Source organism: Rahnella sp. BCC 1045 (assembly GCF_019049615.1).
In the GTDB taxonomy this organism is placed as follows: Bacteria; Pseudomonadota; Gammaproteobacteria; order Enterobacterales; family Enterobacteriaceae; genus Rahnella; species Rahnella contaminans.
In genome coordinates this window covers 1-43,956 of record NZ_JAFMOZ010000103.1, presented here as the reverse complement: position 1 = coordinate 43,956, position 43,956 = coordinate 1, and the positions used below count along the sequence as shown (strand labels likewise).

33 protein-coding genes and 1 pseudogene are annotated in these 43,956 nt (G+C 51.7%); 23 read left to right on the top strand and 11 right to left on the bottom strand.

Annotated features, from left to right (window positions below; genetic code table 11):
- The 10 genes and pseudogenes from J1782_RS05055 to J1782_RS05010 all read left to right on the top strand — a co-directional run.
- Positions 1-773: pseudogene (locus tag J1782_RS05055) on the top strand (lytic transglycosylase domain-containing protein); the annotation flags it as partial.
- Positions 763-1,266, top strand: coding sequence for a hypothetical protein (locus tag J1782_RS05050; RefSeq protein ID WP_217152567.1), 504 nt, complete (start codon positions 763-765; stop codon positions 1,264-1,266). The pseudogene J1782_RS05055 and the gene J1782_RS05050, both read left to right, overlap by 11 nt.
- 37 nt (positions 1,267-1,303) lie before the next feature.
- A complete protein-coding gene (locus tag J1782_RS05045) occupies positions 1,304-1,570 on the top strand; it encodes a PAAR domain-containing protein (RefSeq protein WP_217152566.1) in 267 nt (88 codons plus the stop codon).
- Between the two features lie 3 nt (positions 1,571-1,573).
- Positions 1,574-2,788: a hypothetical protein gene (locus tag J1782_RS05040; protein ID WP_217152565.1), complete on the top strand. Its 1,215-nt coding sequence runs from the start codon at positions 1,574-1,576 to the stop codon at positions 2,786-2,788.
- The gene (locus J1782_RS05035; protein ID WP_217152564.1) at positions 2,778-6,071 is read left to right on the top strand and encodes an ImcF-related family protein; all 3,294 of its coding nucleotides are present in this window, start codon (positions 2,778-2,780) and stop codon (positions 6,069-6,071) included. The genes J1782_RS05040 and J1782_RS05035 overlap by 11 nt, the downstream gene beginning before the upstream one ends.
- A 16-nt stretch (positions 6,072-6,087) precedes the next feature.
- Positions 6,088-7,857, top strand: coding sequence for a type VI secretion system baseplate subunit TssF (gene tssF / locus J1782_RS05030; protein ID WP_217152563.1), 1,770 nt, complete (start codon positions 6,088-6,090; stop codon positions 7,855-7,857).
- A gap of 35 nt (positions 7,858-7,892) precedes the next feature.
- Entirely contained in the window at positions 7,893-10,334 is a 2,442-nt protein-coding gene (locus J1782_RS05025; RefSeq protein WP_217152562.1) for a type VI secretion system Vgr family protein, read from the top strand.
- A 12-nt stretch (positions 10,335-10,346) separates the two neighbouring features.
- Entirely contained in the window at positions 10,347-11,156 is an 810-nt protein-coding gene (locus J1782_RS05020) for a hypothetical protein (protein WP_217152561.1), read from the top strand.
- 478 nt (positions 11,157-11,634) lie between these two features.
- Positions 11,635-11,883, top strand: coding sequence for a hypothetical protein (locus J1782_RS05015; RefSeq protein ID WP_217152560.1), 249 nt, complete (start codon positions 11,635-11,637; stop codon positions 11,881-11,883).
- A gap of 152 nt (positions 11,884-12,035) precedes the next feature.
- Positions 12,036-12,518, top strand: coding sequence for a DUF1003 domain-containing protein (locus tag J1782_RS05010; protein WP_165060409.1), 483 nt, complete (start codon positions 12,036-12,038; stop codon positions 12,516-12,518).
- Positions 12,519-12,526: 8 nt separating this feature from the next.
- Here the strand turns inward: J1782_RS05010 and J1782_RS05005 are convergent, their stop codons facing one another.
- Complete coding sequence (locus J1782_RS05005; RefSeq protein WP_165060407.1) at positions 12,527-13,003, bottom strand: GNAT family N-acetyltransferase; 477 nt, start codon at positions 13,001-13,003, stop codon at positions 12,527-12,529.
- Between the two features lie 160 nt (positions 13,004-13,163).
- Here J1782_RS05005 and J1782_RS05000 point away from each other — a divergent pair, with 160 nt between their 5' ends.
- Entirely contained in the window at positions 13,164-13,538 is a 375-nt protein-coding gene (locus J1782_RS05000; RefSeq protein WP_217152559.1) for a YebG family protein, read from the top strand.
- 102 nt (positions 13,539-13,640) lie between these two features.
- Here the strand turns inward: J1782_RS05000 and J1782_RS04995 are convergent, their stop codons facing one another.
- The gene (locus J1782_RS04995) at positions 13,641-14,672 is read right to left on the bottom strand and encodes a methyltransferase (protein WP_371819741.1); all 1,032 of its coding nucleotides are present in this window, start codon (positions 14,670-14,672) and stop codon (positions 13,641-13,643) included.
- A 271-nt stretch (positions 14,673-14,943) separates the two neighbouring features.
- On the bottom strand, positions 14,944-15,348 hold the full coding sequence (locus tag J1782_RS04990) for a GFA family protein (protein ID WP_152323913.1): 405 nt from the start codon (positions 15,346-15,348) through the stop codon (positions 14,944-14,946).
- Positions 15,349-15,527: 179 nt separating this feature from the next.
- On the opposite strand from J1782_RS04990, the gene J1782_RS04985 reads away from it, so the two are divergent.
- Positions 15,528-16,457 carry a nucleoside recognition domain-containing protein gene (locus tag J1782_RS04985; protein WP_217152558.1) on the top strand — a complete coding sequence of 310 codons (930 nt, stop codon included), beginning with the start codon at positions 15,528-15,530 and terminating at the stop codon, positions 16,455-16,457.
- Between the two features lie 19 nt (positions 16,458-16,476).
- On the top strand, positions 16,477-17,913 hold the full coding sequence (locus tag J1782_RS04980; protein WP_217152557.1) for a glycoside hydrolase family 1 protein: 1,437 nt from the start codon (positions 16,477-16,479) through the stop codon (positions 17,911-17,913).
- 85 nt (positions 17,914-17,998) lie between these two features.
- Here the strand turns inward: J1782_RS04980 and J1782_RS04975 are convergent, their stop codons facing one another.
- Positions 17,999-19,204, bottom strand: coding sequence for an MFS transporter (locus J1782_RS04975; RefSeq protein WP_217152556.1), 1,206 nt, complete (start codon positions 19,202-19,204; stop codon positions 17,999-18,001).
- A gap of 307 nt (positions 19,205-19,511) precedes the next feature.
- Between J1782_RS04975 and J1782_RS04970 the strand changes: the two genes are divergently transcribed.
- Positions 19,512-28,055 carry a GH36-type glycosyl hydrolase domain-containing protein gene (locus tag J1782_RS04970; protein ID WP_371819740.1) on the top strand — a complete coding sequence of 2,848 codons (8,544 nt, stop codon included), beginning with the start codon at positions 19,512-19,514 and terminating at the stop codon, positions 28,053-28,055.
- A 180-nt stretch (positions 28,056-28,235) separates the two neighbouring features.
- Positions 28,236-28,754: a hypothetical protein gene (locus tag J1782_RS04965; protein ID WP_229893226.1), complete on the top strand. Its 519-nt coding sequence runs from the start codon at positions 28,236-28,238 to the stop codon at positions 28,752-28,754.
- A 7-nt stretch (positions 28,755-28,761) separates the two neighbouring features.
- Here the strand turns inward: J1782_RS04965 and J1782_RS04960 are convergent, their stop codons facing one another.
- Positions 28,762-29,409, bottom strand: a complete 648-nt coding sequence (locus J1782_RS04960) for a hypothetical protein (RefSeq protein ID WP_217152555.1) — start codon at positions 29,407-29,409, stop codon at positions 28,762-28,764.
- Between the two features lie 171 nt (positions 29,410-29,580).
- Between J1782_RS04960 and J1782_RS04955 the strand changes: the two genes are divergently transcribed.
- From J1782_RS04955 to J1782_RS04945, 3 genes are read left to right on the top strand one after another with little or no spacing between them, the layout of a single operon-like run.
- Positions 29,581-29,904: an antibiotic biosynthesis monooxygenase gene (locus tag J1782_RS04955; protein ID WP_217152554.1), complete on the top strand. Its 324-nt coding sequence runs from the start codon at positions 29,581-29,583 to the stop codon at positions 29,902-29,904.
- Complete coding sequence (locus J1782_RS04950) at positions 29,897-30,289, top strand: amino acid-binding protein (RefSeq protein WP_152323907.1); 393 nt, start codon at positions 29,897-29,899, stop codon at positions 30,287-30,289. The genes J1782_RS04955 and J1782_RS04950 overlap by 8 nt, the downstream gene beginning before the upstream one ends.
- Entirely contained in the window at positions 30,286-30,996 is a 711-nt protein-coding gene (locus J1782_RS04945; protein ID WP_217152553.1) for a helix-turn-helix transcriptional regulator, read from the top strand. Before J1782_RS04950 ends, J1782_RS04945 begins: the two co-directional genes overlap by 4 nt.
- 52 nt (positions 30,997-31,048) lie before the next feature.
- On the opposite strand, the gene J1782_RS04940 is transcribed toward J1782_RS04945, so the two are convergent.
- The 4 genes from J1782_RS04940 to J1782_RS04925 form a co-directional block, all read right to left on the bottom strand.
- Positions 31,049-32,077: a substrate-binding domain-containing protein gene (locus J1782_RS04940; protein ID WP_152323905.1), complete on the bottom strand. Its 1,029-nt coding sequence runs from the start codon at positions 32,075-32,077 to the stop codon at positions 31,049-31,051.
- A 30-nt stretch (positions 32,078-32,107) separates the two neighbouring features.
- Positions 32,108-33,517, bottom strand: coding sequence for a sucrose-6-phosphate hydrolase (locus tag J1782_RS04935; protein WP_217152569.1), 1,410 nt, complete (start codon positions 33,515-33,517; stop codon positions 32,108-32,110).
- On the bottom strand, positions 33,517-34,887 hold the full coding sequence (locus J1782_RS04930; protein WP_217152552.1) for a sucrose-specific PTS transporter subunit IIBC: 1,371 nt from the start codon (positions 34,885-34,887) through the stop codon (positions 33,517-33,519). Before J1782_RS04930 ends, J1782_RS04935 begins: the two co-directional genes overlap by 1 nt.
- Positions 34,888-34,962: 75 nt before the next feature.
- A complete protein-coding gene (locus J1782_RS04925) occupies positions 34,963-36,543 on the bottom strand; it encodes a carbohydrate porin (RefSeq protein WP_165060393.1) in 1,581 nt (526 codons plus the stop codon).
- A gap of 255 nt (positions 36,544-36,798) precedes the next feature.
- Between J1782_RS04925 and J1782_RS04920 the strand changes: the two genes are divergently transcribed.
- From J1782_RS04920 to J1782_RS04905, 4 genes are all read left to right on the top strand, one after another.
- A complete protein-coding gene (locus J1782_RS04920; protein ID WP_217152551.1) occupies positions 36,799-37,743 on the top strand; it encodes an aminoimidazole riboside kinase in 945 nt (314 codons plus the stop codon).
- Positions 37,744-38,130: 387 nt separating this feature from the next.
- Positions 38,131-39,672 carry a peptide MFS transporter gene (locus J1782_RS04915; RefSeq protein ID WP_152323901.1) on the top strand — a complete coding sequence of 514 codons (1,542 nt, stop codon included), beginning with the start codon at positions 38,131-38,133 and terminating at the stop codon, positions 39,670-39,672.
- 150 nt (positions 39,673-39,822) lie between these two features.
- Positions 39,823-40,428: a TetR/AcrR family transcriptional regulator gene (locus J1782_RS04910; protein WP_152323900.1), complete on the top strand. Its 606-nt coding sequence runs from the start codon at positions 39,823-39,825 to the stop codon at positions 40,426-40,428.
- A 98-nt stretch (positions 40,429-40,526) separates the two neighbouring features.
- A complete protein-coding gene (locus tag J1782_RS04905) occupies positions 40,527-41,207 on the top strand; it encodes a type 1 glutamine amidotransferase domain-containing protein (protein WP_217152550.1) in 681 nt (226 codons plus the stop codon).
- A 54-nt stretch (positions 41,208-41,261) separates the two neighbouring features.
- On the opposite strand, the gene J1782_RS04900 is transcribed toward J1782_RS04905, so the two are convergent.
- Positions 41,262-42,482, bottom strand: a complete 1,221-nt coding sequence (locus tag J1782_RS04900) for an MFS transporter (RefSeq protein ID WP_217152549.1) — start codon at positions 42,480-42,482, stop codon at positions 41,262-41,264.
- A gap of 318 nt (positions 42,483-42,800) precedes the next feature.
- Here J1782_RS04900 and J1782_RS04895 point away from each other — a divergent pair, with 318 nt between their 5' ends.
- Positions 42,801-43,130, top strand: a complete 330-nt coding sequence (locus J1782_RS04895) for an NIPSNAP family protein (protein ID WP_217152548.1) — start codon at positions 42,801-42,803, stop codon at positions 43,128-43,130.
- A 28-nt stretch (positions 43,131-43,158) separates the two neighbouring features.
- Here J1782_RS04895 and J1782_RS04890 read toward each other — a convergent pair whose 3' ends face one another.
- Positions 43,159-43,587 carry a hypothetical protein gene (locus J1782_RS04890; RefSeq protein ID WP_254302925.1) on the bottom strand — a complete coding sequence of 143 codons (429 nt, stop codon included), beginning with the start codon at positions 43,585-43,587 and terminating at the stop codon, positions 43,159-43,161.
- Between the last annotated feature and the right edge of the window lie 369 nt (positions 43,588-43,956).

Sequence of the window (43,956 nt, the reverse complement as noted above, 5' to 3'; positions counted from 1 at the left end):
CGCAACTGAATATGTTAATCGTAAAACATCCTTCAGAGTGGTTTTACAAAAGCGGTTCAGCAATATGGAACAAACCTTTAAAGGATATGACTGATTTCGATCCACAACATGCAACATTGAATAAAAGCCTCATCGATAGTCTTTCATGGATGGCCGAAGTAAAGGGTGTAAATGGAAGTAATGGTGTTTGGCATATGCATCCTTTCGCATTTTTAGAGGCCTTCAAAGAAAATAATAAACTTATTTGGATTAAATTGGTTTCAGAAAAGTTTGGAAATGCGATCGCCGCAGACTTTAAACAAAAATTAATAGACGTAGGTACGGAATTATCTATTGACCCTAATTATATTATGGCATGTATAGCGCTTGAAACCGGGACGAAATTTAACACATCAACTAAAAATCCAAAATCGAGTGCTACAGGTTTAATTCAATTCATGGCTAATACAGCGAAAGATTTAGGCACAAGTACCAGCAAACTCGTAGCAATGACTCATGTTGAGCAAATGGACTATGTAAAGAAATACTTCGTAACTCAGGCGAATAATTTTAATTATCCAACTAGTGAATGGTCATTAGGTGACGTCTACCTTTCAATATTCACACCTTCTGCCATGCTACTAAAAGATGATGATGTTGTGTACTCAAAGGGACAGAATGCATATGAAGTTAATTTATTCCACGATAGAAATAATGACGGGAAAATCACTAAAAAAGAAATCATCATGAACATAGAAGATTTTTACAAAAAAGGGTTTGCATATGAAGGCTAATAAAACTCATTCTATAAACGGAAGAATCAAAACCGCTACATTATTATTCACTTTTTTATTTTTAATACTTTCAAACGCATATGCTTTTGCAAATCAATCTCAACAAATTATAACAAAATCTGAAAAAGGAACTTGTGAAATACAAATCAATGGGGCAATGGCTACAAAATATGAATGCAACGGTTTTAACGCCCCTTCATTAATAACATCTTCATATCTTTATGAGTCTAACGAGTATGTTTATATATTTATTGACAACCCGATGGGTAATGCATGCGATGGAGGCCCTATCCACGTTATTTCTCAAAATGATGATGGCCTATTAAAATCACAAAAAACTATAGATTTTTGTGGTGGTCACTATCCGACTGTTATTACTGAACCTAAAAAATTAAGCATTTTCATTCCCTCCATTAAGGTTGAAGGAACATCCAAAAAAATACCCGGAGAAAAATGGGTGTTTGAGAATAACGTGCTGACTAAAGTGCGTTAATCACCATTCATACATATTCGTTTTAAAAGAGGATTTTATGCCCGGGTTTATCCGCGTAGGTGACAAGACAACGCACGGTGGCATCGTCCAGCAGGGGTCGAAGGTCATTATCATCAACGGTATCGCTGTGGCCCGTGTGGGTGACAAAGTCTCATGCCCACTCGAAGGTCATGGCCCCACAACCATTATTTCCGGTAACCCCAACTATCTTGACGCTGATGGCTGCATGGTCGCGTTTCATGGGGACAAATGTGCCTGCGGTTGCACGCTAATTACCTCCATGCCTGACGCTTCGGTAGACTAAAGTATGCCCGTTAATCTTGATGCTATTCCTCAAAAAGCAACCAAAGCAAACCGGCCCCGAAATTTACGGTGGCTGATCGCACTGGTGGTTTTCATGGTCGCCGGGGGATTCTTAACGTTGTGGTTTTGGCGTTCAAGCCGGGCAGGTTCCACATTCTGGTTTTATTTTCTCGTCCTGCCGTTTTCTCTTTGGCTGTTTCTGTTTAGCTTTCGCCGCCTGATTTACAAGACGAAACAAGTCTGGGTATCCGCGTGGGACGCAGAGCGCGAGAACATAGTTGAGCATGAAACGCTGCGTGGTCAGCGCTATGCAAGGTTAGTGTATTGCGATACGACGACGGCGCTCACGCCAAAACGTCAGTCACTTGCTAAGGCGGCATTAGCAAACAACAGCGTACTCGAATCATCTCATTCCAGAGCCGGAGAAGGTGTAATACGCCACAGTCGGTTGGCAGGAGAAAAAGGCGCAAATGCAGCGGCCATTGCAACTGTTGCACTCAGACAAGTCTTCAGTAAATTAGCCTCGGTCATATCGTCTTTCCCCGACAATTTTATCTGTCATGTCTCCCTGCAAATCAATGCGGGGATCACGCAGGAAGAACTACAAGCGCTTTGGGAACCGATGATGTCTTCCAGCAAGCTGACCACCATTTCCCTCAGTCACCATACCGATATTTCTGCGCTCGACGCATGGTTAGACCTGCCGCCAATGACACCGTCGGTCCTCGTTATTGTGGCTGCACAGGTCACAGACCATCCCCAAGAGAACACCGGCGAGGCCGTATGCTCCCAGGTATTTTGCAACCGGGGAGAAGCACAGTCTGGCATGCCTGCGCTGGCCAATGTGCATCGCCCTGAGAAGAGTGATAAGGGCCGTGCCGTTAACTCTTTTGACAGAAGTTTACTGTGGGCAAATCTAAAACCGGATGCGATAGAAAATGCATGGCTCAGCGGTGAAGATATGGGCAGCGATGAGAACTGGCTCGAAATTATTGAAAAATTCGGACTCACGCTGAAACAAGGCCAGGGGAGCTGGCTGTTGGATAACGTCATTGGTTACCTGGGTAAGGCAGCGCCATGGATAACCATTGATGCGGCCCGGGAAAAAGCCGGGATGACCGGCGAGCCCCAATTGTATGTGTGGGGGACCGGAAATGGAGCAAGTTGGATCGGTGCCGTTACCGCGCCTAAAGCCTCGGAGGCTGTCGATGCGCGTTAAAAAAATGGCCGGTGCTCTCTTATTCCTTTGCCTTGTGATTGCCCTTTTTCTCTGTGCGGCCGTCGCCCTTCTGGGCGATACCCTTCCACAATTTTTCGGCTGGTCTGTCACCACCTTTAGTACACTAAAATTCGCTGCGCTCTGCACCTTGTTTGGCGTGGTGTTCATTGGCTTATTGACGGAGCTTTTGCTCAATATCAGCGGAAGAAATGCGATACATAAGCAGTGGGGCGCTAATGACCCACAGCAGCTCGAATTTATTGCTCAGGCCGTCAAAGAGGCAAACCCCTATACCGATCTTCAGGACAGACTGAAGAGCCATTTAGGTTCACGGTGGGGCAGAAGAACGCGAATACTCCTCGTCTGCGGAGAAGAGCGGGATGTAGAAAAGCTCTTCCCGAGCCTGATTGCCCAGCGGTGGATCGAGGGAGCGGGAAACCTGCTGTTATGGATCGGCGCGACGAATGAGATATCGACGTCAGTCTACGTCAGAATGCTGCCCCACCTGAGAAGGTACCGTCCGGCCGATGCGGTAGTGTGGGTCACCGACGACGCTAGCATTGCCAAAGCCGACACCGTTGACAGTGCGATGAACCATTTTCACCGGTTGTACGCAATAGTCGGCTGGCAGTTACCCGTTTATCTTTGGGACATGCAAACCAGCGGCTGGGGGCAGAGCGAGCGCCCGCTGCAATCCGTCGGATGCTTCTTACCGGAGAAACCCACGGCCACCAGCATTGCCGCTTTGCTCGGCGAACTTATTGCCCCCCTTCGACAGCAGGGAATAAGGCAGCTTCAGGAAAATATCAAACATGACTTTTTACTGCGACTGTCTCACCGGCTTAATTCAGGAGTGGCCACGACGCTGTCTAAAGCGCTTGGGGAGAGGAGACATTATGTTGCACCGGTGAGGGTGGCTGGCGTGATGTTTTCTTTACCGACAGACCGCGCCGCAACCTACCCCCACAGTTGGATCCCTGACGCCCGCTGGACCGAAATGCTTGCGCAGATACGGGCCAATCCCTGTGAGCGAAACGGGATTAAATGGAATAAATGGATCGCTAACTTTTTGCTCGTGGTCATGCTCATCTGGAGCATAGGGGCGATCGCGACATTTGCTGTTAACCGACATGAAATCATGAGTACAGCCGCACTCCTTGATAAAGCGAACGATTCTGGCCGGACATTGCAGGACCGGCTGCTCGCCCAATATGCGCTTCAGCAGAAACTGACGTCATTACTGTTAGCGAAGACAGCGCCCGCACCTTGGTATTCGGCTTTTGGCCTGAATATTGATGACGTGCTGCTTCCTGCTCTTCTCAGGCACTATACCGGTATTAACCACGCGTTAATTATGGAAAGGGTCTTAGAAGAGCTGCTTAAACAACTTCAAATCGTCGCAACGCAATCTGCATCTCCGGCTACATGGCAGCAGAACTACGATGCACTGAAGGCGTACCTGATGATCAGCCAGCCTGACCATGTAGATCCTAAATTCCTGTCCGATGTCATGATTGCGCATCTGTTTAAATCCCGCGAAATGCCGGAGAAGGAGTGGCAAAGTCTTTCGACATCATTAACTCTGTTCTACGCGGAGCAGCTGAGACTACGTCCTGACTGGGCAGAATCATCAGATGCCGCTCTCGTTCAAAAAGTCCGCACCGTTCTGTTAAGCCAGCTTGCCGGGCAAAATAGCGATGAGGGCCTTTACCGGTCGCTTATTCACAACGCATCCCGGCAGTATGCAGAATTGTCGCTGGCGAGTCTCACTGGTTCTGAGGATGCCGAAGGGCTATTCAACACCTCACGCACCATCCCGGGAGCCTATAGCCGCGAGGCATGGGAATCCGCTATTGAGCCGGAGCTGGAGCAACTGAGACAAAAACGAGCGGAGCAGATTGGTTGGGTATTGAGTGATGGAGTCCACCCGGTCACCAGGGAACTTTCCCCCGAGGCGGTGACCGCCAGACTGAAAGAACGGTATTTCAGCGATTTTGCTGCTCAGTGGAACCTGTTTTTAAACAGTCTGCGCTGGAATAAAGCGCCAGCACTCGCCGCAACGCTGAAGCAACTGAGTATCATGACGGATGCCCGAAGATCACCACTGAACAATCTCATGGATAAGCTGAGCGTTCAGCTACAGGCTGGTGCAACGCGTATTGCTGAAACAGAGGAAGATCTGGTTTACAAAGGCCCCAATTCGTACCGAAAAGCCCGACTTGCGCCAAAATGGCAATTGCCCGAACCGATGCTGACGTCATTTGGCCCGGCACTTGGATTTATGGGAATACACGTGGTGGGAAACGAGGTCTCTGGCTGGAATTTCAAATCCTACCTGAGTCAGGTCAGCCGGTTACAACAGAAACTCCAGCAGGTTAGCCAGTCTTCCGATCCCCGGGTTCAGGCTCAAGGGCTGGGCAACACCGTGCTAAGAGGGACAGCAATTGACTTACCCGACAGCAAGGCCTTTGTCGACCAACTGACGATGAGTCTGGGGAAGTCACTGAGGCCCTTTAGCCAGTCACTGTTTTTAAATCCAATGAACCTTTCATGGCGGCAGGTGCTTGCTCCTTCCGGTACTCAGATAAATAAGCAATGGCAAACGGAGATCTCTGCGAAATGGCATACCCGCTTCGCTGATGTCTACCCATTTGCTCCCGGCAAGACGGACTTATCCCTGTCAGATCTGAGCCTGTTTATCCGGCCTGATACCGGTCTGATAGACAGGTTTATCTCAGATAACCTTCAAGGGGTATTACGTAAAGAAGCCGGAAAATGGGTGCCTGACAGTGCGGTGAAGGGCATTAGGTTTAATCCGGCGTTCATTGCGGCTATCAATCGCCTGAATGATGTCTCTCAGGTGTTATACGGCCGTGGTGACCAGCAGGTTGAGTTTGATCTGCTTCCGGTACCTTCGCGTGATGTGGTTCAAACCGAACTGAAAATTGACGGTCAGTCACTGATTTATTTTAACCAGATGCCAGTCTGGCAAAACTTTGCGTGGCCCGTCGATGTCTGGGGCTCTTACAGCGAGCTGGTCTGGACAAGTATTAAAGCCGGAGCCCGAATATATTATTCGGCAGCCGGAAATATGTCGTTTATTCGATTACTTGATACGGCGAAGGTCACGCAACTGGCGCCTCAGCTTTACCAAATTGACTTTACTGTACCTGACGGATCACCGCTGAAGTATCAAATACGAACGGCCGAGGGGGAAGGCCCACTCGTACTTCTGAAATTAAAAGGTTTTGACCTGCCTGACAGGATTTTCAACACCAAATAAAAGGGTAAGGGATACCATGGAAGACTTAACGCTGCGTTATTTTGATGCAGAAATGCGCTACCTGCGTGACGCGGCAAAAGAGTTTATGCAGACCAACCCTGGGGCCGCAGCAAGATTGGGCATGATGAGTCCGGGTGCTTATGATCCCTCCGTCGAACAAGTCTTTCAGGGATTCGCCTTTCTCATGGGCAGGTTAAGAGAAAAGCTCGATGACGATATCCCTGAACTCACGGAAGGGCTTGTCAACATGCTGTGGAGCCAGTATCTACGGCTCATTCCGTCTCTTTGCATTGTGGAATTTAGCCAGAATGTCCGTAGTCAAAAAGTCTGTGAAATAGTCCCTGCAAAATTCGAAGTGACCTCGAGACCACTAGGTCCCAGGAATACCGTATGCCGGTACCGTACAACCCGGGATCTTACCCTCCGTCCGATGACGATAACAAAAGCTGGCATCCATTATGAAAATAGCGGCCTCACATTCCTGAGACTGCGTTTTGAATGCAGCCACTTGGCTAACTGGAGTGAAATTGACCTCGCACGCATCCCGGTGTATCTAAACGCAGATCTCCCTTTAGCCTCTGAGCTTCATGTATCACTGACAGACTGCGACCAAAAAACTGCGTACATCCGTTATTCAGGTGATACCGAGCGTTACCCCTTTGACGGATATTTTGCCCTGAACGGTTTCGAAGACACTGACCGGCTGATGCCCAATGAAGAGCGTCCGGATATGCAGGGTTACCGTTTGATGTTCGAGTACTTTACCTTTCGTGAAAAATTTATGTTCATCACGCTAAAAGGGCTGGAAAAAGTGATTTTTCCAGAGGGAATGACGTCATTCGACATTGAAATTGTCTTCAACCGTCAATGGAATCCAGACTTCTCTGTGAGTCATGAGAACTTCAGGCTCCACTGCGTGCCCGTGATCAATTTGTTCTCACTGGATGCCTTACCGCTTCGCCTTAATCCACAAGACAGTGAGTATCTGACGACACCGCTGCATGAAAGCGATGGCCATGTAGAGGTATTCAGCGTAGACCGGGTATGCTCAACCAAACGGGAAAACCAGCAGGAATATCTGGCTTTCAGCTCGTTTCAGCATCAGGGCGGAGCAAGGCATCACCGGTTCCCGGAACGGTATTTCCATACCCGGGTGCGTCGTGGCCCTTCTGGCCGATCGGAAACATGGCTAATTCTGGGCGGCTCATCGTTTGAAGAAGAACGCACGTTGCCGAAGAAGAGCCTAACGGTTCATCTTACCGGTACCAATGGCAACCTGCCACGCATGGTCCTCAGTGACGTTCTGCTCGATACGCTGGATGCTGATGCGTCATTCACCAACCTGAGAGTACTAAACCTCAGTAAGCCGACGCTGGCGTGTTACCCGCCTAATATCGACCAATACCATTGGAAAATTATGAGCCATATGGGGTCAAATTTTCTCAGCATGATGGAAGATGCCGAAGTACTAAAAAATACGCTGGCCCTCTATAACTGGACAGACGATCCGACGAACAAACGCAGAATCGAGGGCATTACCAAGGTCGTCCATTATGGAATTGAGAGATTCGAAAAAGGGTTACTGTTGCGTGGCGTTGATGTCGAGATCACGATAGACAGCTCGCATTACGCCGGTGAGGGGGATTTCCGGTTCTTCGGTGAGTTCCTTAGCCAGTTTCATGGCCAATATGCGGACATACACCGGTTTAATCGGATCACTTTAGTCGTTGAGCCTGAAGGACGCCGGATAGGTTGGTCAGAAAAGCATAGTAAACGATTAGGTTAATTTGATTTCGTGAATTTTGCGCAGGAGAGCGCTATATGTCACCGTCCCAACTCATCACCACCAGCCTGAACCGATATCACCTCATTGTTGACGACCACGCCGCACTCATCGACGTTGAATCCTTCACCGGCGACGAAGCGCTGAGTCAGCCATACCGATACTGTATCGATTTCACCAGCACGTCAGAAATCCTACCCGAAAGCATTCTTCTAAGACGAGCAACGTTCACCTTAAATGATCCCACGCTTCCGCTCATTGCTGCCCCGGTTGTCCTGCGTTCGGTCTACGGGATGATCACCGGCTTTGAGCAAATTTCAACATCTGGGGACGAAACGCATTACCGTGTCACCCTTGAGCCAGAGCTGTCGCTGCTGAGGAATACTCGTCGAAGTGCGGTATATCAAAATGTGTCGATCCCTGAGCTGGTAGAAAAGATCCTGCGTGATTTACATGGATTTGAAGGTTGGAAATTCAGCTTTACGCTGAAAAATGCTTATCCCCGGCATGAGCAGCTCATTCAGTGGGATCAGCCCGACCTCGATTATATCTTCCAGTTGCTGGCAGAAGTGGGGATATGGTTTAGATTCGAGATGAATACCGAGCTCGACTGTGAACAAATTGTATTCGGCGATGACCAGCAACATTATCAGTTTAATCACCGGCTACCGGTCGTTAATCAGAGCGGGCTTTCTGACAACAGCGTGGAAGCCGTTTGGGATCTTTGCAGTGAACACCGTGTTGTAACAGATTCAGTACAGGTGAAGACCTATAACTATCGGGATGCCCGGTCACCTCTGTTAGCAGAAGCGTCCTTGAAGGGAATCCAGTCAGCAACGGAAGGAAAGGCCTATCACTATGGCTTCAATTACCCTTCATTAGGTTCTCAGTCGGATCCTGATACAAATAGCGGACGTTTTATATCAAAGCTTGGGCATGAACAACGATTAAATCAGCAGATGGCTCTGTCTGGCCATGCCAACGCTGCGGGACTTATTCCCGGGCAAATGCTGGAGCTGACGGGTAATATGCCCGCTGCCTTTTCTGACGGAATATTGATCACGGGTATAACCGTCGGCGCTTCCAGAGAAAAACATTACAGTGTCACGTTTAAAGGCATTCCCTACAGTGAAACTGTTGGTTTCAGACCCGTTGTTCCAGTGTCACCAGAGATTAAAGGAACGGTGGCAGGGCGCATAACCAGCGTTAAAGCAGACGACATCTATGCACATTTGGATGAGTTTGGACGTTACAGGGCAAAATTCGATTTTGATCTCGACAGCTGGACTCCCGGATATGAAAGTCTGTGGCTTAGGCAGGCAAAAGTGTATGCAGGTGACACCTATGGTTTAGATATGCCCTTGATCGAAGGGGCAGAAGTGGCCATTGGATTCGAAGGTGGCAACCCAAATCGCCCGTATATTGCACATGCCAAACATAACTCATCACGCATCGACCCGGTCACGCAGGAAAATAACAAGCGTAATGTCCTGAGAACGCCAGCTAATAACAAACTGAGATTTGATGATACGCGGGGCAAAGAGCACGGAAAACTGGCGACTGAGTACGGTAAATCTCAAATCAACATCGGCCATCTGGTTGACAATGCCAACGTGCAACGGGGAGAAGGACTCGAACTGAGAACTGATGACTTTGGTGCAGTGCGGGCGGCTAAAGGGCTGCTGATGAGTGCCTATGAGCAAAGTAAAGCCTCAGGTGATGTGACTGACTCTGCTACCGCACTCGACCAGATTGAACATTTGAACCAGCAACTGGAGAGCCTCACAGAAGCGGCACAGCAAGCGGATGCCCTCGTCGCCGATATACATGCCCAAATTGGAATGTATGAGAGCCGCCTTAAACCACTTAATGAAGTCGCACTGCTGGTCGCCCCGCAGGGTATTGCTCTCGCCAGCGGAGAACACCTACAGCTAGCTGCCGACCAAAACATTATGATGTCCAGTGGCAAAAATATGGACATAGGCGTCTGGAAACGACTCACGTTGCAAGTTGGTGAGAAACTGGGGATTTATGCCCTGAAAGGGGGCCTCTCGTTTAAAGTGAACCAAGGCAAGATCGACATTCAGGCTCAAAACGATTCCATGAGACTCGATGCGAAAGGCACAATCAAACTTACCAGTACTGATGACGAAGTGATCTTTGCGGCTAAAAAGAAAATCACCCTGAACGCCGGTGGAAGTTATCTGACCCTTCAGGAGGGGAAGGTCGAGTACGGCACGAATGGTGAGTATAAGCGTTTAACGAAACACCATGGCATGAGTAATCCATCCCAGAAACCACTACATTTCACAGAGTTTGGTCAGGTAATAACAGCCTTTGACAGAGATATTAAATTCTCATCACCGGTTAACTACAGGTTGGAAACAGAAGGGGGTGAACATCTGACCTCAGGGGAGGGAGCAAGTACATACACAGGGGAAAATGAAAATATATCAGAAATTAATATTTTCATTAGTTAGGGATAATGCAAAATGAAAATGACGACACATATAATTGATGGCAAAAGCTATAGCTTCAGAACAAAAGATAATAAAACAGAATTAGTAATCAAGGCGAAAACAACGCCAAAACAGGATAAGACTGCACATAACGTAGACGTACCACCTTTCATAGTGGTGACCAGAAGTAATGGTGATATTTTATTTATCCTGAAATGTAAGGATGAAGATATCTTCCAAATTATAACAGCACAGATTTTATATGATAAATATAAATTTCAATGGTTTGAACCATTAGCCGATGACTATCGCGAGCTTCTTTATGTAAATGAAAATGAAGAGGTAAAGAGTGCATATAAAATATTCTCATGGGACGATATAGCACAATTTGCTAATGTGGACAGACCTTCTCTTTCATTTAGGTCCGGAGGTACTGGCGATTGGAAGGGGAACCCAGAAGGCGGAAATGGATATCTAATGGTGCTCGTAGCAGACATTCCTTATTGGACAGATGCAGTTGGGCAAATTCCATTTGCTGTTGATACTTATAGAATGAGCAAAAATATCGAATCCACAGTAAGAACTGGCATAAAATGGGCAACTGGTAAACCTATAGATGCTTCCCTGGGTAAGATCGACCATTCAAATACTTATGATAACTTTTTTGTCCTTAGAGGGGCTTTATACGCAAGTGAAAAATATAACTATAAGATTGAAAATAGCGAAGAAACATACCCTGCTGCAAAAGTAACAGAAATATCGCACAACATTCCGTCTGAAAGACTAGGCAAACAGATTAACACAAATGAGTATTCGAACTATGCAATATGGAAAGATGAGTAAAAAAATCATTATTTTGTTAAAGTTAATCTTGTGCATTTTATGTTGTATTGCACTGATGTTTTTATATGATTGGTGTTCGCAATTATATTATGAAATAACAAAAAAATCAGCTCATCATAATGTTGGAGATGGAATCTCACTGATTATATCCCAAATTATTATATGTATATGTTTTTTTGTAGTCTCCATTGTGAGATTGAAACAAGCAATTATTATGTTTGTAATAACCCTCATGTTTGTTAATTTCTACTTTCTCGCCACACTGCCATTAAAAGGGATTTTATTAACTGTCATTAGTGTGATTATATGTTCAATTCAGCTTATGATTCTAACAAAGATGAAAGTAACCCAATAGGATTGATAATAATAATCGAGGACACCAACAATCCCACCTAAATTGGAATAAGTGAAAAATGTGTACAGAGTCTTTACATGGCATGATATAGAAAAATTCGCTGTGGTCCCAAGGATGTCTTTAATGTACTACAACAAATTCCCAGGAGATTGGAAACAAAATCCCGTTTGCGGAGCAAAGTTCCTTCTTACACTCATAGATGAAATTCCTTACTGGTGTGATGCTGTGGGGCAAATACCATTTGCTGTGACCACATATCGACAACAAAGAAGTGTAGAGAGTACCGTAGATACAGGAATCACATGGCCAACAGGCACTTTTTCAGACGTTGTTATGGGCAACAATGACGTATCCAATACATATGACAACTAATCTTTGTTCAAAATCCCGCAGAACACTTTTCACCGTTTCATTGACGGTATGTTAATACTGCCGGGACTCTCACTGCTTTGGGAAGCGGCAAAATAGCGATAGAGTTAAGCCCCGTCGTAAGCCGTTTTCACCGAAACATGAGAGTCAACACGATGCAGCCCGTCAAAAAATTCCGTTTTTATCGCCCGCTGAAAGGCCACAGTCACACGTTTGGTGAACAATGGTTCGCTCTCAAAGCCGAAGCATTCGCCCGGTTCTTTGGCACGCCGACGTTCCTCATCGCGCAGACAGTGATTGTGGCAGTCTGGATCTACCTGAACATTTCCGGGCTATCCAAATTCGACCCCTATCCGTTTATTCTTCTGAATCTGGCCTTCAGTTTGCAGGCAGCTTACGCGGCACCGCTGATTTTACTGGCGCAGACCCGTCAGGCCGAACGCGACCAGGCACACGCGCTGACGGATGCTCAGCACCGTGAAGATCTGGATGATGCGATGGCAAAACGTCAGACTGTGGCTGAAGAAAATTCCGCCCAGTTACTGGTTTTAGTCCAGCAGAACATAGAGTTGACCTCGCTGACCAAAGAGCTGGCCGAGCGGATTGAAACCCTGACAACGCAGCTGGCCAGCCGGTAAACAAAACGCTACACGTCCTCATTCAAGTCACTTTTCTTTCGATAAATATCAGGCCGGGTTATCGCCCACGCATAATCCGGCCTGTTTACCGGTTCGTAACCAAATTTTTCATACAACCAGGGCGCGGTGGTGGTGAACAACACCATGCGGCGCAGGCGCGCGGAAACCGGATGCGACTGGCAGCATTCGACCAGCCAGCCGCCGAGGTTGTTACCCTGATAGTCTTCCAGCACATAGACGTCGCACAGGTAAGCAAAGGTGGCGTAATCAGTGATAAAGCGGGCGAAACCGATTTGTTTTTCGCCTTCAAACAGACCAAAGTTGAGACTGTTTTCAACGGAATCGCGCACGGTTTGCTCGTCAATTCCGGCAGCCCACGTTGAGCGGGTCAGGTAACGATGGATCGCCGGAATATCCTGCGCGGTTTTATCCGTGGTGATATGGAATGCGCCTTTTGTCCACTGGCATACGTCGGTTGCTGTCACTGTATTCTCCGCGAGTTTCGGTTGTTTTAATGATCACCGTACGAATGTAGCGCAGGCCGGTCGAGATTTCATACAGTCGGGCTGTAAAAAGCTGGCTGAATGTTGTATCCTGCACTCATCATTAATATGCTGTATATAATTACAGTATAAGGAGCGAGTCATGGCTGTTGAAACAAAATTTGTTGTCGTCAGAAAAGGTGAAGAGAAAATGACATTTGCCAATAAAAAAGATGCAGACGCTTACGACAAGATGCTCGATATGGCAGATACCTTCACCGAGTGGTTATCGCAGAGCGGGCTTGAGATTGACGAAGTGCTGGCGGAAAATATCGCGCTGCACCTCGCTGAGCAAAAAGATGCCGTTCAGCATATCCTGCGCACCAGTAAATTACCGGAAACCATAGCGGTCGTTGCTGACGAGACCACTGAAGAAACCGCAGAGCCTGTAGCTGTGGAACACGTCGAAGCGGATGCAGAAACGGAAGAAAAAGCAGCACCTGCACCGAAAAAAGCCCGCGCAGTGAAAGCCGCCTGACTTTTTTGCCATAAAGAGCGACGGAAACAGAAAGGGCACGCACTGGCAATATCCCGCGTGCCCCTTTATCACTGCATCTGCGCAACGTTTTCCCGCCAGATATCAGCGAATTTCCGCTTCAACAATCGAGACGTAGCAACCTGTATCAATAATGCGGTTCAGTTTGAGATCGGCATCCGCCAGCAACGCTTTGATTTCATCTTCGGAACGCGTTTGCCCGCCATCAAAACTTGCCAGCAAAAGCAGATCGACTTCCTTGCCGCCGTGCCAGGCGTTTCCGCGCGGAATGACCGGTTCCATGATGAGCAGCTTCGAACCGGCGTGCATGGCATTGCGGCAGGTGCGTAGTATGTTGCGCGCCTGTTCTTCCGGCCAGTCCATCGTGATGTATTTCAACATATAAAAATCCGCCGTCGGGCAGGATTCAAAGAAACTGCCGGGATGCAATTCCCAGCGGGAATCATCGCCCAACTCGCTGAGACGGTTTTTAGGCAAGACCTGCGGCTGATCGAATAAAATACCGTGCAGCGTCGGATTATGTTGCAACACTTTTAATAATAATCCGCCCATGCCACCGGCAATATCCACGACGGTTGATTTATCAGGGAAATGATAACTCCGAACGATGAAGTTATTTTCAATCGAAGACATGGATGACATTCCCCGGTCAAAATCATTAATACCGTCATGCGCACTTTCCTGAGCCCAATACTCGTAGAAATTCATACCGTAACGATTTTTAAAGGCGGATTCGCCGCGAATATTTTCTATAACATTTCCGAGCGGAAGCCAGAGTGTTTCATGCGTCAGCATTAATACCGCCGCACGCAGGGAACCGGGGACGTCTGAACGTAAAAATTCGGCGGAAGGCGTCAGGGAAAACTCACCGCTTTCATGTTCCTTAAAGATATTCTTAGACGCCACCATCCGCATCACACGGTAGAGTTGCCGCGGGTTGACGCCCAGTTCTTTGCCCAGTACATCGGGCGTTTTAGGGCCTTTGACCAGACAATCAGCAACGCATAACTCCGCCACGGCGCGCAGTGACGCCTGAAAGGTATATCCCATTGCCTGCTCTAATAAATGCAAAGCCGCTGAATCACTTTCTGAAATAGCAACAGTTGTGTTAGTCACAATAATTCTCCACGCAAAATTGAAATGCGAATAAATTTGCAAAACTACGCTGCAATTTTATTTGTCCATAGAGAGAAATTATTCTCGGGAAAAACATTAGGACAGAAAAAGAGAAACAACAATGTCAGGGTAAATTCAGAAAAGATAAACCCGTAAAGATAACGGGCCGCTGTCATTTAAACGGGACGCGACTTTATTTGATAAAATAAAAATGGCGTTACCGGGACGCCATTTTTGTTAGTTTTCAGAGCCAGATTACTTCGTCTCGTATTTATTTCGGCTCGTAACGAATATATCCCGCCACGCCGCCTTTACCGCCGTCTTTTGGATGATTAATGCCGTCGCTGACGCTGACCACCGGGAAATCAAACGGCGATACGCCTTCGATACAGGCGACATTCACGCCATAGAATTCAGGATTGGAACGGCGCTGGTGGAAGGTGTAAATCCCGCAAACTGAGCAGAAGAAATGGGCTGCTTCGCCGGTGTTGAACCGGTATTCGGTAAGCGAGTCCTTGCCCTTGATCACATCCACTTCCTGAGCCGGGACGACGACCGCCCCGCGCATACGGCAGAATGAACAATTGCAGCGGAGCACGTTGTTATAGCCATCAGTCAGTACGGCGCTGAAGACAACCGAACCGCAATGACATTGGGCAGACACTTTATCTGACATGGAAATCTCCTGAGATCGTCCGGCAAATGAGCGGGTTAGCCGGTTTACCGTGTTGACTGTTTTCATAGAAGCTGACAGGCGTTCAGTTACGTTAGCCGCTTTTTTATCATTGCTCAACCGCATGACAACACGTCAGCTTGGCGCTATGTTACTGGCAATTTATTTTTGCGGAGCGGGTAATGGACATTATCGGGATCATTCTCTCGGCGGGGAAAGCCTCAGTTAACGTGGCGCTTTACACGCTGATCCCAATCATGGTGGTCATGCTGATCATCATGAAGTACCTGGAAGTTCGTGGCGTTCTCGACGGGATAGTCCGGCTGGTGACGCCGGTTTTACGCCCTTTTGGCGTCACGGGTATGGCAGTATTTGCCCTGATCCAGCTGAATTTTGTGAGTTTCGCGGCACCGCTGGCGTCACTGGCGCTGATGGAAAAGAGAGGGACGTCCGACCGCCATCTCGCCGCCACGCTGGCCATGCTTTTTGCCATGGGGCAGGGCAACGTGTTTTATCCGCTTATTCCTTACGGCCTGCACTGGGGCGCGGCGATTATCATTTCTATTGTCGGTGGACTCGGCGCAGCCAGTGCGACCTACTATCTGTTTGGCCGTCGTCTTTCGGCCACCGCACCGGAACGTGAAGGTAATCCGCTGGAAGACAAGGCCGGCAAAGGGCTGATCGCCATCATTAACGGCGCGGGCTCGGATGCAATCCGTCTGGCGCTGGGTTCTGTGCCGATGCTGATCCTCTCGCTGACCGTCGTCGGTATTTTAAAAGAAGCCGGGGCGATTGAGTTTCTGACCCGTCTGCTCGGGCCAGTGCTGGGATATTTCAGTATTTCAGACGTGTACGTTCTGCCCGCGCTGACCAAAATGCTTGCGGGCGGCACCGCCTATTACGGCGTGGTGTCTGAACTGATTCATCGCGGGCTTTTTTCCCCGCAGCAGGTCAATGCTTCCAGTGGTTTTCTGATCCAGACGCTCGATTTACCCGGTATCGGTATTTTTCTGGGGATCGCCAGCCGCTTCGTCCGGCTGTTCCGCTTTGCGCTACCGGGCGCGATCATCGGCATCCTCATTCGCAGCGCTATTCACGCATTGGTATTTTGACTGTTCAAGGGAGTTTTTTATGAAAGAGAAGTTTCCGCAAGGCTTTATGTGGGGCGGCGCGACAGCGGCCAATCAGGTTGAAGGGGCGTATGATCAGGACGGTAAAGGGCTGTCGATTGTTGATGCCATTCCCGGCGGTAAAGACCGGTTACGCATTGTTTCTTCAGCAGAATTTGATTTCACGCTGGATACCGAAAAATACACCTATCCGAACCACAAGGGCATCGATCACTATCATCGTTTTGAGGAAGATATTGCCCTGTTTGCGGAAATGGGTTTCAAATGTTACCGCTTTTCTATCGCCTGGACACGCATCTATCCAGATGGCATTGAACAACAGCCGAACGAAGCCGGTCTGGCGCACTATGACAAGGTGATTGACGCCTGTATCACGCACGGTATCGAGCCGGTAATTACCCTTTCCCACTACGAAATGCCGCTGCATCTGGCGACCGAATTCGGTGGCTGGAAAAACCGTGAACTGATCGGCCACTTTGAGCGTTTTGCCCGCACGATGCTGACGCGATTTGGTCATAAAGTGAAATACTGGATGACCTTCAACGAGATCAACAGTGCGGCGCATTTCCCGATCATGAGCCAGGGGCTGACGGTCAAAACCGGCGCGCTGGAAGCTCAGGCCAAATTCCAGGCATGGCATAACCAGTTCGTGGCCAGCAGCCTGGCGGTCAAAATTGCCCGCGAAACGAATGCTCAGATTCAGATCGGCTGCATGATCCTGTTCGCCACCCATTACGCCTATGACTGCAATCCGGTGAACCAGCTGGAAACCCTGAAAGAGACGCAGGCGTTTAACTTCTACTGCGCGGACGTGCAGGCGGGCGGTAAATATCCGTACTACGCCAAACGTTTATGGGAATCGCAGGGCGTCGTGCTGGACATTCAGCCGGACGATCTGGCGCTGATTAAACAGCACACGGTGGATTACATTGGTTTTAGCTATTACATGTCTTCAACCATCAACAAAACCAATCCCGACGCGGTGCCCGCGCAAGGCAACCTGCTCGGTGGCGCGCGCAACCCGTTCCTCGAAGCCAGCGACTGGGGCTGGGAAATCGATCCGGTGGGCCTGCGCATCGCGCTGAACCAGCTTTACGATCGCTATGAAAAGCCGCTGTTTATTGTTGAGAATGGGTTAGGTGCCGTCGATAAGCCGGATGAAAACCACTTTATCGCCGATGATTACCGTATCAACTACCTGCGCCAGCATATCGCTGTGATGGCAGAAGCCATTGAAGACGGCGTGGATCTGATGGGTTACACGCCATGGGGTTGTATCGATCTGGTGAGTATGTCCACCGGCGAGATGAGCAAACGCTACGGCCTGATTTATGTCGATCTCGATGACAAAATCTCCGGCACCGGCAACCGTTACAAAAAGAAATCTTTCCACTGGTATCAGAAAGTGATCGCCACCAACGGCGCAGATATCAGCTAAAACGATGATGTGACAAATTACGAAAAAAACGGGCGGAGAAATCCGCCTGAATTTTTTAACAACAAATTTTAAAAGTGACGTCCGTTTACCCGATATGTTTGGCGCGACCTGCAAGCGGGGCAATCACCAGCTGTAGCGCGTTAACTGCCGTCAGCACAATCAAAGGCACCGTCCAGCTGTGGCTGACTTCGTGCAGCATGCCAAAAACTAACGGCCCCAGCGCCGCCACGCCATACCCCACGCATTGCGCCATCCCGGAAAGTGCCGCTGCCTGGCGGTGGTCTGTCGCCCGCAGATTAAATAACGACAGGCAAATCACCATGGAAGCGCCAGCGCCAAGACCGGCAATAACCAGCCACAACAAGGGCAAAGCAGGGAAGATCAGCAGCCCGGCTAATCCGGTGAAAATGGCCAGTGAGGCGATGAAACTGATCCCGCGCTGATCCCGGTATTTTTTCAGCGCCGACATGCAGACCAGATTGGCCACGATCGCCACCGCCTGATAGACAAATAACATCCAGCCCGCGCTTTCCTGGCTGATGCCGTGTGAACTGGCGTAAGGCGTGAACCAGTCTATCAGGGTGTAAAAAACCATCGACTGAAGCGCCATAAACAAAGAAACCTGCCAGCCCAGCATTGATTTCCACGGTGATTTCAACCGGCCAGGCGCCGCCTGCTGACGCGATAATTCACGCGGTTGCGTATTTTTCAACAGAGGCAGCCAGGCGACAGTGGCGATAAGGGCAGGGACAATCCAGATGCCGAGCGACAGTCTCCAGCCAAAACCACTGGTGTGCTGCAAAGGAGCCGCGATGCCGGAGGCAAGACTGGCAGTAATCGCCATGGTTGAGGCATACAGGCCAATATATTTGGTCGTATGGAGTTTAAAATCGCGCTTAATTAACGGCGGAAGCAGCACGTTTGCCGCAGCAATCCCGGTGCTGAGGATCACGGTGCCGGCCCACAATCCGCTGGCATACGGCATCACGCGCACCACAGAGCCCAGCGTGATGAGGCAAACCGCGACCCATAAACTTTTCTCCAGTCCGGTTTTATTTCCGCACCAGGAAGCCAGCGGCGCAATAGCCGCAAACAGGATCAAAGGGATAAAATTGAGCAGCCCGGCGGCTGAAGCACTCAGTCCAAACGTCGCGCAAATATCTGCCAGAACCGGACCGGTTGCGGTGATCGGGGAACGTAAATTCGCTGCCGTGAGCAGGATAAGAAACAGGAAAAAAGCAGAATTGGCAATAAACGAAGGACGCGCCGACGACGTCTGAGGCTGAGTCATAAATACACCGCACAATGAGCAGGATTATCCTGCAGAAAGTGCGTTGGTTGACGTTAACGCTACGCCAAAGGGCGGGCACCCTGATGTCTGGCGGCGATATTACACAGAGATGTCCGCTCTGTAAATATGTTGTGATGTGGAAAATAAACCCACTGACTATCACTAAAAAGACTAGTATGAAAAGTATTGCCCGCTGCGGGTGATAAACCCGTTCTGCCTCCCTGACCTTTACCCTCTCTCCTTTTTATGTGAACTCTAATCGCAGCTCAGGCAACTGCCTTCTCGGGTCCGCGTATGGTATGAAGATGTGAAAAAGACTGTCATTAACTGGTTCAAAAGCAAACGCGCACCGCCTGTTATTTCAATCACGCGGCGTCACCGGGCCAGCGCGCTGGAGCAACCGGTGCCGATCCGCACAGAGCTTTTCTCGGCAGATCAGATGGAACGCTACGGCGGGAAACTGGCGCTCTCGCACAAGCTCTCCGGTAAAAAACTCCCGTATTACCTGCTTAAACGCCTCGATGATAATGAAAAAGTCCTGACCCGAAGTTGTCTGATTTTAAGCAACGGAGAGAAAGCGAGCATCACGCCGGCCGGTGAATGGCTGCTCGATAACTTTTATCTGATTGAAGAACAAATCCGCCTGGTACGTCAGTTGCTGCCGAAAAACTTCGGCAAAGGCCTGCCGTCGCTCGGCGCTCCGCATTTCTGCCCGCGTATATATGACATCGCCACGGAAGTCGTCAGCCACAGTGACGGGCTTCTGGATGTCACCACGCTCACCCGATTTTTTACCACCTATCAGAGCGTCAAACCGCTGACGCTCGGCGAGCTGTGGGCATTTCCCGGCATGCTGCGGCTGGCGCTGATTGAGAATCTGCGCCGCGTCAGCATTGAAGTGGCGAATGCCCAGCAGGAACGCAATCTGGCCGATTACTGGGTCAATAAATTGCAAGACAGCGCTGAAAACGATCCGTCCGGTCAGATCATTATTATCGCCGATATGGCGCGCACCAATCCGCCGCGCACCAGCGCGTTTGTCGCCGAACTGGTGCGTCGCTTACAAGGGCATGGCTCGATGCTGGCGCTGCCGCTGACCTGGGTGGAACAACGCCTTAGCGAAGTCGGGCTGACGCAACGTGAAGTGATCGACAAATTTAACCAGCAGCTGGCCGCTAATCAGCTTTCTGTCAGCAACAGCATTATGGGTTTACGCCAGCTGACCGAAATGGACTGGGCTGATTTTGCCGAAAATCTCAGCGTGGTGGAGCAGACGTTGCACGGCGACCCGGCCGGGATTTATCCGCTGATGCATTTTGATACCCGCGATAATTACCGCCATCAGATTGAACGTCTCTCACGCAATTCCCGTCATGACGAAGCCTTTGTCGCCGCCCGCGCCGTAGCTCTGGCCCGCGAGGCAACGGGTTCTTATCAGCAACAACACGTCGGCTACTATCTGATTGATGCCGGGAGAAAAACGTTAGAGAAAGATCTCAACGCCCGTTCTTCCCTGATCACCCGTATACGCGCCAGACTGAGCCAGACGCCGCTGCTTTCGTGGCTCGGCAGTCTGTTGCTGCTGACCACGGCCGTTACCGCCGATGCGCTTTACCGCTCAGCACATCCGGCGCTGCACTGGCTTTGGTGGGCGCTGCTGATTCCTGTGGTGCTGGTCGCCAGCCAGTTTGCGCTTAATCTTCTCAGTGAAATCACCACCCGTAGCCGCACGCCGCAACCGTTGCCGCGTCTGGAATTCGCCGGGGGTATTCCTGAAAACGCCAGTACGCTGGTGGTCATTCCCTGTCTGCTGGGCAGCCAGAAAAATATTGATGCGCTGATTAACAGCCTCGAGGTGTGTTACATCGGCAACATGCTCGCGCACCTGAATTTCGCGCTGCTGAGTGATTTCCATGACAGCACTCAACGCGATAATCCTGAAAATGACGCGCTGCTGATTTACGCCACCCGCCAGATCCAGTCCCTGAACCGCCGTTATCCCGCCACGCAGGGCGCACGGTTTTCGCTGTTGCATCGCGACAGTGAACTGAATACGGCGCAGGGCGTGTGGATGGGGTATGAGCGTAAGCGCGGTAAACTGAACGCGCTGAACCGCTGGCTGCGCGATGAGGGCCAGCCGTTCTCGCTGATTGAAGGCAGCACGCAGGAACATTTGCGGCAGGTGAAATACGTGATTACGCTCGACAGCGATACGGTTCTGCCGCGCGCGACGGCGCATCAGCTGGTGGCTGCGATGGCGCATCCGCTGAATCATCCGGTGTACAACGAAAAGCTTCAGCGGGTGGTTTCCGGTTACGCCATTCTCCAGCCACGGCTGGCGGAAGAAATCCCGGAAAACGGGCAGGGACGTTACGCCGCGTTATGCAGCAGCGTGCCTGGAAACGATCCGTACTCGTCCATGTCGTCCGATATCTATCAGGATTTATTCGGCGAAGGCTCATTTGTCGGGAAAGGCATTTACGACGTGGATGTCTTTATTCAGGCCACGGAAAATACCTGCCCGGAAAATCTGGTGCTCAGCCATGATTTACTGGAAGGCTGTTACGCCCGCTCAGGGATGCTCAGCGATGTGGTGTTATACGAGCAATATCCTGACCATTATCTGGCGGATGTGGCGCGCAAAACCCGCTGGATCCGCGGTGACTGGCAGCTTCTGAACTGGCTGGGTTTACGGGTGACCCAGGAAGACGGCCAGCGCGCCCGCAATCCGCTGACCCTGCTTTCGCGCTGGAAACTGTTTGATAACCTGCGCCGCAGTCTGGTCGCGCCCGCCTTATTAATCCTCATTTTCAGCACGCTGATTCTGGTGCCCAACAAGCTTTACTGGTTCGGTTTTATCAGCTTTATGTTGCTGTTCCCTGCAGGGGTTGCGCTGGTGCTGGATTTGTTCAATAAAGGCCCGCGACGCGCGCTGATCCCGCATCTGAAAAGCGTATTTTCTGCCACCGTCAGCCGGGTCTCGCGTATTTTTCTGCACCTGATGACTTTGCCGCATGAAGCGGTTTACTCCGTACAGGCAATTTTGCTGACGCTGTGGCGGCTGAACGTCAGCCATCGCAAACTGCACGAATGGGCAAGCGTGAGTATTGGTGCCCAAAGCCGGGCGCATTCTCCGGAATATTTTTATCGCCGGATGTGGGCCAACCCGCTGGCCGGTGTGGCGGTAATTTTAGTGGCGGCGTATTCCCATCTGCCGCTGCTGGCATTCGCACTGCCGCTGGGCATTCTGTGGTTTCTGGCGCCGCGCATTCTGTGCTGGCTCAGTCAGCCAGCAAAACGTGAGATGCCGGATCTCAATGTTCTGCAACACGCTTTCCTGCGCCAGACTGCGCGCCAGACCTGGGCTTTCTTCGAAGATTTCGTCACGGAAACTGAAAACTGGCTGCCGCCGGATAACTTCCAGGAAATCCCGCAGCCTACCATTGCACACCGCACGTCACCCACCAATATCGGCCTTTCTTTGCTGGCCAATATTACCGCGTGGGATTTCGGCTACCTCACGCAAAAAGAGGTGCTGGAACGCACCAGCCTGACGCTGGATACGCTCGACAAACTCGAGCATTATCGCGGTCATCTGTATAACTGGTACGACACGCGCACGCTGGAACCGCTGAATCCGCGCTACATTTCGAGCGTGGACAGCGGCAATCTGGCCGGGCATTTACTGACGCTCAGCACCGGTTTACGGTTGTGGCGCACGCTGCCTGCGATGGATATCGGACAGTGGCTGACCGGGCTGGAAGATACCTTGCAAATGGCCGAAAAGCAGACGCCAATGCCGGTGCTGAACAAACTCCGCCAGCTGATGCCGCATACTGCGGCAAACGTGCAGGCGCTGGATCCTTTGCGGGAAATGCGCGCGCTGATCACGCCTGCAGATGGCGTCTGGCTGCAACGTCTGGCCGCACAAATTGACGCCGGTCTGGAAGAGTGGACTGAGTTTTATGGTGCGTTTCCGCCGGAAGTGCAAAGCAGCGTCCTGCCTTCATTGCAATGGCTGGCGCAACAGGATGCACGAACGCAGCCGGATTTATCCCGCGCGATCGGGCTGGCGCGTCAGCGGCTTGACATCATCCGTGAGCTGGAGAAACGCCTGAACGACCATGCGCGCATGGATTTCCAGTTCCTCTACGACAAAAACACTCATTTGCTGACCGTCGGCTATAACTGCGACGCGCATAAAATGGACAGCGGGAAATACGATCTGCTGCCGTCGGAAATCCGCCTCACCAATTACGTCACCATTGCCACCAATCAGTTGCCGCAAAAAAGCTGGTTCGCGCTGGGCCGGTTATTCACGGTGATCGACAAGCAACCGTCGCTGATGTCGTGGAGCGGCTCGATGTTTGAATACCTGATGCCGCAGCTGGTCATGCCTGCGTATCCGGACACGCTGCTGGTGCAGATGTGCCAGACCGCGGTTGACCGGCAAATTGCCTGGGGCAGAGAGAACAAGGTTCCGTGGGGGATTTCGGAGTCCGCGTATGCCGCGTTTGATCTCAACCAGAATTATCAGTATCACGCGTTTGGCGTGCCCGGCCTCGGGCTGAAACGCGGGCTCGCCGAAGACATGGTCGTCGCGCCTTACGCCACGCTGATGGCGCTGATGATCCGGCCACAGGAAGCCTGCCTCAATCTGGCTGAGCTGGAAAATCGCGGCGCACGCGGCGAATACGGTTTTTATGACGCGCTCGACTACACGCCTTCTCGCCTGATCCGCGGGCAGATTTACATCGTGGTGCGCTCGTACATGGCTCACCATCAGGGCATGGGTTTTCTGGCGCTGGCGAATGTGCTGCTCGATGCGCCCATGAACGCGCGCTTTGCGGCGAATGCGGCATTCCAGTCTGCGCGGCTGCTTTTGCAGGAACGCGTACCGGACGCCGTGGAGCTTTACAGCCCGCGCCGTCATTTCGAATCCCACGACAGCACGCTGCAAAAAGTGAATATCGAGCTGCGCGAATTCAGCAACGCCGACAGCCCGGCGCCGGAAGTTCAGCTGCTTTCCAATACGAATTATCATCTGATGGTGACGCAGGCGGGTGGCAGCGTCAGCCGCTGGAAAGACCTGACGCTGACCCGCTGGCGGGAAGATGCGACGCGCGATGACCGGGGGATATTCTGTTATCTGAGTGATCCGGAATCCGGCACGGTCACCAGCAATACGTGGCAGCCGCTCGGCAAACAAAAGGGCACGTATCACGCCGTACTGACCGATGCCGGTGCCGAGTTCCGCCGCACGCACGGTTCGCTGACAATGCAGACGCATATCGTGGTTTCACCGGAAGATGATGTCGAAATCCGCCGGATGACGGTCACGCATCATGGCCGCCATGCCCGTGAGCTGGAAATTACCACTTATGCCGAAGTCGTACTGGCACCAGCGGCTAATGACGCGGCGCATCCGGCATTCAGCAATCTGTTTGTGCAGACTGAACTGATGCCCGCGCAGGAAGGGATTCTGTGCCATCGCCGCCCGCGCGAGCCGGAAGAACAGTGCCCGTGGATGTTCCACATGATGGCGATCCACGGTTCCGTCGAGCGGGAAACGTCATTTGAAACTGACCGCGCGCAGTTTATCGGGCGCGGCAATTCGGCCTCCAATCCGCAGGCATTACGCCGTGCCGGGGCACTCAGTAACAGCGCCGGAGCGGTGCTGGATCCGGTGATGGCAATCCGTCAGCGCATCCGCCTGAAACCCGGTGTGCCGGTCATCATCGATATGGTTTACGGGATTGCCGACACCCGCCTGCAAAGTCTGGCGTTGCTGGAAAAATACCGCGATCACCATATTGCTGATCGGGTATTTGAAATCACCTGGTCGCACAGTCAGGTGGTGCTGCGCCAGCTGAATGCCACCGAGGAAGACGCGGGGCTGTTTAACCGGCTGGCCGGTGCCATTCTGTTCGCCAGTCAGGAAATGCGCGGCGATGCGCAGGCGGTCAGCGCTAACCGTCGCGGGCAATCCGGCCTGTGGGGGCAATCGCTTTCCGGCGATTTGCCGGTGGTTCTGCTGACAATGACCAGCAATGAAAATATCGGGCTGGTGACGTTGCTGATACGTGCGCACCATTACTGGCGGTTGAAAGGGCTGAAAGTCGATCTGGTGATTCTGTGTAATGATTCCGGCGGCTACCAGCAGGCGTTGCAAAACCAGATCCTCAGCCTGGTCGCGTCCGGCGCGGGTTCCAGCCAGACCGATATTCCGGGCGGCATTTTTGTCCGTAATGGCGAACAGATGACGCAGGACGACCGCACACTGCTGATAAGCGTCGCCCGCGTAGTGATCGACGACCGCCGCGGGTCGCTGGCAGATCAGCTGAATCAGCGCATGCAGCCACCGCATGTTTCACTGCCCGCTTTGCTGCCGGTACGCACGCTAAACGACAATCAGCCGGTCACGGCTCCTCCACGTGACCTCAGTTACTTCAACGGACTGGGTGGATTCTCACCGGACGGGCGTGAATATCAGATAGTCCTCAACGACGGAGCAAATACCCCTGCGCCATGGTCGAACGTGCTTGCGAATGCGGAATTTGGCTCGGTGATTTCGGAAAGTGGTCAGGCTTATACCTGGTATGAAAATGCCCATGAATACCGCCTGACACCGTGGGAAAACGACCCGGTCAGCGACAGTTCCGGCGAAGCGTTTTATCTGCGCGATGAAGAGACCGGCAGCGTATGGTCTCCGGCACCATTGCCCGTGCGCGGACCCGGCGGCTACGTGACGCGACACGGTTTTGGTTACAGCGTTTTCGAGCATACCGAACGGGGGATCAGCAGCGAAATGACGGTGCTGGTCGCTGAGCACGCACCGGTCAAACTGATCATGCTGACGCTGACCAACGTTTCCGGCAGGCCGCGCAGGCTTTCGGTGACCGGTTACGTCGAGTGGGTGATGGCCGATCTGCGGGTGAAATCAGCCATGCATATTGTCACCTCGGCGGCACACGTTGTGCAGGGCTGCGGCGTGCTGGCGACCAATCATTACACCAGCAACGGCTCACCGCGCACGGCCTTTTTTGCCGTGACCGGCGCACATTGTTCCGTGAGCGGCGACCGCCGTGAATTCCTCGGAAGAACAGGTTCCGCCGCATCACCCGCAGCAATGAAGACGCAGCGCCTGTCGGATAAAACCGGCGCAATGCTTGATCCTTGCGGCGCGGTACAGTCAGCGACCACGCTGATTGACGGCGATCAGCGCACCTTTACTTTTGCGCTGGGTCTGGGGCAAAACGCCGGAGACGCCGAAGCGCTGATCCATCAGTTCTTCCAGGAAGGCGCAGCACAGGCTGAGCTGGATCGCGTTCATCATCACTGGCATCAGGTGCTGGATAAAATTCAGATCACCACGCCGGATAAATCCGTCGATTTAGTGACTAACGGCTGGCTGATTTATCAGACCCTCGCCAGCCGTATACTGGCGCGCAGCGGGTATTATCAGTCCGGCGGCGCGTTTGGTTTCCGCGATCAGTTGCAGGATACGCTGGCGCTGACGCATGCCGCGCCACAACGTATGCGCGAGCAGATCCTGCTGTGCGCCTCGCGGCAGTTTATTGAAGGCGACGTCCAGCACTGGTGGCATCCACCGACCGGCAATGGCGTCCGCACGCGCTGCTCGGACGATTATCTGTGGCTGCCGCTGGCAATCAGTCATTATATTGCCGTGACCGGTGATGGCGCGGTGGCAAAAGAAATCGTGCCATACCTCGAATCGCGTCTGCTGGCTCCCGGCGAGGAATCTTTCTATGAACAACCTTTGGTCAGCAACACGCAGGAAACCCTGTGGGCGCACGGCGTCCGCGCGCTGAAATACGGGCTGAAGCTGGGCGACCACGGCCTGCCGCTAATGGGCGCGGGCGACTGGAATGACGGCATGAATCTGGTCGGGCTGGGCGGACGCGGCGAAAGTGTCTGGCTGGGCTTCTTCCTCTATGACGTTCTGCAACGTTATGGCGCGCTGGCGGAAGAGCGTCAGGACGCAGAGGTCGCCACGCTTTGCCGTGAACACTCTGCGCGGCTCAGACAAAATCTCAACGATCACGCCTGGGACGGCGACTGGTATTTGCGCGGCTATTTTGACGACGGACAAACGCTGGGTTCGCATCTGAATAACGAATGTCAGATCGACGCCATCGCCCAAAGCTGGTCGGTGCTTTCCGGTGCGGGAACACCTGACCGCACCGCCAGCGCCATGCAGTCAGTAGATAAATACCTGGTCGACAATGACGCCGGTTTAATCAAACTGCTGACGCCGCCTTTCGACGGCAACGGCCCGAACCCCGGTTATATTCGCGGCTATCTGCCGGGTGTCCGCGAGAACGGAGGCCAGTACACGCACGGCGCTATCTGGGCAGTCATGGCCTTTGCGAAACAGGGCAATATTGAGCGTGCCTGGGAACTGATGGCGATGATCAACCCGATCAATCACAGCCTGACCGCAGAGGCGGTTGGCCGGTACAAAGCCGAGCCTTACGTGATTTCCGCTGATATCTATTCGGTCGCGCCGCACAGCGGACGCGGTGGCTGGAGCTGGTATACCGGTTCCGCCGGGTGGACGTACCGCCTGATCACCGAATCATTGCTGGGGATCACGCGCAAAGGCGACACCATTTCCATTCACAGCCAGCTTCCGGAAAACTGGCCGGAAATCAGCATCGCATACCAGCAAGGCAGCAGCCGTTATCTGATTACCGTGCGCAAAAGTACGGAAGAATATCGCGTGACGCTGGACGGCAACTTGCTGGCGAATGATGAGATCCCGCTCACCGATGACGGGCAGGATCATCACGTTGACGTTGAACTGGGAAGGGGGGCTAAAAACGAATAAATCTGCGGTCTGAATAAATGTCCGGCAACAGGCACCGCCTTGTTGCCGGATTTAGCGGGGCTTTTTTGTACAAACACAAATCCTGTCTTAGAATAATTTTTACGGGCCTGATCACGCTCATATCAATGATTTAAATTTTTTAGATAAAATTATGTCTTTATAATCAAAGAGATTATCTAAATGATAAAAAATTCAAGCCGGGTTCTGTGTTTCTTCTTACTCCTTGTCGCCGTGGGTCTCCATGCCGATGAAATTAATTTATATTCCTTCAACACCGGTTCTTTTGTTTACCACCTGACCGGTAACTACGGGCAATACAACGAGTTTTTCGATAATAAATTCATGTCGGTAGAACGTAAATTCTCTGAAGACTCCAAATACAGCGCACTGGTCGGTACCATGAACAACAGCTTCGGCGACCGCTGTATTGCGCTCGGGCTGCGCCGGGACTGGATCCAGGGAGATTCCAACTGGGTGTTTAAAGGCGTCTACGGTTATACCGGCGAGTTCTTTTTCGACGCTTTCAAACACTGCGGCGATGACGGTTCCTATGAGGATTTCAAAAAAGTCACCGGCATCGGATTTTCACCGTACATCTACCATGCCATCCAGTACAACTTCACCAGCTATTTCGGCGTAGAAACCGGGATCATCATTCCTTCCGTGTTTGTGGTCAGCGTGCAGTGGAGTTTCAGGTAGCGGTAAATTACAGCGGATCGTTTTCCGTCACTTCCTGAATTTTCCACACAGGTTCACTTTGGGAAACAATCTTGTATGTCGTTGAAACACTCCAGGTCCCGCCGGTAACAAACTTTCCGAGTGTAATGAAATCCGTCAGTTTTCCGTCCTGACCTTTAAATGCGCGGTGGCCGGTGATGATATAGCCGTCAGAAGATTTCGCAGAGATCAGCCGTCCCATATCATCCGCTTTTAAATCAGGTTCTTTCTGAATAATGGTCTTGTTTTGGTAATGCGTTTTTACTCTGGCAACTTCATCATCGCTGATCGCCACTGCCGCCGTGGCCGGGAAATGTTTTACCACATCACTGATCGTTATGGTTGCAGGCGGCGGATTCACTTCCGTTAAGCCCTGCGCTTTGGCCCAGGTTGTCAGATAGCAATCGGTTAAGGAATTTTGAGCCATCGACGCAAAACGGTCGGGCATGTTCTCGAAATCAGTGACGGTTTTCCCCGCGCGGCGAAGCGCAATAAAATCCTCGCATGTTGTGACGTTAACGACTGAATTGTCATTCAGCTTCAGCGAGATGGGTGTTGAATCGTCCTGTAACGGTTTGCTGTAAGCACTGGCAGACAGGCAAGCGAGAAAAATTCCGGCGATTAGTTTAGTTTTCATCATCCCTCATCAATACGCGGTAAAAGAGGCAAACAGGACATGTACTTTACCCGTCAGCTTTTATTCTGAAAAGTGGGGGGATACGAACATCAACATTTCGTCCGCCACCGAAGTGTCACCCATTTTTGCGTCTTATAGTGAGCTCCGAAGACATTCATACCGGAGCATTTTATGATCGCTGTACTTTTCGAGGCTGACGCCATTCCTGAACAACAGGACCGCTACTTTGAGCTGGCCGCAGAGCTAAAACCTTTGCTGGACGACGTTGCGGGTTTTATTTCTATTGAACGTTTTCAGAGCCTGAGTACACCGGGAAAAATTTTGTCGCTGTCATGGTGGGAAAATGAAGCGTCGGTGCTGGCGTGGAAAAAGAATCTTAAACATCAGGCTGCACAATCCGAGGGACGGAACACTATTTTCTCTTTTTACCGGATCCGCGTTGTTGAGGTTCTCAGGGACTATTCATCTGAAAAAGGAGGTTATTCGCATGTATGATATTCACGTTATTCTCCGCAATGCGCCCGGTGAGCTGGCGCGCCTCGGTTCTGTCCTCGGCAAAAATGGTGTAGGGCTTGAAGGCGGCGGTGTGTTTACGGCAGGCGATGAAAGCCATGCGCATTTTCTGGTTGAAGAGGGCGAACTGGCCCGCACGGTGCTGGCGGCCGCCGGGCTGGACGTCCGGCAGGTCACAAAGCCGGTCATCAGAAAGCTGAAACAGGAACGCCCCGGAGAACTGGGTGCCATTGCCGCAGTCATCGCGCAGAACGGGATTAACATATTGGTGCAGTACAGCGATCACGATAACCGGCTGATTTTGCTTACCGATAACAATACACTGGCCACACAGGTAACAGCTGAATGGGACGTACCGACTGAATGAGTTTACCCAACTTTCGTAAAACGGATGATGACGGATTGCAGCTTGAACTGTCGTTATCCGCGGTTGCTTCGGCCATTGCTGACCCTTCGCGGGTCAGCATGCTTTGCGCGCTGATGGATGGCCGCGCGTGGACCGCGACAGAGCTGAGTTCGGTCGCCAATATTGCGGCGTCCACCGCCAGCGCGCACCTGACCAAACTCCTCAACAGCGAATTAATTACCTGCCTTTCGCAGGGAAGACACCGTTATTACCGGCTGGCTGGCAGCGATGTCGCCCATCTTCTGGAAACCCTGATGGGGATTTCCATGAAATCCATGAAATCGCCGCAGCCCAAAACGCCGGTACATTTGCGCGTCGCGCGAACCTGCTATGACCATCTGGCAGGAAAAATCGCGGTCGGGATTTACGAATTCATGAGTAACGAAGGCTGGCTGGAACCTGACGGTAATGCGCTGACGCCCGCCGGAAAGCAGCATTTTGAAGATTTAGGCGCCATTCTGAACCCGAACCCCCGGCGCAAAAGCAGCTGCGCGTGTCTCGACTGGAGCGAGCGACGTTTCCATCTCGGGGGCGATTCCGGCGCCGCTTTACTGGCCGCTTTTGAGCGAAAAGGGTGGCTGAACAGAACGCCGGGCTATCGCGAAGTCACGTTTACTGAAGAAGGGAAAAGGGCGTTTTTACGCATTTTCCAGATTGATGTGAAGTGATGGATTCAGGCGCATTCCTCGGGTCAACAGATTCATGCGCGCAGGATGATATTCAGTTTGTGGTTTCCGCAGAATCTGGATGCCGCCAGTGAAGTTTTGGCGCTAAATAGCTTTGAATCTGCTCAGTCGGTTGTTCATTGATCAGGCTGATAATCATGTCAAAACAATGAATTGCCAGCGCTTTGCAATCCTGCGCGACGGTATCAATTTTCACCGTGAGTGAGTCATAAAGATAGTGATCGTCAAAACTGCACAGATGAATATCGCTCCCGAGCAGTTTGTGCTGGCTCATATAACGCAATACTCCTTCCATCAGCCCGCAGGACGCGACATACAGCGCTTTAGGCGGACGCCCGAGCCGGGCACAAAGATTGGCAAACATTTCATAACCTGAGCTGGGATGATAATTACCGTACATTATCCATTCAGGATTCAGGCTGACACCCGCACGCTCAAGCCCCAGCTGATAACCGGCCAGACGGTCGCGCGTTGGAGAGATGCGTGGCTGGCCGCCGAGAAAATAAAACTCATCCGGATGCTTTTTTGCCACCCGCGCGACCAGTTCGGCCGAGGATTCGATGGCTTCGCATACGACCAGTGGCAGCTGCGTTTCCTGCAAATGACGGTCAAACAGAACCACCGGTAACTGCTGGCTGATTTTCACGTATTCCGCATCACTGAGCATACTGGAAGCCACGATCAGTCCGTCTACCTGACGCTGGATAAGGTTGTTCACCACCATGGTTTCCTGACTGGTGTTCTCATCCGTGCAGGCAATCAGCAGTTGCATGCCGTTCTCGCGGCAGAGCGTTTCAAGCTCGTTGGAACAGGCCGCAAAACCGTAGTTGGTCATTTCCGGGACAACCAGACCCAGTGTGAAGCTGCGGGTGACGTTAAGTGAACGGGCGTGGATACTGGGCTGATAATGCTGCTCGGCGGCCACCGCAAGCACGCGATCGCGCGTCGTATCGGAGATGCGAAACTTCTTGCTGTGTCCGTTAAGAACCTGGCTGGCAGTCGATTTCGATACGCCAGCCAGCTCTGCTATGCCACTGATAGTGATGCGTTTGGTCTTTTTCACTGCGCCATATTCTGTTGTCCGGAAAGGTTTTTATTCTAACACGCAATCGGCTAACAGCCAGTGGCGCAGCGCAATCGGGTAATGGCCGCTGAAGTTTAATCTGGCCGGTAATACCGGGAAATAGCGTGAGGTCATCACCGCTTCCCCGTCGTTGATGAAAATCTCGATGCCCGAGCTGTCGCACATTACCGTCAGTTTGCGTAACGAGCCGTGCCAGACACGTTCTTCCGGCAATCCGGTGCGCCGGTTTTTACGCGTCAGATGCAGACAATCACCGTCCCATCTCAGCAGCAGGTCTCCGCCAAAATCAGCGCTGAAAGCCTGTACGGTTTCAATGTCCACTTCAGCACGGGTAACATCCCAAACCGGTGCGTCGTCCGCCAGCCCTTGCCACTCCTGCATGTCGCCGCGAAGAGCCTGCAATTCACGGGCAGGGCGCTGAAAAATTTTACCGGCCACAAGCGTCAGTTCGCGCGGACAGGTCAGGGTATGCAGCCAGCCGTTTTCCATCGTGGGTTGATAAAACTCATCGCCGTCCGGGATACCCATCCAGCCAATAAGCAACCGGCGCCCCTCATCGGTTTGCGTCGTTTGCGGCGCATAAAACTCAAATCCCAGATCCAGCTCCGTGAATTCGCCATGCGGAAACTTCGCTTTTTCGGTATCCAGATGCCCGACAAAATAGCCCGACTGGAAGGTATTCAGATAACGGTCTGCTTGCGCAGGCAGACCTTGCGGACAGCAAATCAGCACGTCCTGACCGTCCAGTCTGAATAAATCCGGGCACTCCCACATGTAACCGAAATCCCCTAATCCGTTCAGATTCGATCCGGCAATTTCGCCCAGAAATTCCCAGCTGAGCAGGTCGTCAGAACGTAGCAATAAGACTTTGCCCTGAAGGCTGAGATCTTGCGCGCCCAGCACCATGAACCAGTGGCCGCCTTTTCGCCAGACTTTCGGGTCACGCACATGACCGGTATAGCCTTCCGGTAAATCCAGCACCGGGCCGGTTTTATCAAATTCACCTTTCGCGTTTTCACGCGCCAGACACTGGAACGCCGTGCGGCTGCCATCAGGGTATTTCACGTTGCCGGTATAAATGAGCGTCAGGTGACCGTGATCACTGACCGCAGAACCGGAATAACAGCCGTGGGTTTCGTAGGCTTCCGACGGTGCCAGCGCCAGCGGTTCGTGCCGCCAGTTCAGTAAATCCGCCGAACTCCAGTGCCCCCAGAATTTCGCGCCATGCGCACAGGCCAGCGGATTCCACTGATAGAAAACATGATAACGGCCTTTATGCTGAATAAATCCGTTCGGGTCGTTGAGTAATCCTACCGGTGGCGCAAGATGCCAGCCGGGCCGGTAAGGGTCCGCCGCTGCTTTGACCTGCCCTGCAACCACGCTGCGCAGGGCTTGTTTGAGCAAGCTCGTTTCCGTCATCATTCACTCTCCGTTTTGTATTTCAGCAACAATGACAGCAGGAATGCGCTGCCAAAAGCAATCACCAGGCCAGTCAGATAGCTGAGGATCGAACTGGCCTGTACGATCGCCAGCCCCGGAATACCGGTCAGGCCGACGGCCGTCATATTCACGTGCATCGCCACCACCCAGGCACCGCCCAGCGCCCCCCCCGCCAGCGCGGCAAGGAACGGTTTCATGAAACGCAGATTGATCCCGAAAATTGCCGCTTCGGTAATGCCCAGCATGGCCGAGAAGGCCGAAGGCACGGCGATGGCTTTGATTTTGGCATCCTTCGTTTTGAAATAAACCGCCAGACAGGCACCGCCTTGCGCCACGTTCGCCATTGACCAGATCGGCAGCAGGAAGTTAACGCCAATGTTCGGATTCCCCAGCAGCCCGGCTTCAATCGCATGGAAGCTGTGATGAATCCCGGTGATCACAATCACGGAATATAATCCGCCAAATACCAGCCCGGCGAACCAGCCTGCATGCGCGATCAGCGTACTGAGCACAAACGAAATTCCGTCACCCAGCGCACGACCCGCGGGGCCGATAATCAGGAACGCGATGAATCCCGAAATGATCACCGTCAGGAACGGCGTGAGGATCAAATCCAGAGCATCAGGGATGATTTTTCGCAGGCGTTTTTCAATGAAACTCATGAACCAGACCGCCAGCAACACCGGAAATACCGTGCCCTGATAGCCGATCATCGCAATTTCAATACCAAAGAAATTCATGGTGTGGAAACCGCTGGCAACGCCCCAGGCATTGGTCAGCGCAGGGTGGGTCAGAATTCCGCCCAGCGTGGCCCCCAGGAACGGATTACCGCCAAATTCACGCGCCGCCGTAAAGCCAATCAGGATCGGCAGAATGATAAATGCCGCCGAGCTGAACATGTCGAGCATGATAAAAATCGCGCTCTCAGGATTGGCCCAGCCGTAGGTTTTCACCATGCCGAGCAGGCCCATCAGGAGACCGGAAGCCACAATCGCCGGAATGATCGGCACAAAAATGTTGGATAACACACGGGCAATACGCTGGAACGGATTCAGTTTTTGCGCCGCAATATCCGCCGCTTCAGACTTGCTGGACTCGCTGATGCCCGCCACTTTGATGAACTCGGCGTAAACCTTATTCACCAGACCGGTACCAAAAATAATCTGTATCTGGCCCGCATTGCTGAAACAGCCTTTCACGCCTTCAACTTTTTCTATGCCACTTTTATTGATCAGGCTGTCATCGGCCAGCACCAGACGCAGGCGTGTCGCGCAGTGCGCCGCGCTGGCGATATTGTCTTTGCCGCCAAGTAATGGCAGCAACTGCGTGGCAATTGCATTGATATTCATTTTGTTCCTTACCGTTTTTATTATCGACATCGCCCGGTTTAACCGGGCGCGTCCTGGTGAATCACACCCTGTTTTTTAGAACCAGGTTTCCATCTGGATACCAAAATTCCACTGTCCGCCTGCGGTAAAACCATCTGTCCCGAACGAATCGCCGGAAGAATAACGGTCGAGATCTTTGCTCCAGTCCATATAGCTGGCGAAGAAGCGAATTTCCGGGCGACTCAGCATGTCGCTGATATCACCCACTTTGAAGGTTGGCGCAAAGGTCAGTTTGTAGAATCCGCCTTTCACCTTGTTGTAATCGTTGTAACCCTGCGGATCGAGATCCATGTACTGATAGCTGCCTTCATACGCCAGTTCAAAGTTTTCGGTGATCTGCTGAATCAGGCGGGTGTTGAACGTCACCCATTTGTAATCATCGCCGGAGATATAGCGGTCTTTACTCTGCTGCGCCAGAACGGCAGGGGCGATGCTCCAGTTTTTGCTTAACGGCGTGATCCCGTAAGTTGCCAGACGCAGCGTATTAGCGTCATCGGTCAGATGGCCGTCCGAACCCAGCGCTTTAACCTCTGCGCCCAGGCCATGACCGTAAAGCAGTGCGGTCGTGGATGTCCCGTCGCGCAGCCCGTAGAAGCTGTCCCCGTGGTACGCCAGCAGGGTGTGGAAGCCGGTATCGGCGGCATTCGTGATGCCCTGAGTGCCGGTATTTTCGCGATCCTGATTGTTTTTGGCGCGCAGGCCGCTGAGCATCCACTGGAAAGGTCCGGCGTAGTTGTTCGCCGTGACAATGTAGTTCTCAATCCGCGTATCGTCTTTATTCTTATTTTCGAGATCGTCAAAGTTACGTCCGTAAAGTGAGAAGTTACTTTTCAGGTTTTCTCCCCATTTAACGTCATAGATACCGCCACCGGTCCCGGCAAGGAAAATGATGTCGGAATCGAGGAAGTGAATGTCGAAATTATCCCGGTCAAATCGTTTACCCGCCCACAGCGTCGAATCTTTCCACGGGCCACTGAACGTCGGCAAAGAGCCTAATTCAACAAACGCCTGGCGGATGTTCAGATCGCTGGTTGCACCGGTCCAGTCGTTATAACTGCGCTGGCCGTCCGCCAGCATGACTTTGTAGCGGGAGGTCGCGCCGCTGGCCAGGGTCTGGTTATGTTCCAGATTTAATTCAACGTAGGTGTTGTTTTCGTTGCCCAGACGACCCACCGCACCGCCGGTTTGCCCGGCCGGGGTCACGTACGGGCCACTTTCGGTTGATGTGCCGGAATCATTCATGATCACGCCGGAACGGGCATAGCCTGAGAATTTGAAGCCTTCAGGCGCACTGCTGGTTTTGTTGTTAATGCTGGCTAACGATTCTGTACGTTCAGCCACCTGAGCCGTTTTTTGCTGATTTATTTCCGCATTCCTGGCCACCTGACGGGTTTGTTGTTCATTGCTGGCGGTGCGTGTTTCCAGCGTTTTTACCTGTTTTTCTGCTTCAGTGGCGCGGGCTTCTGCTTTGGCGGCGCGATTCTCGGCAAGTTGCAGTCTTTTCTCCAGAGCATTCAGGCGGGCCTCAATGGCACTCACCGACGTATCCGCTCCCTGCGCGGCGCCAGAAAGAATTAATCCAATAGCAACAGCAAGATAGCGAGGTTTCATCATCATTTTTATCCCTCAGGGTAAGTGTAATTATTATGAGAAAAACCATTTTTGCTAAATTGCTAAACTGGTTTTCCTGTGCACAATAATCACCCGCACCCGATTTAATCAATGATGTTTTACCGTCAGTTCCAGTATTTGTGATCCTCTTTGCAAATTATCACTAAACTCGGATAATTCATTTGTACTTGATTAGCTAAACCGGTTCTTCTATTTTACCTAACCCTGTAGCCAGACAGGGATTGAATACAGGGAATGAAAATGAAAAATCGAATTTGGGTACTGGGCGATGCGGTAGTGGATTTAATTCCGGAAGAGGATGGCCGCTTACTGAAATGTCCGGGAGGCGCGCCCGCTAACGTCGCCGTGGGGATCAGTCGTCTGGGCGGAGAAAGCGCATTTATCGGGCGGGTAGGGGATGACCCGTTTGGGAAATTCCTGAAAAAAACGCTGAGCGCTGAAGGTGTGGATACAGAGCACATGCTGCCTGACGTCAGCCATCGCACGTCAACCGTGGTGGTTGAAAACGATGCCGATGGAGAACGGTCTTTTACCTTTATGGTGCGTCCGGGTGCGGACTTATTCCTCCAACCGACGGATATTCCGGCCTTCAAAGCCGGGCAGTTTCTGCATCTGTGTTCCATTGCTTTATCCGCAGAACCCAGCCGCTCTTCCGCCGTGCTGGCGATGGCGCAGATGAAAGCCGCCGGCGGCGTCGTTTGTTTTGATCCAAATATTCGCCACGACTTATGGCCGGATGAAAATCAGCTACGCGATTGCCTGAACCAGGCGCTGTCGATGGCCGATATCATCAAGATTTCCGAAGACGAACTGGAATATCTGACGGGTGAAGCGCTACTTTCCGAGGGAATTCTGCGTTTGTGCGACCGTCATAATCCTGAACTTTTGCTGGTCACACAGGGCAAAAATGGCGTGTCGGTATACCGCAAAAAAGATGCGTCGTTGATGCAATATCCGGCACCTGAAGTGAAAACCCTGGATACAACCGGTGCGGGCGATGCGTTTGTCGCCGGTTTACTGGCCGGACTGGCGCAACACTGGCCGCTGAATTCAGAAAGCGACTGGGAGCAGACACTCCGTCAGGCGCTGGCTTGCGGGGCGCTGGCAACGACGGCCAGAGGGGCCATGACGGCATTACCGGATCGCGCAAATCTGGAGCAGTTTTACGCTCTGGCGTTCCCGTAAAGGGAAACGGTCAACGCAGATTTCCGGCTCACTTCACTTAAACCGGCAGATCAGAACAGACGCGCGGTCATGGCGTCTGTTCTTTTTTGAAAGTACAACACCGGCATTTTGTGCAATAAGATTTATCTATAAATCATAGGGTTGTTTTCCGAAAGCGTTAAATCCCCTCGCCATATTCATGCCAATAACCCCTCTCTTTTTGCCGATTTAAAATCTGTAAAAGTAGACAACTGTCGACTTTTCATCTTAAAGTCCCACGGTTGGCGCCAGACCTGACTGGTATTTTGCTACTCATAATAATAGCTGATTGTCGTAGAGCGGCCGTCCAGATGCCGCCGGACATTTCGGTATTCACAAGCACGACTAAAGACTTTCTCTGGAGAATTTATGCATTCCTCTGTTAACAAAAACGAGAGCCGGACGTTCTTCGGCCATCCGTATCCGCTGGGTTCATTGTTCTTTACCGAAATGTGGGAACGGTTTTCGTTTTACGGGATCCGCCCTTTACTGATTCTGTTCATGGCCGCGACCGTTTACGACGGCGGCATGGGGCTGGCGCGCGAAAATGCATCAGCAATCGTCGGTATTTTCGCGGGTTGTATGTATCTCGCCGCATTACCGGGCGGCTGGCTGGCGGATAACTGGCTCGGGCAGCAAAAAGCGGTCTGGTACGGTTCAATTCTGATTGCGCTCGGCCACCTGGCGATTGCGTTGTCTGCGTGGTTTGGCGACAACCTGTTCTTTATCGGCCTGATGTTTATCGTCCTCGGTTCCGGCCTGTTTAAGACGTGTATCTCCGTCATGGTGGGCACGCTGTATAAAAAAGGGGATGCGCGCCGCGACGGCGGTTTCTCACTGTTTTATATGGGCATTAACATGGGTTCATTTATCGCACCGCTGATTTCCGGCTGGCTGATCAAAACCCATGGCTGGCACTGGGGCTTTGGTATCGGTGGTATCGGGATGCTGGTAGCACTGATTATCTTCCGCGTTTACGCCGTTCCTGCGATGAAACGCTATGACAGCGAAGTCGGTCTGGATTCCACCTGGAACAGCCCGGTCGCAAAAAAGAAAGGCGTCGGCGCCTGGTTGCTGGCGCTGGCGGCCGGTGTGGCGGTTGTCGTTACGCTGATCGCACAGGGCATTATCGTCATTAATCCTGTCGCACTCGCCAGCATGCTGGTGTACGTCATTGCGGCCTCGGTCGTACTCTATTTCATCTATCTGTTCGTGTTCGCCGGTCTGAATCGCAAAGAACGCGCCAGACTCCTGGTATGCTTCATTTTGCTGGTTTCAGCGGCATTCTTCTGGTCCGCGTTTGAGCAGAAACCGACCTCGTTCAACCTGTTTGCTAATGACTACACCAACCGCATGATCGGCGATTTTGAAATCCCTGCCGTGTGGTTCCAGTCCGTCAATGCGCTGTTCATCATTTTGCTGGCCCCGGTATTTAGCTGGGCATGGCCGAAACTGGCACAGAATAATGTGCGTCCGAGCAGCATCACTAAGTTCATCATCGGTATTTTGTGCGCCGCGGCGGGCTTTGGGATCATGATGATGGCGGCGCAGAATGTGCTGAGCAACGGCGGAGCAGGGGTATCCCCGCTGTGGCTGGTGGGCAGTATTCTGATGCTGACGCTGGGCGAACTCTGCCTGAGCCCGATTGGGCTGGCGACCATGACGCTGCTGGCGCCGGAAAGAATGCGCGGCCAGATGATGGGGCTGTGGTTCTGTGCCAGTGCGCTGGGTAATCTGGCGGCTGGGCTGATTGGCGGCCACGTAAAAGCCGATCAGCTGGACGTTCTGCCAGACTTGTTCGCGCGTTGTTCTATTTCGCTGCTGATCTGTGCCGCAGTGCTGTTCGTTCTGATCATTCCGGTGCGCAAAATGCTGGAAAATTCACAAACGAAACCCGCGACCAATGCGTGATAAGGCATAACGCTATTCTCATTAAATAGCGGAACAACAGGGTAAAAATGAAAGAGGCGGATCTGACGATCGGCCTCTTTTTTTTGGGCAAAAGACAATTTATCTAATTTACTTGTAGACGACTGGTCTAATCGCTGATAGTTTAGCCCCATGACGACAGCAACTCAGCACCATAACAATGATGTCCGCGAACATATTCTCGAGACTGGCCAGCGAATTATGGCCGGTAAGGGGTTTTCGGCGGTCGGACTCAATGAAATCCTCAAGGACGCGGGCGTGCCTAAAGGGTCTTTCTACCATTATTTCGGTTCGAAAGAGGCCTTTGGCGCGGCGATGCTTGAGCGCTATTTTGACGATTATCTGGCGCAGCTTGACAGCACGCTGAGCCAGCCGGGCCTGAAGATGTCGCAGCGCCTGATGAATTACTGGCAGCAATGGCAGGAGTCACAGTCATTTTTTGACTGCCAGGGGAAATGCCTTGCCGTGAAACTTGGCGCAGAAGTGGCGGATTTGTCCGACAGTATGCGCTTAACCTTACAGGCAGGGACATCAGGGATAATATCGCGCCTGACGCTGGCGTTAGAATCCGGCGTCGCAGAAGGCTCCCTGAGCATTGATGATGAGCCCGCTCGTGTCGCAGAGAGCCTTTATCAGCTCTGGGTCGGTGCCAGCATTATGGTTAAGATTGTCCGCAATACCGGCCCGTTCGATTCGGCTATGAGCATGACGCAGCAAATTATTCATACCGCCCCCTGACGGGGGTGTATCACAAACGGTTCACCGTTTTTTATTTACCCGATAAATAGACGACTGGTCTACTTGGTCGTTTTTACCTACTACACTGGAGATTTACAATGAAGATTCTTATGGTTTTAACCTCACACGACCAGCTGGGCGATACCGGACGTAAAACAGGTTTCTGGCTCGAAGAGCTGGCAGCGCCATACTATGTGTTCAAGGATGCTGGCGCTGAAATCACGCTGGCTTCGCCGAAGGGGGGTAATCCGCCGTTAGATCCGAAAAGCAATGAGCCTGATTTCCAGACCGAACAGACTCATCGTTTCGAAGCCGATGCGGATGCCGTGGCGCAACTGGCTGCAACGGTTCGCCTCGACAGCGTTTCGCAGGCTGATTACGACGCCGTTTTCTATCCTGGCGGCCACGGTCCTTTGTGGGATCTTGCCGAAGATAAAAACTCAATCGCACTCATCGAAGCATTCCTGTCGGCGGATAAACACGTTGCGCTTGTCTGTCATGCTCCCGGCGTATTGCGTCATGTAAAAACACCTGCCGGCAAACCGCTGGTGGAAGGCAAAAAAGTCACTGGTTTTACCAATACGGAAGAAGAGGCGGTCGGCCTGACGGACGTGGTGCCTTTCCTGGTGGAAGACGAGCTGATTGCGAAGGGCGGGAACTATTCCAAAGGCGCTGACTGGAGTTCGTATGTCGTCCGCGACGGCCTGCTGATCACCGGACAAAACCCGATGTCCTCGACGGAAACGGCAGAAGTGCTGATCAAACAACTGTCGGCGTAAGCGATAATTGAATGAAGGTGACAGGACGTTCCTGTCACCTTCAGTTTAGGATGTTTACACGTTTTCAGAGTTCTGAACTGAAGATTTACTTCGTTTTGACAATGAGATACCTAATCCCAGCGCGGCCACTACCACAACCGGAATACCTAGCATCCACGGCAGGGTATAAGCCACCGCGAACAGCGCAGTTCCCGTTGCTGGCCCCACCGAATCACGTAAATCACTGACAACCGACAGCGCCGCCATATACGTCGCGCGCAATCTGGCCGGTGCCAGCTGACTGACGGCGGCAGGCATCAGCGGGCCGACCATCATCTGTGACAGAGAATAGAAACAAACGGCTACGACCAGAGCCAGAATATTTGGGGATGTTAAAAGTACACCGAAAGCCAGGATCAACGTCAGCCCCGCACTGAGTACGATGAACAGAGGTGAGCGTCGGGAAAACAATTTAGTCAGGGTGATCTGCCCGAAAGTATTGAGCACCGCGCCAAAGGTGAACAACAGGCCGACATCCGTGTTACTCATTCCCAGCTGATTATGGGCATAGAGCGGTAAAATGGCTTCAACCCAGCTGCCTGAAACACCCAGCAGCAGAGCCCAGAACAACAAAATGGCGAGCCGCCGGTCGCGAAAAACGGGCAACAAAGCGGCAAAACCTTCATCTTCTTCCTCGTCATCCGGTTCATCGCCATGTTTCCGGGTTTCTGGCAGGCAAAGAATCAGCAGAACGGCGCCACACAACAGAGCAATTCCGCTGGCCATAAACACGTCACCCAGACTGCTTTGCACGATGACAGCACCCAGCAGCGGACCCGAAATCCCCCCAGCATATGAGCAAACACGCGCGATACTGAATTGGTGACGATGCTCAGCAGCCGGTGTTACATCAGCGATCAGTGTGTATATCGTTGGGTGTAAGACAGATTCAAAAATCCCGATGACCACCAGAACTAATGCGGCTTCAATGACGCCATGCGTAAAATAGAGCGCAATAAACCCCAGACCAACGCCGGTAGCCGAGAGTATAAGCACCGGCCTGCGGCCAACGCGGTCAGCAATGCCGCCAATGAACGGCGCGGCAATCAGTTCGCCACCCGCATAACAGCCAAACAGTAAGCCGATCAGCCCGACCGGAATTGCCGCCGTGTGTTGCGCCCAAAGCGGAAAAAATGGCACCATCAGGCCGTCTGCAAAACCAGCGAGAAAATAGAGGATGAATCCCAGAACATGCGGACGTCGAAATGAAAAAAGCGGGAGAAAAAATTTAGACATTGATCGTTACCTGCACATCAGATTGCCCACAATTAAGCGGGAGATGCGCGTTGGTTAACGTAAACGCTTACGACCTTCAGAAGGCACTGCCAAAATAATCAAAGATGATGTAATTTTCAAGCCCGGCATGTACGTAATGGGCAAGAGTGAGATTATCTGTTTGGGGTAACAGACTTTGTCTATCCCCGTTTAAAATGTCACCCTGATTCCCCATTTTTGAATGTCACAACAAATCTGCACGCTACGTCAGTACTCACAAGTTCACGGCTCCCTGGCGCAATAATTTGCTATTAATGAAAAATGAAAAGGATATCGAAGATGAAAACAGTCGAATTTCTGCTATACACCCTAAAACCCGGCACAGGGAAAGACTTCCACAGAATCATGACGGAGGAGAGTGCTCCACTTCACCGCTCTGTGGGCATGGATATTATTTCTTTTGGTATCTCGGCTCATGACAACGACGCTTACTATCTGATTAGAGCTTATGACAGCCTCTCCCAGCTGAAATCCTCTCAGGAATCATTTTATAACAGTGAAGAATGGCGTCTTGGCCCCCGGCAGGCCATTATCGATAGAATCAGCGTCAGCGTTAAATCGGTACTGATACTTAACAACAGTGCCATTGAGAATTTACGATCAAGTTGACTGTGCATCCTATAAGCTCAAAACTTTTTTACTGAGCTATTTTCGACAGCCACTCTATTGCACCAGAAGTTCTTAACCATGGTTTAATATTGTTATTGACATAATCAATGGCTTCATCCATTTCACCTAACGTAATATATCCACGGTTAGACTTCGTCAGCATACGGCACTTTGATAACAAACTGGGGATGTGTCTATTAGAATCGATCGCAGCTTTAGCGATATCATCGGCATCCGGGGTGGAATGCCTGTAGGCGAGGAGGGCGCGTGTATAATGAAGATAAGGGCTTGTATCACCTGAGTAATCGTCCAGTATCAAAGCCAAATCGTCCACTATTTCCAGTTCCAAGTAATAACTCGTTAGTAAATGACGAATCCCCTGGTTATCATTCGGATTGAGCTGAAGCATTTCGCGACAGTGAGCTATAGCTGGGTAGAAGTTACCCGACTTAATCATCTTAAGTATCCTTTTGGGGCTCACCTTTATCCGGTACTTCACAGCACTGATGGTCGATTCTATCGCTTTGAACTTGCCACAAACAAGGTCGGGTCTGCCAGAACGGGATTGATAGTCCGGAGCAGCTATTGGGTGCAATGAGTGCGGTTAGGTACCGGCAGCATCTGGGGATCACAACATAACCAGCCCAACAAAACATCCGCATCTCCAAAGTGACATTATCAAATGGGACTTACAGACTTTGTTTAGGCTGGTTTTAAATGTCCGCCTTTTGGCTAAGTTAAAATGTCCGTCTGATAAAGCACCGTCTGGTTTAGCCAGGTTTGCCAAAGATGGATTCTGACTGCGTTTGTAATTGTGTGAGCGCGT

What these genes read in the sequence shown, in the direction of transcription:
- J1782_RS05050 (WP_217152567.1), top strand. Translation starts at nt 763, where the DNA reads ATGAAGGCTAATAAAACTCATTCTATAAACGGAAGAATCAAAACCGCT.
- J1782_RS05045 (WP_217152566.1), top strand. Translation starts at nt 1,304, where the DNA reads ATGCCCGGGTTTATCCGCGTAGGTGACAAGACAACGCACGGTGGCATC.
- J1782_RS05040 (WP_217152565.1), top strand. Translation starts at nt 1,574, where the DNA reads ATGCCCGTTAATCTTGATGCTATTCCTCAAAAAGCAACCAAAGCAAAC.
- J1782_RS05035 (WP_217152564.1), top strand. Translation starts at nt 2,778, where the DNA reads ATGCGCGTTAAAAAAATGGCCGGTGCTCTCTTATTCCTTTGCCTTGTG.
- tssF (WP_217152563.1), top strand. Translation starts at nt 6,088, where the DNA reads ATGGAAGACTTAACGCTGCGTTATTTTGATGCAGAAATGCGCTACCTG.
- J1782_RS05025 (WP_217152562.1), top strand. Translation starts at nt 7,893, where the DNA reads ATGTCACCGTCCCAACTCATCACCACCAGCCTGAACCGATATCACCTC.
- J1782_RS05020 (WP_217152561.1), top strand. Translation starts at nt 10,347, where the DNA reads ATGAAAATGACGACACATATAATTGATGGCAAAAGCTATAGCTTCAGA.
- J1782_RS05015 (WP_217152560.1), top strand. Translation starts at nt 11,635, where the DNA reads ATGTACTACAACAAATTCCCAGGAGATTGGAAACAAAATCCCGTTTGC.
- J1782_RS05010 (WP_165060409.1), top strand. Translation starts at nt 12,036, where the DNA reads ATGCAGCCCGTCAAAAAATTCCGTTTTTATCGCCCGCTGAAAGGCCAC.
- J1782_RS05000 (WP_217152559.1), top strand. Translation starts at nt 13,164, where the DNA reads ATGGCTGTTGAAACAAAATTTGTTGTCGTCAGAAAAGGTGAAGAGAAA.
- J1782_RS04990 (WP_152323913.1), bottom strand. Translation starts at nt 15,348, where the DNA reads ATGTCAGATAAAGTGTCTGCCCAATGTCATTGCGGTTCGGTTGTCTTC.
- J1782_RS04985 (WP_217152558.1), top strand. Translation starts at nt 15,528, where the DNA reads ATGGACATTATCGGGATCATTCTCTCGGCGGGGAAAGCCTCAGTTAAC.
- J1782_RS04980 (WP_217152557.1), top strand. Translation starts at nt 16,477, where the DNA reads ATGAAAGAGAAGTTTCCGCAAGGCTTTATGTGGGGCGGCGCGACAGCG.
- J1782_RS04975 (WP_217152556.1), bottom strand. Translation starts at nt 19,204, where the DNA reads ATGACTCAGCCTCAGACGTCGTCGGCGCGTCCTTCGTTTATTGCCAAT.
- J1782_RS04965 (WP_229893226.1), top strand. Translation starts at nt 28,236, where the DNA reads ATGATAAAAAATTCAAGCCGGGTTCTGTGTTTCTTCTTACTCCTTGTC.
- J1782_RS04960 (WP_217152555.1), bottom strand. Translation starts at nt 29,409, where the DNA reads ATGAAAACTAAACTAATCGCCGGAATTTTTCTCGCTTGCCTGTCTGCC.
- J1782_RS04955 (WP_217152554.1), top strand. Translation starts at nt 29,581, where the DNA reads ATGATCGCTGTACTTTTCGAGGCTGACGCCATTCCTGAACAACAGGAC.
- J1782_RS04950 (WP_152323907.1), top strand. Translation starts at nt 29,897, where the DNA reads ATGTATGATATTCACGTTATTCTCCGCAATGCGCCCGGTGAGCTGGCG.
- J1782_RS04945 (WP_217152553.1), top strand. Translation starts at nt 30,286, where the DNA reads ATGAGTTTACCCAACTTTCGTAAAACGGATGATGACGGATTGCAGCTT.
- J1782_RS04935 (WP_217152569.1), bottom strand. Translation starts at nt 33,517, where the DNA reads ATGACGGAAACGAGCTTGCTCAAACAAGCCCTGCGCAGCGTGGTTGCA.
- J1782_RS04930 (WP_217152552.1), bottom strand. Translation starts at nt 34,887, where the DNA reads ATGAATATCAATGCAATTGCCACGCAGTTGCTGCCATTACTTGGCGGC.
- J1782_RS04925 (WP_165060393.1), bottom strand. Translation starts at nt 36,543, where the DNA reads ATGATGATGAAACCTCGCTATCTTGCTGTTGCTATTGGATTAATTCTT.
- J1782_RS04920 (WP_217152551.1), top strand. Translation starts at nt 36,799, where the DNA reads ATGAAAAATCGAATTTGGGTACTGGGCGATGCGGTAGTGGATTTAATT.
- J1782_RS04915 (WP_152323901.1), top strand. Translation starts at nt 38,131, where the DNA reads ATGCATTCCTCTGTTAACAAAAACGAGAGCCGGACGTTCTTCGGCCAT.
- J1782_RS04910 (WP_152323900.1), top strand. Translation starts at nt 39,823, where the DNA reads ATGACGACAGCAACTCAGCACCATAACAATGATGTCCGCGAACATATT.
- J1782_RS04905 (WP_217152550.1), top strand. Translation starts at nt 40,527, where the DNA reads ATGAAGATTCTTATGGTTTTAACCTCACACGACCAGCTGGGCGATACC.
- J1782_RS04900 (WP_217152549.1), bottom strand. Translation starts at nt 42,482, where the DNA reads ATGTCTAAATTTTTTCTCCCGCTTTTTTCATTTCGACGTCCGCATGTT.
- J1782_RS04895 (WP_217152548.1), top strand. Translation starts at nt 42,801, where the DNA reads ATGAAAACAGTCGAATTTCTGCTATACACCCTAAAACCCGGCACAGGG.
- J1782_RS04890 (WP_254302925.1), bottom strand. Translation starts at nt 43,587, where the DNA reads ATGATTAAGTCGGGTAACTTCTACCCAGCTATAGCTCACTGTCGCGAA.